This is a genomic window from Leisingera sp. ABM4_103 (assembly GCF_056158685.1).
In genome coordinates, this window is sequence record NZ_JBSWTU010000003.1 from 1 (window position 1) to 57671 (window position 57671).

Consider the following 57671-nt stretch of genomic DNA (forward strand, 5'->3'; position numbering starts at 1 on the left):
TGCGGTGATGCATCTGGCCGCCGAAAGCCACGTGGACCGCTCGATCGACGGGCCGGGCGATTTCATCGAAACCAATATCACCGGCACCTATCAGATGCTGGAAGCGGCACGGAAATACTGGGAGCAGGCGGGCAGGCCGGAGGGGTTCCGTTTCCATCATATCTCAACGGACGAGGTCTATGGCAGCCTGCCCGATGACCCTGCGGTGATGTTTACTGAGGAGACGGCATACGATCCGCGCTCGCCCTATTCGGCCTCCAAGGCGGCCAGCGACCATCTGGTCCGGGCCTGGCACGAGACCTACGGGCTGCCGGTGGTGCTGACCAACTGCTCCAACAACTACGGGCCCTATCATTTCCCGGAAAAGCTGATCCCGGTGGTGATCCTGAACGCGCTGGCGGGCAAGCCGCTGCCCCTCTACGGCGACGGCTCCAACGTGCGCGACTGGCTCTATGTGGAAGACCACGCGGATGCGCTGCTCTTAGTGGTGCAAAAGGGCGAAATGGGGCGGTCCTACAATATCGGGGGCGAAAACGAGCGTACCAATCTGGAGCTGGTGCAGACGCTCTGCGCCATTCTGGATGAAAAGCGGCCGCGCGCGGACGGGAAGCCTTACAAGGACCAGATCACCTTTGTGACCGACCGCCCGGGCCATGACGCGCGTTATGCGATCGACCCCTCCCGCATCCGGCAGGAGCTGGGCTGGCGGCCCTCGGTGACGGTGGAGGAAGGTCTGGAGAAGACGGTGCAATGGTATCTGGATAACGAGCCCTGGTGGCGGGCGCTGCAGGAGCGCGACGGCGTCGGCCGGCGGCTGGGGACGGGCAAGTGAAGGCTTTCCGGCTGGAAAGCCTGCCTCCGGCGGGGATATTTTTGGCCAGATGAAGTGGGATCCCGCCTGGCGGCGGGGCGCGAGAAGGCAAAGGGAGCGGGCATGAGCATCCTGGTTTTCGGCAAGACCGGCCAGCTGGCGCAGGAGCTGGCAGCCTATGACGGCGCCGCCTGCCTGGGCCGGGATCAGGCGGATCTGAGCCATCCGGCGGCCTGCGCCGCGGCCATCCGGCAGGCGCAGCCTCAGGCCGTGATCAATGCCGCTGCCTATACCGCCGTCGACAAGGCGGAGAGCGAGGAGGCGCTGGCCAATGTGATCAACGGCGCGGCCCCCGGCGCGATGGCGGCAGCCTGTGCGGAGATGGGCATTCCCTTTGTCACCGTCTCCACCGACTACGTTTTTGACGGCAGCGGCGAGGCCCCCTGGCAGCCCGGCGATACCCCCGCGCCGCTCAATGCCTATGGACGCTCCAAACTGGCGGGCGAGGAAGCGGTGCGCGCGGCGGGCGGAACTCACGCGATCCTGCGCACCTCCTGGGTGGTCTCGGCGCATGGCAGCAACTTTGTGAAAACCATGCTGCGCTTGGGCCGCGAGCGCGGGCGCCTGACCATTGTGGCAGACCAGATCGGCGCCCCGGCGCCTGCGCGGGACATTGCGGCGGCCTGCCTGGAAATCGCCCGGCAGCTGGTTGAGGACCCGGGCAAGTCCGGCACCTATCATTTTGCAGGCCGGCCCCAGACCAGCTGGGCAGGCTTTGCGCGCGAGATCTTTGCCCGGGCCGGGATTGCCTGCGACGTGGAGGACATCCCCACCGCGGATTACCCCGCGCCGGCGGCGCGGCCCTTGAATTCACGCCTCGATTGCTCCGCGTTAGAGACTGTTTTTGGTATCCCGCAGCCGGATTGGCGGTCGGGTCTGGATGAGATTTTAAAGGATTTGGGAGAATTGGCATGACAGAGGGCAAACCCGGCATGAGGACAGTCTCCGGCCGCAAGGGCATCATCCTGGCGGGCGGCTCCGGCACCAGGCTCTACCCGATCACCATGGCCGTCTCCAAACAGCTCTTGCCGCTTTATGACAAGCCGATGATCTACTACCCGCTGTCGGTGCTGATGCTGGCAGGCATCCGCGAGATCTGCGTGATCACCACGCCGCAGGACCAGGCGCAGTTCCAGCGGCTGCTGGGCGATGGCAGCCAGTGGGGGATTGAACTCACCTATGTGGTGCAGCCCTCGCCCGACGGGCTGGCGCAGGCGTTTATCCTGGCTGAGGACTTTCTGGCGGGGGCGCCGTCGGCGCTGGTGCTGGGCGACAACATCTTTTTCGGCCACGGCCTGCCGGAGCTCATGGCGGCGGCGGACCGCCAGGCGGCGGGCGGCACCGTCTTCGGCTATCATGTGGCCGATCCGGAGCGCTATGGCGTGGTGGCCTTCGGCGCGGATGGCACCGCGCGCGAAATCATCGAAAAGCCCCCCGTTCCGCCCTCGAACTATGCGGTGACGGGGCTGTATTTCCTGGATGGATCGGCGCCTGAGCGGGCCCGCCGGGTGCAGCCCTCCGCCCGCGGCGAGCTGGAGATCACCGACCTCTTGCAAAGCTACCTGAACGAGGGCGCCTTGCGGGTGGAGACCATGGGGCGGGGCTATGCCTGGCTTGATACCGGCACCCATGGCTCGCTCCTGGATGCGGGCAATTTCGTGCGCACCCTGCAGGAGCGCCAGGGGCTGCAGGCCGGCTGCCCGGAGGAGGTCGCCTACGGGCGCGGCTGGATCACCGCCGCCGAGCTGCAGGCGCAGGCCGGGAAATATGCCAAGAACGCCTATGGCGCCTATTTGGAGCGGCTGCTGAAGTAGGCAGGCTGCCGGCAAACGGCGGGCGCCGCGCCAGCGGCGCCGGGCCCAAGGCTTGCTGCGGCATCCCAGATGCCGCGGCACAGGCGCGGGAGGCCCCCGTTCCGATCCTGGATCAGACCCGTTTCAGGCCCGGATCATTCGATGACGCCGGTGCGGCTGAAGATGCCGAAGAAGTTGCCGAAGATGTTGGAGATGGTGAGCGCGTCGTTGATCGGCAACTCGGTGGCCATCACCAGATCGCCCGGGTTGATCTGGAACTGCCGCGCCGAGAACAGCCCGTCGGCAGACGTCAGATCGAGCGAGAACACCACCCGCTGCTGGCGCGGCCCGCGCACGCCGGGCGCCACCGCGGAGGCCGGGTATTCGCGCAGGATCAAAAGCCCCTTGGGATCGGCCTTGCCGTCCTGGAAGCCGCCCGCCACCGACATCGCGTCCATCGCCGACATCTCATCCTTGGTGAAGATGTGCAGGTCTTCCTCGCCGGTGGCGCCGAAGGAGAGGAAATAGCGCTCATCCTCCTCGACAAACACCCGGTCGCCGCCGCGCAAGAGGGTGTCGAGGCGGGGGTTGTTCAGCAGGGTGTCGACCGAGGTGCCATAGATCGACTGGCCGCGCACCAGCCGGATCTGCGGGTTGTTGAGGCTGGAGCTGATGCCGCCGCCTGCTGAGATCAGCCCCATCACCGTGTAGTTGCGGTCGGGCATCGGATAGGTGCCGGGCTGGGCGACGCCGGAGACCAGATCGACCGAATTGCCGCGGCCCTCGGCCATCGCCAGCTGCACCTGGGCGGAAGGAACAACCGGCTCCAGCGCCTCCTGCAGCTTGGCCCGGGCCAGGTCCGGGGTCAGCCCGTTGACGTTCACATCGCCCACATAGGGCATGAAGATGGAGCCGTTGGCGGCCACTTTCATGTCCTGCAGCTGCACCATCTTCTGCTCCGCCGCGGTCAGCAGCGAATTGTCGTTGCTGTCCCAGATGCTGAGCGACAAGAGATCGCCGGGCTGGATGATCTGGGTCTTGGCGCCCTGGTGCCGCGGCAGCCAGTTCAGCCGTTCCTGTTTGCCGGTGCCAGGCCAGGCCGCCACCGTCGGCAGCAGCGCCCGGTTCACCTGGTAGAGCGCGAAATTGGCATCGGCCTCGCCCGATTCTTTCAGGATCTCCTCGCTGGCCGGGGCGCCGCCGGGCAGGCGCGAGCAGGCTGCGGGCAGGAGGATCAGGCCGGCAGCGGCCAGCCAGGGAAGAAGTTTCAGCATCGGGAGCCTGTCATTGAGCTGCTCTGGGAACCGCCCCGGTTTGCCCGGGGGAACCGCTTTGATTTTTGTCCGGGCAAAGGATACTGGGCTGAGGCAGAGGGTTCAACAGAAACGGGCAGCAGCGATGGCAAATCCCGCCGTAATGGTTCTGGGCGCAACAGGGCGCATCGGCCGGCTGCTGCAGCTGTGCCCGCCCGAAGGCCTGGCGATGCGGCTGCAGGCGCGCCGGGCGCAGGCCGGGAACAGCACCGGAGACTGGCACATTTTCGATCCGCTGGCAGAGCCTGCGGCGCTGGCCCGCGCCGCAGAGGGCGCGGCAGCCATCCTCTGCCTGGCCGGGCCGGTGCCCGGACGGGGCGGTGCAGACGCGGACATGGCAGACCACATCCGCCTTGCCGAGGCGGCGGTGCGGGCTGGCGCGTCCGCCGGCGCCCGGGTGCTGCTGGCCTCCTCGGCGGCGGTCTACGGCGCCCAGAGCGGCCTGCTGGCAGAGGACGCCCCGCTGCGCCCCGCCAGTGCCTATGGCGCGGCCAAGGCGGAGATGGAGGCGCGCGCGGCGGCGCTTGGCGCGGAACTGGGGGTGCCGGTGTGTTCCTTGCGGATCGGCAATATCGCCGGGCTGGATGCGATCCTCGGCGGCTGGCGGCCCGGGTTCACCCTGGACCGCTTTGCCGATGGCCGCACCCCGCGGCGCAGCTATATCGGCGCCCGCACCCTGGCTGAGGTGCTGGCGGCGCTGCTGGCCGCGCCGGCGCTGCCGCCGGTGCTGAACGTGGCGCAGCCGGGGGGGGTGGAGATGGGGGCGCTCTTGCAGGCGGCGGGCAAACCCTTTGCCGCCCGCGCCGCGCCGGCCGCTGCGATCCCGGAGGTGGCGCTGGACGCTGCCCGCCTGCATGCGCTGCTGCCGGCGCCGCTGGCAGCAGCGGACCCGCTGCGGATGGCGGAAGAATGGGCCTTGTTAGAGCCTGATATGGCGGACGGATAACCTTGGAGCACATAATAACATGACCTGGCGCAAACGGCTGTTTGACCTGTTCTTTGCCACCCTGCTGATCGCGGTTCTGGGCCCCATCCTGCTGCTGCTCCTGCTGTGGCTCTTGTGGAAGGAGGGGCGGCCGCTGTTCTATGTGGCGGAGCGGATGAAGGGGGTGGACCAGCCCTTTATGCTGTGGAAGCTCAGGACCATGACCGTGGTGGACACCGATACGGGCGTGTCGGGCGGCGACAAATCCGCCCGCATCACCCGCACCGGCGCCTGGCTGCGCTCCAAGCGGCTGGATGAGTTCCCGCAGCTGTGGAACATCCTGAAGGGCGACATCTCCTTTGTCGGGCCGCGGCCGCCGCTGCGCCAGTATGTGGAGGCCAACCCCGAACTTTATGCAGAGGTGCTGAAATCGCGCCCCGGCGTCACCGGGCTTGCCTCGATCACCTATCACAAGCATGAGGCGGCGCTCCTGGCGCGCTGCGGAACCTCCGAGGAGACGGATGCGGTCTATTCCCGGCTTTGCGTGCCGGCGAAAGCGCGGCTGGACCTGATCTACCAGCGCCACCAAAGCATGTGTTTCGACTTTGACATCGTGTTTCAGACCATTGGCAATATCTTCCGCCGGGGGTAGATGGATATCGAGCGATTCCCGCATAGCCTGCGCCGCCGGACCAATGCAGGATTGGCGGGGAAACCGGGGCTGCCCGGCGGTTTTCCGCCGCTGCCCGTTTTGCGGGACAGGGGAAACCGGTTATGATAGGAACTGTGTTTAATGGGCCGCGCACCGGATTTCAGCGCCTTGGGCCATATTTGCTTTAGGGTTTTTATGCTATCCGGCAGTGGAGGCGCTGCCCCGGGGGGGCAAATGGATATAACAGGACAAGAATGCGGGCATTCGAGGGCAGGAAAGCATGTATAATCTGATCAGTGCGTTGTCGCGCCGGCAGAAGTCCTATGTCTTCCTGGCTGTGGACCTGGCACTGCTGCCGCTGGCGCTGCTGTTCACCCTGCAGGTGCAGCCGCTGCCGGAACCGGCGCTGACCACCCTGGTTTCGCTGATGCCGGTGCTGCCCTATGTGCTGGCGGCCGCTGCTGTGATGGCGCTGTGGCTGGGGCTGCCGTATGTGCAGCTCAATGCCTATGAGCGCCACGCCGCGGTGCAAAGCGCATTTTTGGCAGGCGGCACGGCGCTGGCGCTGGCGCTGCTGGCCGCCGTCTTCGGGCCGCCGCTGGGCCCGGGCACCTATGTGGTGTTTGGGATCTGCTATTTCCTGTTCATGGTGGTGGCGCGCGCGGCGATGCTGCAGCTGGTGCTGATGATTTACCGCCGCGCCAAGCCGCGCTGCCGGGTGCTGATTTACGGCGCCGGCAATACCGGCACCCAGCTGGCGCAGGCGCTGAAGGCGCATGACGGCATCGATCCGGTCGCCTTTGCCGATGACAACTCCTCCCTGCAGGGGCTGACCCTGGTCGGGCTGCCGGTGTTTGCCCCGGCCCGGATCGCCGAGATCGTGCAGGCGCGCCAGATCCGCCGGGTGCTTTTGGCGATGCCCTCGCAAAGCCAGCCGCGCCAGGCGCAGATCACCCAGCGGCTGCAGCAGCTGGGGCTGGAGGTGCAGGCGCTGCCCTCCTTTGCGCAGCTCATTGGCGAGGAGGCGCTGGTCGACAAGCTGACGCCGGTGGCGCCGCAGGCGTTCCTGGGCCGCGCCGCCCGCGATGTGCCGCTGAAGGAGGCGGCGGGCTCGTATCAGGGCAAGACGGTGCTGGTCTCCGGCGCCGGCGGCTCGATCGGCTCGGAACTGTGCCGCCAGGTGCTGACCTGCCGCCCCGGAAAACTGGTGCTGTTCGAACTGAGTGAACTGGCGCTTTACACCGTGCATCAGGAGCTTGGGCCGCTGGCCGAGGCGGCAGGCATCGAGCTGGTGCCGGTGCTGGGCTCGGTCACCGACCCGCGCCAGGTGCGGATGGTGCTGAATGCCCATCAGGTGCAGGTGGTGCTGCATGCCGCCGCCTACAAACATGTGCCGCTGGTCGAGGCAAACCCCTTGCCGGGGCTTGCCAACAACGTCTTTGGCACCCAGACTCTGGCGCGCGCCGCGGCGCGCGCAGGCGTCGAGCGTTTCATCCTGATTTCCTCCGACAAGGCGGTGAACCCGGCCAATGTGATGGGCGCCTCCAAACGGCTGGCAGAGCTGATCGTGCAGGACCTGGCGACCCGGTTCGGGGGCCGCACGGTGTTCACCATGGTGCGCTTCGGCAATGTGCTGGGCTCCTCCGGCTCGGTGGTGCCGCTGTTCCAGGAGCAGATCAGCCGCGGCGGCCCGGTCACCGTGACCGACCCGAATGTGCGCCGTTTCTTCATGACCATCCGCGAGGCGGTGCAGCTGGTGCTGCAGGCGGGCGACATGGCCCAGGGTGGCGAGGTCTTTGTGCTGGACATGGGCGAGCCGGTGCCGATCCTGCAGCTGGCCCGCCAGGTGATCGAAAGCGCCGGCCATTCCGTGCGCGACGCGGACAATCCGGACGGCGATATCGCCATCGATATCATCGGGCTGCGCCCCGGCGAGAAGATGGAGGAGGAGCTGACCCTGACCGAGGAGCTGGTCCATACCCGCCACCAGAAGATCTTCTGCGCCCGCGAAACCGTGCTGTCGGAGATCGAGGTGGCCGGTTTCCTGCGCAGCCTGCGCCAGGCGGTGGCGGCCGGCGACGAGGCGGCGGCGCGGCGGGTGATCCAGCGCTGGGTCGAGGGCTATTGCCAGCCGCCGGAGGCGGGCCGCAAAAGCTCCTGAATCTGCAAAACTCCAATGCCAGAGCCGCATATGCAGTGGCGGTGCGGCCCTGGGGCTGCACTGGCGGCGAAACCGCTGCCGCCGGGCGACGCGGCAATTGATCCGCCCCCGCCATCCATGCTCTAAGCAGGGCAGCAGGTGAGAAGGCCGGGACCGCGAGACCCGGCACAGGCAGTTCCAAAAGGCAGGTTTCCCGTGACCGCGATCAAGACCCTTCTGCACAGGACCGCGCCGCTGGCCGGGCCGCTGGCTGACTCTCGGGCCAAATTTCGGGCCAAACCGCTGTCCGAATTCCGGGCCAAAAAGCTGGCCGCCCCGGCCGCGGTGCTGTGCCTGGCGGCCCAGCCGGGCCTGGCGCTGGGACCGGAGATCACCCGCGCAGGCCATGGCGCCGCGCCGGGCACCGAGGCGGCCGCGCCGCGCCTGAAACCGCTGCCGCCGCCCAGCCTCAACTTCTATGGCAGCCCCGGCATCATCGACATGCCAAGCGCCGAAATGCTGCCCGACGGCCAGTATGCGGTCACCTATTCCTGGTTCGGCGGCACCTCGCGCTACAACATCACCTTCCAGGCGCTGCCCTGGCTCAGCGCCTCGTTCCGCTACAACGGCATCCAGGACCTCGGCCTGTTCGGCTTTGACACCTATTACGACCGCGGCTTTGACGTGCGCGCGCGGCTGTGGCGCGAGCGGCGCTGGCTGCCGGAGGTCACCCTGGGGCTGCAGGACTTTGCCGGCACCGGTGTCTATGCGGCGGAATATTTTGCCGCCACCAAGCGGTTCGAGGCCGCCGCCCTGGGCTGGGGCCGCGCGCCCGGGCGGCTGAAGCTCACCGCCGGGTTGGGCTGGGGGCGGCTGGGCAGCCACGGCGCCATCGGCGCGACCGGCGGCACCCGCCCCTCCTTTGTCGGCGGCAGCACCGGCGGCAAGCTGGCCACCGACCAGTGGTTCCGCGGCGATGTGGCGCCCTTTGCCGGCTTTGAATGGCAGCCCGATGCGCGCTGGAGCCTGAAGGCGGAATATTCCACCGACGCCTATGAGACCGAAACCGAGGTCTCCGACGTGTTCGAGCGCAAATCCTCGCTCAACTACGGGGTGGAATACCAGTATTCCGACCGGCTGCGCCTGGGCGCCTATTACCTCTACGGCTCGGAGATCGGCTTTACCGCGCAGATCCAGCTCAACCCGAACCAGCCGCCGACCCCGATGGCGGTGCCCGCGCCGCATCCCGTCATCCCGCGCACCCAATGGGCGACGCAGGACAGCCACTGGCGCCAGGACTGGGCCGCCAGCGAAAACAAGACCCGCCAGATCCGCGACTTGGTGGCTGAGGCGCTGAAGGCGGACGGGCTGGTGCTGGAGGCGATCACCTTTACCGGCACCACGGCCGAGCTGCGCTACCGCAATTCCCGCTACCGCTCGGCCTCGCAGGCGGCGGGCCGCGCCGCCCGCGCCCTGGCCCAGACGCTGCCGCCGTCGGTGGAGACCTTCCGCCTGGTGCCGGTGCGCCGCGGCCTCGGCCTTGCGGCGATCGAGATCCGCCGCTCCGATCTGGAGGCGCTGGAGTTCGATCCGGAGGCGCCGGACGCGCTGTTTGCCGCCGCCGGGGTGCAGGATGCCGGGCCGCTGCCGGAAGACGCGATCTTCTCGGGCGAGCTGTACCCGGCCTTTGCCACCTCGGTCAGCCCCTATACCAAACCGGCCTATTTCGACCCGGAGCAGCCGTTCCGGCTGGATGCAGGGCTTGATTTCGCCGCCTCCTATTCGCCCGCGCCGGGCTGGCGCATCGCCGGCACCATCCGCCAGCGCATCTGGGGCAATGTGAAGAACGGCCGCGCCTCCAACTCGGTGCTGCCGCATGTGCGCACCGACCAGGTGGAATACGCGCAGTTCGGCACCACCCTGGAAAACCTCTATCTCAGCCGCCTGTGGAAGCCCGGGCGCAACCTCTACGCCCGCGCCACCACGGGCCTGTTCGAAAGCATGTACGGCGGCGTCTCGGGCGAGGTGCTGTGGAAGCCGGTGAACAGCCGCCTCGGCCTGGGGCTGGAGGCCAATTACGTGGTGCAGCGCGACTTCGACCAGCGCTTCGGCTTCCGCGACTACCGCACCTTCACCGGCCATGCCTCGGCCTATTACGAACTGCCCAAAGGCTATCTGATGCAGGTCGATGCGGGCCGCTACCTGGCGGGCGATTACGGCGGCACCTTCAGCCTCACCCGCGAGTTCGACAACGGCTTCATGGTCGGCGGCTTCTTTACCCTCACCAACGTTTCGTCCGAGGACTTCGGCGAGGGCTCCTTTGACAAGGGGTTCCGCTTCCGCATCCCGGTGGACTGGCTCTTGGGCAAACCGTCCCGCTCGGGCTTCGGGCTGACCATCCGCCCGACCCAGCGCGACGGCGGCCAGCGGGTGACGGTGCCGGACCGGCTTTATGGATCGGTGCGCGAGGCCCACCGCAAGAGCCTGGAAGAACAGCGCGCGAGGTTCTGGGAATGAGCATGATCCGTTTCACCGCCGCCGCCCTGGCCGCGGCGGCGCTGCTGCTGGCGGGCTGCAGCAGGGGGCCGGAAAAGACCCCGGCAGAGCTGGAAGTGGCGCAGGCGGTGGGGGATCTGATCAGCCGCCGCCGCAATCCGCCGCCGCCGGCGGCCGAGCTGACCCGGGCGCTCTTGGACCAGCAGACCCAGGCCTATATCGAGGTCGTCATCGAGAACCGCGGGGCCAGGGCCTATCTGACCCGGGCCCTGCAGCGCCGCGACAGCCGCCCCGGGCAGATCGAGGTCTGGCGCACCCTGGACAATGTGTCGGTCGCCCTGCGCAACGGCATGGTGATCGCCACCCGCGGCCTGGGCGGCGGGCTGTTGTCGGCGCAGGTGCCGGCCGCAGACGGGGTGGCAGGCCCGGCGCATGGCGGCGCCCGGCGTTATACGGTGCGGGCAAACGGCAACGGCCAGGCGGTGCTGAACATGGCCTGCAGCCTGCACGACCTGGGCCCGGCGCCGGTGGAGATCGTCGAAATCACCCATCCCGCCCGCCATCTGCAGGAGCGTTGCGAAGGCAGCGGCGGGGTGGTGGTGAACGACTACTGGGTTGATTCCCGCCCCGGGCGCAATCAGATCTGGCAATCGCGGCAATGGGCCGGGCCGGAGACGGGTTATGTAAAAATCCGCCAGCTGCGGCTCTGATGCGGCGCCATTTTCCGCCCGCTTCCCGCGGCTTTGCGGCAACGGGCGGAAAAAATTCGCGGCGCAAACCGGATTTCAAGAGTTTTGCAGCTATTCCATGCGTTGAAATGGACAACAGCCTCCCATAAGGTCGCCTCAACGCACCTTTCCACAGTTCTCCAAAGGAGTTTGAAAATGAAAAATCTTCTGACTGCCCTGACCCTGGCCGCACTGGCTTCGGCAACCGCCGTGTCCGCTCAGCAGGCCCCGGCTCCCGGCGCGGAAACCGGCGCTGGCGCCGGCGGCTCCGGCGGCATGGGCATGGGCGTTGCCGGCGGCCTGAGCGCCGGCGCCGTTGCAGGCGTGGTTGCAGGCCTGGTTGTGCTGGGCGTGGTCGCTAACGACGACGACGAAGTCGGCACCACCACCACCACCACCACCAACTAAGAGCTTTGCCGCGCCGCGGGCGCGGGCATGGTTTCAGGGAAACGGGCCTTTCGGGGCCCGTTTTCTATTGCCGGCCCGCGCTGAAGCCCGCCGGCCGCCTGTGCGAAGAGATCGACGAGCGCGGCGATGCTTTCCTCGCCCGCGCAATCGGGGGCGGGTGGCCATAACTCTGGATCGATGCGAACTGTCTCAAGGTCCGGCTGGGGGGACCGTCCCTGTTGCCGCCGCCATCTTCGGCAGGCCGGCTATCACCGGCGCGGCTGCCGCGAAGTTCTGAGCATGCCCGCCGGCCCGTCCGAGGCCGGGACCCTCGGGGCGGAATTCCTGCGCGTTCTGGTGCGGCGCGGGTTGCGTGGCATCCTGCTTGTCATCGGCGGCGCCTGCAGTGGCATCTAAGCTTCGGCCGGGCGCTTGCCGAACAGGGCCTTGCAGCGCTGGCGGGGCTTTCCACCGAATGCGGGCCGGGTGTTTTCAGTACCCGATCTGATCAAAGTCATCGGCATAGACGCGGCGTATCGCCTGCCGGGCGGCCGGGCTGAGCTCTTCTTTGCCCCTTGTGGTGTTTATGTGGGGCAGGGTCTCGGGCAGGCGGTATTGCCGGGCGAAGGGGCCCCATTCATCCTTAAGGGCCTCCAGCCGAAGGATGTGGCTAACCGCACCATGATCACCGCTCAGGAACTCTGCTTGCGGTCGAAAGTGCATCCAATTCTGGACCTCTGGCCGATGCAGGTGCTCCGTTGCAAAGGTGTTATGATCGCCATGCAGGTTCCGGTTTGCCCACAGGCGGTCAACCCCGTTGCCACCGCCGTTCTTGAGGTAGCGGTAGGCGGACAGATAGCGCGTGTATGGGTCTCGTGTAACGGCGAAGGTAGGCGGGATCTCCCGGCCCTGAGCCCATTTCTCATAGAACGCATACGTCTGGTGGCCCCGTGTGCGCGCGACGCCAAGCTTCAAAATGCTGGAGCCGGCCGACTTTGGGATGTGGATGAAAATCAGCGGCGCCTGCCAAATGGCGTCCGGCGGGCCCGTTCTCTTGGCTTTGACCAAATCCCAACGCAAGCGCCAGTCCCTGTAGGTACCGTGGAGCCGCCCACGCCAGCTATCGAGATCAACTATGCTCATAACGTCCTCCAGAACTGGATTGACTACGGCAGAGGCTGCCGCACCGGTCAAGGGGGGTGATAGCCGATCGTGCCCCAGCTCCCGGCTGGCCAAATGCTGCCGGCCGTTACCGGTCCGCGCTAAAACCTTCACGCGGTTCAGTTCGCGCCCGCTCATCATTACCCATTCCATGGCTGCTCCCGCTGCCTGTTTTTACAGGCCGGGAGAGTGGCATTCCGGAATCGCAGGAGAGTGGCAGGTTAGCTTTGCAGCTACATCAAACAATTCTGTAATGTGGATTATGTTGTTTAATTGACCGGCCGGCGGTCCTGGCGGCCATAAGCTGCGTGAGGCCCTCCCGGCCTCAGCAGGGCCAAAACACAGGCGGCATTCTTGAAACCGCGGTTGATTTACCGGCTGTTCTTGCGGGCGAAAGATTGATCATGGATAGTTTCAAGATAGCTGAACAATGTGTTTGGAGAGCGCTTGATGATTTATCCTGTTATTCTGTGCGGCGGTTCGGGAACACGGCTTTGGCCCAGTTCGCGGCGGGCTTTCCCAAAGCAGTTTGCCGCACTTGCAGGCAAGCAAAGCCTTTTTCAGAATGTGCTCTCGCGTCTGAGCGGACCGGAATTTGATGCTCCGGTGTTTGTCACCAACGAGGATTTCCGCTTTCTGGTGGAAGACCAGGCGGCGGCATTGGGGCTTTTGGACGGGCGCATCCTGCTGGAGCCTGCCATGCGCAACACCGCCCCGGCGGTTCTGACGGCGGCGCTGACCCTCAAGGACCAGCCCGGGGCGCTGATGCTGGTGGCGCCGTCGGATCACGTGATCCGCGACACGGAAGGGTTTCTCGCCTCGGTGGCGGTGGCGGCAAAGGCGGCGCAGGAGGGGGCGCTGGTCACCTTCGGGGTGACGCCGGAACGCCCCGAGACGGGTTTTGGCTACCTCAAGCTGGCGGAGCCGGCTGCCGCCGGGCAGGCTGTTGCGCTGTCCGGCTTCCTGGAAAAGCCGGACCGGGAGACAGCCGCCGGGCTGCTGGAGCAAGGCAACGTCCTGTGGAACGCCGGGATGTTCATGTTCCGGGTCTGCGATATCCTTGAGGCCTACAAGCTGCACGCCCCGCATATGCTGGCGCTGTGCGATGCGGCGGTGGCGCAGGGGGAAGAAGACCTGGGGTTCTTCCGGCTTGGCGCCGGGCCTTATGAGGAGATCGGGGCGGTCTCGATTGATGATGCAATCATCGGCAAGGCCGAAAACGTCGTGGCGGTGCCGCTGGCCTCTGACTGGTCCGACCTGGGCAGCTGGGATTCCCTGCACGCGGTCTCCGCAGACGGGCCGGACCGCCTGTCGGAAATGGGCCCGGTGACGGCGATCAGCTGCGAGAACACGCTGTTGCGGAGCGAAGAGGACAATATCCGGCTGGTTGGGCTGGGCCTGAAGAACGTCGTCGCGGTTGCCATGCGGGATGCGGTTCTGGTCGCCAGCCTGGACCATGCCCAGGACGTCAAGAAAGCCGTGGAGGTGCTGAAGGAAACCGCCGTGCCGCAGGCCGAGGACTATCCCCGGTTTCACCGGCCTTGGGGGTGGTATGAAACCTTGTGCCTGGGGGAGCGGTTCCAGGTGAAGCGGATCATGGTCAAGCCGGGCGGCGTCCTGAGCCTGCAAAGCCATATGCACCGCTCTGAGCATTGGATTGTGGTTGCCGGCACGGCGCAGGTGACGGTGGGCGAGACGGTCAAGCTGCTGTCGGAGAACCAGTCGGTCTATGTGCCCCTGGGGGCCGTTCACCGGATGGAAAACACCGGCAAGGTCCCGATGTATCTGATCGAAGTGCAGACGGGCGCCTATCTGGGCGAAGACGATATCGTCCGCTATGAAGACGTCTATAACCGGAACTAGCCGCGGCCGGACAGGCGGCGGCCGAAAGGCGGGGCGCTGCATGTTGCAATCCCAATACAGGGGGAAACTAATCCCGTTCCGCGGCCGCTTTTCTGCGGGCGGCCGCCCGCAAAGCGGTACACAGTCCAAAAGGCCGGCCGAAGGGCGGGCCAGGGCGCAGCTGCGGCTGGCCCGGGACGGCAAAGACAAGAGCAAGGTTGAGGCACTGGTGAAACGGCATTTGGTCACTCGCAGCATTCTGGCAGGTGCTGTTTACGTTTGCTGGATGCTGCCTGTTGCGGCCCAGGACGGCGGCACGGAAATGGTGTTCGGCTTCAGCCAGGGCCTGGAAACAAGCGATAACCTTGATCTGGACACTGTCAGCCTTGGCAGCACGACCTTTACCTCGACCGGGCTGTCTTTCGGGCTGACCCGCGAAACCCGGCTGGACCGCTTCGGGCTGCTCGCCGGGGGCGCGCTGCGGGGCGTGAGCGGGCCGGGCGCGGAGTCCGGGCTGGACAATCAGAGGCTTGATCTGAGCTATGGCCGCCAGGGCGCAAACGCGGCGTTTGAGGCCAATGCGGGCTACCTGCAGACCAACATCGAGTTCCTGGAGCCGCTTGACGACATCACCGACGACGATGGCCAGATTGACCTGCCGCCGGACCTGGACGAGCTCAGCGGCACCGGCAACCGCGAGCGCTATTCCGCGGGGGTTGCGCTGGACCTGGGCCGCGATGCGCCTGTCGGTGCGACGTTCAGCGCGGATTACCTGGCTTTCCGGTATTCGGACACAACGGACCCGGAGCTGTTTGACAATGATCTCAGCGAGGCGGACTCCGAGGTGCGCTTCCGTCTTTCGCCGGTGGCCGTTGCCCGGCTGGGGCTGGGCTACCGGCTGTATGAAGCGGAGGATGCCGAACAGACCCGCCGCGACACGTCGCGCGGCTATGCCGGGCTGAGCGTGGAGGTGAACCCGGTTCTGCGGCTGGATGCAAATCTCGGCTATGCCTCGATCGATACCCGGGAGTTTGGCGTCACGGAGAAAAGCAGCGGCCTGGAAGCGCTGCTGCGCCTCGAGCGGGACATGCCCAACGGCACCGTGACCGCAGAAGCGGAACAGTATGTCACCGACGATGGCACCATCCGCACCTTCACTGCCGGCCGCAGCCTTGAGCTGCCGAACGGAGCGCTATCGGCCACGCTGGGGGCGGCGGATTCCGACACCGGCCAATCGGAAATCATCGGCTCGCTTGTCTGGAGGCAGGACCTGCCCCGCGGCGGCATCAATGCGCAGCTGCGGCGCTGGGTCGATTTCGACGAAGACGACGGAAATGTGCTGAGAACCGCACTGCTGCTCGACTATATTCATGAAATCAACGGCCTCTCCAGCATTGGCCTCAAGGCGGGCTACACGGTCTCCGATGAAACCGGCGGCAGCACCGACCGGGCCAGCTTTACGGCCGAGTACAAATACGCGCTGACGGAAGACTGGTCGCTGGACACGGGATACCGCTACCGCATGCGGGAAGAGCTTGCGGGCGCGCGGGCCCAGTCCCATGCCGTCTTTGTCTCGATCGGACGGGAGTTCAGGGTGCGGCGCTGAGCGCCGCGCTTGCAGCCGCGGGAGGGCTGAACGGCGGCGCCAGTTGCGGCCATTCGCTTGCCAGGCCGCAAAACCGCAACATATTCAAGTTTCGGCGGCAGGGGGCTCTGACGGTTCAGCCGTCAATATGGCCCCGGCAGAATTCATGAAACCCATTGGGGCCGGCTGCCGCCCGATGGCTTGGAAGGCGGCTGCATGCTCAGGCCTGAGATCCAGGGCTGGGGGCAAGGCCGCCCCCCGAAGGGCCGCGTGAAGACCGGACCGGACACGGGGGAGCTTCAAAACCGCGGGGCGGACACCTGGCCGCAGCCCGGCTTTCCGGGACCGCTTTAATCGGAGCCCATGGGGGCAGCCGGCAAAAGAATTGACGAAGGACGCCGCTGAACGAAAATTCCTCTAGCATACGAGTTGATCCTGCTGACGCAGTGTTTCTGCGCTCACGGTCTTTCTTTAATCACACTTGCGGACAATCGGAAGATGACAAAACAGGCGGGACCGGTACTGATTTATATCGCGTCTTTTCCCTATTCAGGCTCAACGATTTTTTCCATTGCACTGGGAAACAGTCCGGATTTTCTGAATATTGGAGAAGCCAACTATCTCGAAAACGACTGGAAAGACAAAAAACCGTGTTATTGCCGCGAGACGCTTGCGGAGTGCCCGTTCTGGAGTGAGGTGAAGAAGCTGACCGCCGCCGGGCCGGGCGCCGCGGGCCAGTCGCTGCAACTGGAAAACAAATCGGCGTTGCGGTTCCTGGACAGCAGGGATCTGCCTGTCCATAAACGTCTATTGGTCAGCCTGGGGGTCCCTCTGAATGTCGTTTTCCGGGATGAGGATCTGAGGGATTACGCCAGCCGCACGGCGTTGTTCATGACGTCCCTTTCACGCGCCTATGGCGCTTATGCAATTGTTGATGCATCCAAAAACCTGCGGCGGCTTGAGGTCCTCCGGCTGCACTCGGACCTCGATATCAAGGTGATTGTGCTGAAGCGGCAGGCGCAGGACTTGCTGGTTTCCCGTCTGAAACGGGCCAAGAGGCGCAATCCGAGGTACTCTCCCTTAATGTCACCCGTTTACTTGCTGTGGGTCTTATATCACCGCTTCGCCATCAGGAGAGTGACGCGCAGGATGGGAGATGAAGAGTACCTGGAGGCCACCTACGAAGAATTGTGTGAAACGCCGCAGGCATTGGAGCGCAGAATTGAGCGCTGGCTCGGAACGTCCATTGATTTCGGGATCAATGGCGAAAACGTGATGGATACGTCAAACGCCCATATTTACACCGGCAATGTCCGGATCACGAAATACGATGCACCTGACAAAGGCATTCGGCTAAGAAAAAATGCGTCATCGACGCCAAGTTTTAGCGCGTTTGAGCGGATGGTGCTGGCGTTGTCCAGGCGGATAGAAATCTAGCTATGCGCACGAATCTTTAATTGCAACCGTTCGTCCGGAATACGTGGCATAGCAGTCGTTTACATTTGGATCAGATCGTCCAGCAATGCTACGATTTTGTTTCAAGCTGCATCAAAGACGGTTGCCCCCGCAACGCGCCAAGGAGGCTCGGATATGAAACCCAATTTTATTATTGCCGGCGCCCCGAAATCTGCAACGTCCTGGCTGGTGAACGCGCTGAAGCGCCATCCCGATGTTTATCTCCCTCGAAGCGAACTTCACTTTTTTAATATTAAAGAAAATTACGCACGTGGATTTGACTGGTACAGCCGTCAATTCACCCCAGGTAAAGGGCGCCGCGCTATTGGCGAAAAAACCCCAAACTACATGTGGGTAACTCCAGCCCCGCACAAGAGCCGCTTTGGCACCCATCTTCCAAATATCCATGAATCCATTCATAGCCACCTTCCAGATGTCAAGCTGATCTTTGTACTGCGCGACCCGGTGGACCGTCTAGTTTCGGCATTCAACCACTACCGCAGAAGCGGGCAATTTTCACCCTTTTGGGAACTAGAGGATGTAGTATTTGGCCGCAAAGCGCATCTGGGTGAAAAATATGGCTTAATCGACATGGGGTTCTACGCCAAACACCTCGAAGCCTTTTATAACCTCTTCGACCGCAGCCGTGTGAAAGTTATTATAACCGAAACGGACATAAAAAATACGCCGGACAGGACTCTGTTGGAGCTCTGCCAGTTTTTGGAAATAGAACCTGAACGTGCGAACATGAATCCCAAGAGAGAGATTAATTCTTTCAACCCTATCCAAGTCTCGCAGGCCTATATGAACTACCTCAACCCTTTTCCAAATGTGAAGCTGCTCAAGCGCGGCGCTCGCTTCACCTCCAAACTCGTTAAGGGTGCGCCGCTCGAAAAATATGTGCCATGCAAGAAGAGTTTGGAACAGATTAGCCAGATATATGCATCATCTAATCAGGAGCTATTCCGTCTGATCGGGCGGAACGATGTAAGCTGGAGCTAGATTGCCCCCGAAACGGCTGCAACCTAGCTCATGTTGACAAATGGCGCCCCCAGAGGCGGACCGGCGTGATGTCGATGAAGCCGAGAAAACTCTACTTCCGCATCCTGTTAAGACGCGGGAGGCTCCCCTGTGGCATAAGCAATTTAGTGTCAGTGTGATGTCTTGGTTTTCCGTATGACGAGACATCCCCGCCGACATTGGAGCCCGAGAGGCTGAGCCCTGAGACGTTCATGAAGCGCAGCTCGCTGACATTGCCGAGCAGGGAGATCCCCTCCCAGGTGATGTCGTAGCCGTCCTTGATCAGGAACGCCCGCCCGCCCTGCGAGGCGGTGCTTTCGAAGATCGAGTCGCTGACATGGATGTCATGGGGGATCGCTAGGGCGTTGTCTTCGTTGAGGAGGCCGGTCCTGTCGACGGCGCTGACAACGATGCCGTTGGGGTTGTCGATGAACTGGCTGCCATCAACAATGATATTCGTGTTCCACTTTTCGGTGTTGAAATCCGTGCTGTCATGAAACGAGCTCTTCAGGTCGAAGCCGCTGACGCCGTTGTTGTAGAACACCGAGTTCAGGACTTTGCCGTTGCGGAAGCCGCCGGCGGTGTCCAGGCCGTCGCGGGCGTTGCTTTCAAAGAAGCTGCCGGTCACCGTCATGTCCGACGGGCCGTCGCCGGACGCGGTGCTCTCGGTCTTGATGCCGTCGCCCAGCGAGTTCCGGAAATGGCTGCCCGAAATCGTGGCGCCATCGCCGGCCACGACGCGGAGCTGGTAGAAGCCGCCCTCGAACAGGCTGCTGTCAACGGTGAGGCCGTTGCCGCCCCGCACATCGATATGCATCGACACGTTGCCCGAGAAGGCGCTGTCCTTGACGGTGACCCCATCGCCAAGGACAGTCAGAACCCGCTTTTTGTGGTAGTCCTTGCCCGCCGCAGGAAGGATCCCGTCGTAGCTCGTCTCCGGCGCGTTCACCACGTCGAAGGCGACGTTGTCCACCGTCACGCCGCTGGACAGGATGAACAGCGCCGAGGTGTCGGTGGCCGAGGTGGTGCGCACATCCAGGCCCGCGCCCTGCTCGGCGGTCAGGGTGAAGTTCTCCGGCAGCCGCAGGTTCGACCCCGAGATGTTGTAGGTGTCTTCAAGAACCAGCGTGTCGCCGGGTTTGAAGGTGTTGCTCGACAGCAGCTCCGCAAACGCGCTGGAGATATCCTCACCCGCGGACCAGCCGAAGCTGGAGGAGTACCACGGCGGTGAGCGGTACTCCTTGGCCCAAAGAATGACAGCAAGCACGCCTGACACCGACAGCAGGCCTGCAATGCTGCTCACGCGCAGGAGTTTATTGACAGAGGTCAAGCACGCTTCCTTCCTGCCCCTCGCGGTTAAACAACGGCCTTTAAGATACTAAACGGCGGATAGTGAGGCAATGCGGGCCGGCAGGCCCCCCAAAGGGCCCGGCCGTCCGCTGCGCTGCCGCGATCGCACATCCGGCATCCCGGCGCCGGGGGCGCGGCCGGACCGGCGCTGAGCGGATAAGCCAGCACCGCGGCTCAAGCCTGCAAAATGTCTTCGAGCCGGGCAGCCAGCCGGGCAACATCATAAAGCTGTTCGACACGTGTCCGCCCGGCCCTTCCGAAACGGGCCCGCAGATCCGCGTCACTGGCCAGGGTCTCAATGGCGCGCACCCAGTCTTCCTCGGACTGGCACAGGAACCCGGTCTCTGCATCAAGGACAGTCTCCGCATTGGCGCCCACCCCGCTGGCCACAACCGGCAGGCCGCTGGCCATATACTCCAGAGCCTTGAACGCGCATTTGTATTCGTTGAAGGGATGCTGCGAGAGCGGGTAGAGGCCGATGTCGAAGGGGGCAATTGCATCCGCCACGGCGCCGGGATCGGACCATTGGATCTGGTCGATGAAGTCGATTGCCACGCCCTCGATGCCCGCGAAGGCCTCATACAGCTCCTGCACCCCGCAGGCGCCCACGATCCGGAAGGTGACAGGGCGCCGGGCGCCGATACGCTGCAAGGGGTTTCGCAGGATCCGGATCAAATCATCGGCGTAATGCGCGCCGTTGCCGATCCAGCCGAGACAGATCCTGTCTGCGGGCCTGTGGGTTTTGACACGGTAGTTTTCCAGCAGGACACCGGATGGCACCAGGTGAACGGTGTTCTGGTGCTGCCGTGCGAGCCCTTCCAGCGCCTGGCTGCCCGCCAGCACGCCGCTGGACAGGGCCATCATTCTGCCTGCCCGCTGCATCGTTGCGCAGGCCTGGGTGCGGCTTGGCGCATCATCAATGTCAAAGAACACCTTCTTGCCCAGCCGCCGCAGCAGGCGGGCGGCCATCAGGTCGTAGCGGCCGTATTTCTTCTGGAAGATAACCGCATCGGCCGTCCGGGCTGCCGCCAGCAGGGACAGATACTGCAAACGGTGCTCCATGTGCCGGATCCGGACCGAATGGCCCCGGGCTTTCAGCGCTTCGGCGATCCAGTAGCCCCTGACCCGTGAACTGGCCTTGTCCTCCCGGCCAAGAAGGACCCAGAGAATGTTCATGGCCGCACCAGACCGGTTGCGCAGCTTTGGCACTGCCGCCCCTCCCCCATGCATCAAACCTGTGTCCCGCAGCCTGTCAGCCATGCGCCGCACCAGGGGCAGCGAGCACGCTTTGATAGAGCGCGGCATAGTTGCGGCACATTGCAGACAGGGAATACCGCTGCACCGCATGGCTGCGGGCCGTCTGCCCCAGCCGGGCCCGCAAAGCGCCGTCCGCAATCAGGCGGGCCATGGCTTGGGACAGCCCTGCGGCGCTGCCATCCGCAACCAGCAGGCCGTTCTCGCCATCCTCCACGATTTCGGCCGGCCCCATGGTGCCTGCGGCAATTGCCGGTTTGCCGCAGGCCATCGCCTCGGCAACGGCCAGGCCAAAGGCTTCGTCCAGCGCCGCATGCACAAAGATGTCGGAGGCGGCCACCCAGGCGGCGACATCGTCCCGCCTGCCCGGCAGGATGACCTTGTCCTGCAGGCCGCAGGAGGCCGCCAGCTGTTCGAGGCGGGAGCGCTCGCCGCCTTCGCCGAGAATGACCAGCCGGGCATTGCCGGGCCGGTCCGGGATGTCCGCAAATGCCCTGATGATACTGCTGTGGCGTTTGCGCGCGACCAGGGAGCCGACAGCGATCAGCACGATCCAGTCATCCTGCCAGCCAAGCTGCTTGCGCAGCGCTGACCTGCGGCCGTCCCGGAACGGCGTGAATTTGTCAACGTCGATGCCGTTCCAGACAATCGAAATGCGCTCGTCCGGAACCCCCCACCGGGTCTGAATATAGCATTTAGAGGTCCGGCTCACAGCGGCCCACCGGTCAATCCACCAGGTCTTTCCCGTCAGAAAATTGCGCAATCCGGTCAAGGGCCGCGGCCATTTCGACTGCCCCCCCGCAAGCGTTCCGAAATGCTGGGTGCGCACAATCCGGAAGCCGGACATCCGGGCCAGCATAAGCATCCAGGCTGATTTGCGGCTGTGGACATGCAGCAGCCGGAAGCCGTCCCGCCTGAGCCTGCGCAGGGCGCGCGCCAGGTCAGCCGGAGACGCCGCCAGCGTGACCGCCCCCTGGCTGACCAGCCCGGAAAACCGCGCGTCCAGCTCGCTCCGGCCGGTGAAAATGCCGCGGCACTCCGCCCCGTCCGCGGTCATCAGATCATAAACAACCTGAGTCACGCCGACGCCAGGACGGGCATTGTCCACTATGTGGCAGACCTTCATCACCGCAGGCAGCCCGGTCCGCTAGCTGTAATAGCCCGCATAGTGCTGTTTATAGATGAACTCATTATCCGCGTATCTCCGGGCTTTGGATTGGGACACCAGGCTCAGCACGCAGCCGGCAACCGGGCTGTTCACGGAGCGCAGCTCGCGCAGCCCTTCCCGGACGGCGTTCTTGGACGTGCGGTTCCAATGCACCAGGTAGACAACGGAATCCGACATCCTGGCCAGAAGCCGGGCATCCGCCGCCACCAGCACAGGCGGAGCATCAAGAATAACCAGTTTGTATCTTTCGCGCAGGGCTTCAATCATCTGGGCAAACCGGGGGGAGGACAAGATGTCCGCCGGGCTTTCCTGGAAGCGTTCCTTTTTTCCGGCGGCAAGGATATGCAGCCCGGATTCCGGGTGCACCGCCAGCGCTTCTTCCAGGCTGCAGTCATTGCGCAGGTAACCGACCAGCCCGGTGCCTGACTTGGACGGGACCAGCCTCGGGAATTTCGAATAGATCCGGGCATTGGACGCATCGCGCAGGTCGCAGCTGACAAGAATGGTATCGTGTTCGGTGTGCTGGCTGGCCAAAGCGGTCAGAAACGAGGTGACGCTTTTGCCTTCGCCGGGCACCGAGGAGGTCAGCATGACAACCTGCGGCTGGTTGTCCGGATCGCTGTAAAGCAGGCTTGTGCGCAGGTTGCGTATGCTTTCAGCCAGCAGGCATTTCGGGCGGTTCATGAATTCCCGCGCCCGTTTCTGCAGGCTTTTGCGCCTGCCGGTCAGCGGCAGCGATGTCAGAAGAGGGTAAGGGGTGATTTCCGCCAGGTCGCGCGGATCGCGAACCGAGTTGTTCATCCGCTCCCGCAGCAGCAGGAACAGAGCGCAGATGAACAGAGCGCCGGCGCTGGACGCAAGCAGAACGCGGTTGCTGGCTTGCCGGTCCGGGTAGGAAGGCGGTTCGGCCTTGGACAGGACGCGGGCATCGGCCGACTGCAGGTTGGCCTGTTCGGATATTTCCTTCTGGCGCACCACAAAGGTCTGCAGCAATGTCTGGTTGGCGAGAACCTCGCGCTCGAGGCGGGAGATGAAAAGCTCGTCCGCGGTCCGCTCGATCGAGGTGATTTCCAGCTCCCGGACCATCTGCTCCAGCTGCTGCTCCCGCTGTTCCAGAGACGCGACCTCGAACTCAAGTGCGGCGACGATATAGGCCGCTTCCTCACGGATGCTCTGCTGCGCCTGCCCGAGCAAGGCTGCGCTGCGCACGCTGGACGGTGTCACGACGCTGCCGCTGATGGCGCGCTCCTGCGCAATGGTTTCCCGGATTTCGATCTCCCGCCTGCGGAAATCGGTGATCAGTTCGGATTCCCGGAATTCCGTAACGCTCCAAAGATCCGTTCCTTCCGCCAGCGCCGCTGCGGCCCGTTTAAAACGGGCGCGGGACTCGGACAGGCGCAGCCGGATGGCGGCAAGTTCCTGATTGTGCGCCGCCAGCTGAATGCCGGTCATCTCCGCGCTCTGCGCGCGCCGCCGGGCCAGGTCCAGGCGGGTGTTCTCCAGGTTCCGCTCGGATTCCACGACGCTTTGCCTGAGTTCTTCGATGCGGTTGCTGACAAGGTCGATGGCCGCAAGCACGTCCTGGTTTTTCGACACTTTCTGAAAGGCGATGTATTCCTCGCTGATCGTGTTGGCGATCAAAGCGGCCTTTTGCGGGTCTGCAGAGCTGTAAAACAGCTCAATCACCCCGGAACCGCTGATGACCTCGATCTCAAGGTTGTCCCGCAGATAGCTGATGGCATCCCGCGCCGCCGATTGCCGCGCTTCCTCTTCTGTCTGGACCGGTGCTGTGTCTCCGGCTTCCGGCTGCGCACGCAGCCCCAGCCGCGCCAGCTGGCTGGAAACGGGATCAGGCGCTGCATCCAGCAGCCAGGCGGCGGCCGCGTCCCAGACCCCGCCGGTTTCCGGCGCCTCGCCGTTGTCCTTTCCGTCCCGCAGGATCGTGTCTTCCCCAAGCGTGCTGACAATATTGCCCAAGAGGGTGGTGGAATTGAGGATTTCAACCTGGTTGCCGATGCCGGCCCCGGTATCCGGCTCCACGAGCACCTCAGAGATATCGACGATCTGCAGCCGCTCGGGCTCATAGAGGATGCTGGTCACCGCGCGGTAGACCGGTTCCTGCTGGCTGACATGCGCGAACCCGGCCATAAGCCCGGCGGCGGCACAGGCCGCCAGCAGCAGCTTTCCGCGCCAGAGAGCAAGCGCCATCTTGCGGGTGTCCAAGGTCTGGTCGGCCTCGCCGTCCCGCGGCAGGCTGTAGACTTCGTAGTCTGGCAAGGATTCCTTGGGCCGGGCATGATCCCCAAACTCTGACCGTCTTGCGTACATACACCAAAACCCCTTAACCCAAATCACACTTGGCCGCTTAGCGCGCGCGCTCCATGGCAAGCCTGGGAGCGCCATAAATGCCATCAATCCATAATTATGTGGCAAAGTCGACGGATTCCAAGTCCGGGCAATCCGGGCGGCTGCCGCAGGGCCTCGGCGGAAGCGCCGCACCGGGACAGGGCGGCGGCCGGGCAGGGTTCCCGCGGGCCGTATCCGGCAGCTCCGGGGCACAAGGCGGCGGGCTGCAGGACGCCTTGCAGGGGGGCGCCGGTTCCGGAATGGCGCCGCGCCTGCTGCACAGTGTCCGGCAGCGAGAGGCCCGCGCGGGCTGAAGCAGCGCTGCTGCCCGGTGCCTCTGAATGCCGCCGTCCCAAAAAAGGCCGGCAATTGTGCCGATTGCGGTCAATTTGTCGATCCATTGGCCCGCCCCTTTCGGCGGCTTTCTGCCGTTGCGCGGTTCATTGCGGACGCCAAACGCGGAATTGGCCGAAAAAAGCCGTTTTTCTGACATCAAGCTGCTCCCGGCTTCCTGTTAACCCTTTTGCGCGATAGGCCGCGGCAAATTCAGCAGTACGCCCGCTTTCCGGCGGCGAGGGAACAGAGATATCTGCAGCGCCCGGGACCTGTCCCGATGCTTCAGGCCCGTTTCCAGGCCCGTCTCCGGTGTGTGCTGTCTCAGAAGGTAAGAGGGTCGGCCGCGCCACTCCGCGGCTGATTGCAGTGAAAGGAAATCACATGACCGTTTGGCATTCGTCTGACCTCGGCTGGTCCGCGGGTCAGGATGTCTCCAGCGCGTTTGCGTCGCTGCTGTCGAGCAAAAAGTTCAAAGCCGGCGACACGCTGGTTCTTGAAGACACCTTCAAGATCTCGGGGTCGAACCTGCGGCTGCCGGACAATTTCACCCTGACCGCCGAGCAGGGCGCGGGCCTGGATGTGCGCACCACCTCGGCCACCGACGCCTCGCCGCTGTTCATCCTGTCCAAAGGGGTGACGGTGGACAACGTGACCTTCGACGTGGTGAACGCGCCGAAGACAAGCTACAACGGGATCCTTCCTGCGGCGGGCCAGGACTACCACAAAAAGCGGGTTCTGGCTGTCGACGGCGACGGGGTCACCGTCAAGGACAGCGCCTTCTCGGGCAACGTGTCGATGCATATCGATGTGCGGGGCGGCAACGGCCTCACCGTTGACAGCAGCCTGTTCGAGGGCGGCTTCTACCAGCTCCGCGTCGTGTCCGGCGATGGCGCCACGATTTCGGGCAGCCATTTCCGCAAATCGCTGGGCGACGGCATCAAGACCGAGAGCTCCGTATCCGGTGACGGCCCGTCGGGCATGACGGTGACCGGCAGCTTCTTTGAAAGCAACGCCCGCGACGGCCTGGACACCGCCGGCGGCTTCCGCAACGGCACGGTTCTGGATTCGGTGTTCTACAACAACGGCGTGAGCGGCATCGACATCAAGAGCTCGTATCACGACAGCACGGATTTCAACCCCGACAAGTGGAACACGAATATCAACATTGATGGCAGCCAGTTCATCAACAGCCCCAACGGCATCGTTGTCAGCGCCGTCGACAGGACCGGTCTTCTGAATGCAGGCAACGCGAAGGCGATCCCCCATGACATCCATGTCAGCGACTCGATCTTCGAAAACACCGCCTCGCAGGGCGGGCGGGCGTTCCTGATCAAGGACGGCTACGACATCACCTGGGAGGGGATTTCCCTGCTCGGCAATATCAGCGAGTACCGCTTCATGAACGCTTCGGGGCTCAGCCTTTCCGGCACCAATGTCGGCGGCGACATCGAAACCACCGGCGCGGCGCAGAAACTGTCCGTCAGCGAGCTGTGGTCCGGTTCTGCCGGCCCGGTTGCAGGCGGGGAGACCGGCGGCGGCACTGGCGGCGGCACAACGCCTGCGCCTGAACCGGAGCCCGATCCGGAACCTTCGCCCGAACCTGCGCCGGACGAGGACCCCAATCTGGTGACCGGCAACGCGCAGGACAATACTCTGCACGGCACGGCAGACGCAGACATTATCAAGGGGCTCGAGGGCAAGGACATGCTGGTTGGCTACGCCAGCAAAGACCGGCTCAAAGGCGGCGCCGATGAGGACATTGTCAAAGGCGGCGCCGGCAAGGACAAGGTCTTTGGCGGCAGCGGCAATGACAGCGTCTATGGCGGCAGCAACACCGACGTCCTGAAAGGCGGCAGCGGCAGGGATCTCCTGTATGGCGGCCGGGGCGACGACGCGCTCAATGGCGGCAAGGGCGCCGATCAGATCACAGGCGGCACCGGCAGCGATACCTTTGTGTTCACCGCGGGCCACGGCCAGGACACGGTTCTGGATTTCAACTCCGGAACCGACGTGATCGACCTGAGCGGGCTGGGCCAGAGCGCAGACAGCTACAGCGATCTGGAGATCAGCAGCCAGGGCGGCAATACACTGATTGACACCGGTGAAGGCACCATCCTGCTGCAAGGGCTGCAGGCATCGGACATCGGGGCAGGCGACTTCCTGTTCTGACCCGCCCGTCCGGCGGTTTGCCCGTCCGGCGGCGTTGAATTTGCGCCTGCAGATCCGGACGGGCCATGATTTTCCTGCGCTGCGGAGGCCGTTCCTCCGCAGCGCAGTTTTTTAGAGCGTCTCCGGATTTTCCAGCGTGCCCGCGATCTCTGAAATCGCCTCGGTATAGGCGCGGATCACGATTTTCTCGTCAAACTGCCGCTCCACAAGCGCGCGGCCGGCGGTGCCCATCTTCTGCAGTATGTCCTGCGGCGCCGAGGCAATGCGCAGCATCGCCCGCTCAAGGTCAAGGCTGTCCCGCGGCGCCACCAGAAAGCCGCTTTCCCCGTCGATAACCACCGTGCGGCATCCGGCTGTATCTGTGGTGATGACCGGCCGTCCGCAGGCCCCGGCTTCCAGGAGCGCGCGCGGCGTCCCCTCACGGTAATAGCTGGGCATGACCACGCAGGTTGCCTGCTCGATAACCGGGCGGATGTCACGCTGCCGGCCGAGGTATTCGATGATCCCCTCCTCCTGCCATTGCGACAGCACCGCCTTGGGCACCGCTGCCTGGCCCGGCGCTTCAAGGCCGCCGGCAAGCCTGAAAACAGCCTTGGGGAAGACCTTGCGCACCTGCCGCGCCGCCTCGGCGTATTCCCCGATACCTTTCTCCCACAGCAGCCGGGCCACAAGCAGGAAGACAGGCGCCTCCGGGCGCCCGGGCACCGGGGAGGCGGTGAACCGCGCCAGGTCGACCCCCGACCCGGGCAGGATCCGCGCGGTTCCGGACGCAACCAGACCGGCCCGCAGAAACTGCTCCTGATCCTCAAGATTCTGGAAAAAGACGATGGGAGCGGCCCGGAAGGCATGGCGGTACACCCGGGCTGCAAAAGCGGCCAAGGGGCCCTTGCCGGAGAACACAGAGCCTAAACCGGTCACATTCGGGATGATCGGCGTCCCGGTCAGGCGCGCCGCCAGCCCCGCATAGAGGTTGTTCTTGATCGTGTAGCTGAGGATGGCGTCAGGCCGCAAAGCCCGGATATGCCCGATCATCGCCCTGAGGCAGCCGGCCTCCCGCACAGGCGAGGTGCCGCGGCGGTCCATCTTCAGCTCCACATACCTGCAGCCGATATCGCTGAGAATTGCCTCGGTGTAATCGTCCCGCGGGGCCAGCACGGTGATTTCGTGGCCCGCCGCCATCAGCGCGCGCAGAAGGCCGGAGCGGAAATTGACAATGTTGAAGGAGGAATTGACGGTTACAACCAGCTTCATGGGATTTCGCACCTCACGACACTGCATCACTGTAAATTCCGGCCATGGTGCGGGCGCAGCTTGACCAGCTGAATTGCCGGGCCCGGCGCCTGCCCTGCGCCGCCATGCGGGCGCGCAGGTCTTCGGAGCCGCAGACCTGCAGGACGGCGGCGGCCAGCGCCTCGGGGTCCGAAGCATCGCACAGGCATCCTGCCTCGCCCGCCACCTCGGGCAGCGAGGTCCGGTCCGAGGCAACCACGGGGGTGCCGCTGGCCATGGCTTCAAGAACCGGCAGACCGAAGCCTTCGAACAGCGACGGGTGCACGTACAGATCCGCCGCCTGGTACAGCGCCCGCAGTTCCGGGTCGGACACGTAGCCAAGGCTGTGCACGCGGTTGCGCAGCGCCGGTGCGGCAAGCGCTTGGGCAATTTCCCCGCTGTCCCAGCCTGCGCCGCCGGCCAGCACCAGATGATGCGGGATGCTGCTGCCCAGAACCGTCATCGCCCGCAGCAGGCCGGCCAGGTTCTTGCGCGGGCTGGCGGCGCCCGCGGACAGGATGAACGGGACACCGGGCGGCAAGCGGAACCGGTGCAGCAGCGCCGGGTCCGCCGGGGTGAAAAACGCCTCCGAAACGCCTTCCAGCACAACCCGCAGCCGGGATTCGACGCTTGGGCCTGCATACTCCCGGACGGTTTCGGCGGTGTATTGCGACACGCAGGCAATGACATCCGCCTGCCGCACCGCCTGGTCGAGGCTGCGCTGCATGACCCAGGGGCGGGTGTTGCGGAAGTAGTCCGGGCGGATCAACGGGCCCAGGTCGTGAATTGTCACCACCAGGGGCTTCCGGGTGGCCACCGGGTAGCCGAGGGAGACGGCGTGGACCACATCGACCGGCGCGTCCAGGCAGGCCTCCAGGGACGGGCGCCCGAGAAACGTCCAGAGCAGCGAGGTGCCGCGGCGGCCAAGCCCGGTGAGCTTCAGCCCGGTCTCCTGCTGGCGCGCGGCAAGCGCCTCCGGCTCCAGCCCCGACCATCCGGCAACAGGGATGATCTCGGGCCCGCCCGCGCTCCGCAGCGCCTCCAGCAGCTCCCGCGCGTAGCGGGCCAGCCCATGCCCCTGCCGGTCGCCGAACTGATTGGCGAAACAGGCAACCCGCAGCCCCTGCCCGGGGATCATGCCTGCGCGTTCAATGGTTGCGGATTGCAAGAAATGTCCTCCCGAATACGCTGTTCCAGCGGCGCCGGAGCCGGCCGCGGATCCCCGCGGGCAGAAACGCGCCAAGCAGGGCGGCCCAGGAATCCGCCGCAAACGGCCACAGCGCAATCGCAGTCAGATAGTGGCGGATGGCGGCCCCGCGCCTGCCCAGGTAGTGGAACTGGACACGCCCGGTGCGGCGGTGAAAGCTTGCCCGGGCCGCCAGCGGCAGCCACCAGGCGCGGCGCCGCCGCAGCGCCGCGTATTTGTCCAGGATCCGCTTGTGCGCGCGCAGCTCCCGCGCCGGATCCGAAACGGTCCGCGGCCCCGGATGCTGGCGCAAATCCACCAGAACCTCCGGAACACAGCCGATCGGGGCCAGCCCGGCAAGGCGTATCCACATGTCCCAGTCCTGCCGGGCGGCAAGCTCAAGATCGAATTTGCCGGCCTCGATCAGCAGCCGCCGTTCGGCAAGATAAGCCGAGGTCGGCGCGGTGACATCGCTGACCAGCAAGGCGTTCAGCAGGCCGCCTTCCGGGAAGGCATGGCGCGGCTGCGCGATCACCCGGCCGCTTTCGGCATCGGTTTCCCGCAGGCCGCAGTAGACCGCCCCGAACTCCGGACGCGCTGCCAGCCGCGCCATCTGCTTTTCGATCTTCTGCGGATGCCACAGGTCGTCGCTGTCCAGAAAGGCGACAAACCGGCCGCGCGCCCTGTCTATGCCGCGGTTGCGGGCCGCATTGCCGCCTGCGTTCGGCTGTTTTTCATACACCACCGGCAGCGGCACCGTTTCTGCCCAGGCGCTGACCCGTGCCGCGGTGTCATCCTCCGACCCGTCGTCGATGACAATGATTTCCAGGTCGCGGAAGGTCTGCGCCTGCACGCTGTCCAGCGCCTCGCAAATCAGGTGCCCCCGGTTATACGTGGGCACCACCACCGAGACCTTTGGCGGCGCGTCAGCCATTGCGGTCCGCAGCCGCCCAGGACACCTGCCGCTCCAGTTCCGCCCGCGAAATGCGGTTCTGCCGGTCCCACACCAGCGCATAAGCGCGGAAGACGGCCGTGGCCGAGTGCAGCGCCGAAATCAGCCCCGGCGTGCCATCAAGAAACCCCTTCTTGTAAAAGTACTTCTTCAGGAATTCCTTGGCCGGCGCCCACAGGATCTGCCAGCCGCGGATCTGCCGTTTGCTCTCCTCGACGTGCTTGACGACCTCCTCCAGATAGGTGGAGCTCTTCTTCAGGCGCTTTTCGAAGTTATGCTCGTTGAAGTGGATCATCTTGCCGCTGAGCTGGCCGACCCTTTGCGCGGGCGCATCCAGGTGGCAGGTCTCATGGAACATGCCGCCGAAGCGGAACAAATCGCGCCGGGCCAGGTGGATCAGGTTCCAGTCCTGCCAGCCGCCGCCCTGCATCGGCCGGTGCATGAAATGATTGAGGCGCCGGAACCGGTAGCCGTCCATCTGCTCATTCTTGATGGCGTCCCGGATTTCGCCGGCCAGCTCGCGGGAGACCCGCTCGTCGATATCCATATGCAGCAGCCAGTCGCTGGCGGCGGCGTCGATGCCCTTGTTGCGCTGATCGCTGTAATATTCGCCGGGCTCGCGCGGCGACCGGAGGAACCGGACGTTGCCGCCCGCCGCCGCGCAGATCTCTTCGGTGCGGTCGGTCGAGCCGTCATCCACAATAATGATCTCATCGACCCAGCCGATCAGGTTGGCCAGAAACCCGGGCAGATCCTCTTCCTCGTTGTAGCTGATGGCCACAACGCCCAGGGTGGCGGGGGCGCGCTCAAACGGGCTCATCGGGCCGCCTTGGCGAGACCCGCGTCCGGTCCGGACAGCAGGCCGTCAAAATAGCTGATTGTCTTGCTCAGCCCTTCCTCCAGCGGAACCGAGGGCGCCCAGTCCAGCTCGCGCTTGGCCAGCGAAATATCCGGGCGGCGCTGCATCGGGTCATCTTGCGGCAGCGGCCGGTAAACGATCTCGGACTGCGAGCCGGTCATTTCCACCACCCGCTCCGCCAGCTCGCGGATGGTGATCTCGACCGGGTTGCCCAGGTTCATCGGGCCATGGCAGCCGGGGCCCGCCCCCATGAAGCGCACGATCGCCTCGACAAGGTCGCTGACATAGCAGAACGACCGGGTCTGCATCCCGTCTCCGAACAGCGTGATCGGCTCGCCTTTCAGCGCCTGCACGATGAAATTCGACACCACGCGCCCGTCATTGGGATGCATTCTGGGGCCATAGGTGTTGAAGATGCGCGCCACTTTGACATCCAGCCCGGTCTGCCGGTGATAGTCGAAGAACAGCGTTTCCGCACAGCGCTTGCCCTCGTCGTAGCAGGACCGCGGGCCGATCGGATTGACATTGCCCCAGTAGTCCTCCCGCTGCGGGTTCACCTTGGGATCGCCGTAGACTTCGCTGGTGGAGGCTTGCAGGATCGGGCACTTGAGGCGCTTGGCCAGCCCCAGCAGGTTGATGGCGCCATGCACGCTGGTTTTCGTGGTCTGGATCGGGTCGTGCTGGTAGTGGACCGGAGAGGCCGGGCAGGCGAGATTGTAGATCGCGTCCACCTCGACATAGAGCGGGAACGTGACATCGTGGCGTATCAGCTCGAAATGCACGTTGTTCTTCAGGTGATAGATGTTCGGTTTTGTTCCGGTGTAAAAATTGTCGACGCACAAGACGTCGGCGCCATCCGCTATCAGCCGGTCGATCAGATGAGACCCGATAAAACCTGCGCCGCCTGTCACCAATACCTGTTTGTTGATACTCATTATGACTCCACACCTGGGTTCCTAAGTGAATCGTCTTTTGCCCGTTTCCGGCCAAAGGCCCTGCGCAAGCGGAGCAGGACCGGCTGCACAAACCTGTCCCTGAGCCGGTTGACGCGCAGCCGGGGCGACCGGCGCTTGGGCGTATTCAGCGGCCCGCCTGCACCGGCCTCCAGCGGGTTGGCCAGGTCTGCGCTGCTGTAGCCGAAGTGCCGGGCGATCTGCTGAACCGCGGGATCAAGCTGCAAAGTGTAGCGGCCGTCCTGCTTCCATTTTTCAGAGGATTTCGCATGTGTGCCGGAGCCGACCCGGGGGTCGGGCTCTATGCCGATGAACCGGCAGATTCCGGCAAAGCCGTCAACAGGCGCCTGCACCAGATCCTCATAGCGGACCGTCAGGAGCCTGCCTTCGGGCAGCATCTGTTCAAAAGCCAGCAGGTTGCGGCAGATTTCGAGCCAGCCGTACTGCCGCTTGTCCGGGTCCGTGCCGAACAGCGCGGCGGCGGAATACATCGTGCCGTGCGGGTTGCGGACCATGGCCACGATCTTCACATCAAGCTTGGTGGCCTGCATCCATTCCAGGATCAGGCTCAGCGCCGCCCAGTGGGCAAGGAACTGCGGCGATTTTTCAAAGAACACCGGGCGCGCATAGGCCTGGCACAGGGCTTCCCAGCCTTCGAAGACAAGCGCCCGGTCGTCTTCCGGGGGCTGGAAATCCGGGACGCACCGCGCCAGCAGATCGACCATATAGGCGCGCGCATTCGCCCGGCTGCCATAGCCGCCATATGCCTGCCCCGAGCTGAACAGCCGGTCCGGGCGCCGCAGCAGCACCGCGGCCGTCAGCCACCAGTGGGTCTCCAGATTGGAATGCGGCGAATAGGGCACGGTCTGAACGGCAGGATGCCGGCAGATCTCGTCCTGGAACATCGTTGAGCCAGAACGCTTATCTGAAAGCAGGAGCACGATGCTGGGCATGAGACCTCCGTTTCGCTGGTTTGGCCTGCCGCGGCACTTCAATAAAGTTCGCAAGAGACGAAATAAGTCCAATGACGAGGAAGAAAAGCATTGCACCGCGCGGCGTCGAGACCGGCGCATGCCCGAACGCAAACCACGGCAGCAGGGCGACGACGGACAGCAGCAGCGACTGCGACAGCAATCCCGTAAACGAGCTTTTGCGCCCGGCGAGCCGCCCGGTGACGTGAAGCGCCCTCAGCATCAGGCCGCCGTACAGGAGCGCCGCCAGCATCCCATAGCTGTAATATGCCATCGCAAATGCGGCATGGGTTGCCTTGCCGGCCTGCTCCGGGACCGCCCGGGTGTTCGAATACCTGACGGTGATCCCCTGCCCCAGCAGCAGGAACTGCGGCTTCTCTGCAATGTGCTGGAACGGCTCGATATAGGCCAGGATGCGCTCGCTTTCGCGCTCGTCCTGGAACGGGTTTTCCAGGATCGCCTGGCTGCGGTTGGACAGGCGGTCGAAGAAAAAGAGCTGGGAGGAAATGCCCACGGCCAGAACGACGGTGGTGCTGACCGCGACCGGCAGCAAAATCCCCCGGCGCACATATTTGAACCCGTAAAGCAGCACCATCAGCAGGATGAGCAGGCTGCCCAGGATCGGCCCGCGGGAATAGCTCATCACAACCCCCATCGGCGCCAGCAGGCAGGCGGTCAGCGTGATGCCCCGCCAGACCGGCCCAAGCCGCCACGGCCAGCGCAGCAGCAGCGCCGCAAGCGGCCAGCACGCATTGATGAATGAGGCGCCCAGGATCGAAACCCCGACCAGGGTCCGGCCGCGGACACCGCTGTCTCCGGCACTGTAATTCGCGCCCACCCCGTCCGCGGCGGGTTCAAGGAACTTGCTCGAAAACACCAGGTCCACAACCAGCACCCGCGTCATCGGCAGCGACGTGAGGATCATCAAGGACGCGGTGACCAGCATCCCCAGCACTGCTGCGCGCAAAATCACGGACACATCCTGCGGCGTCCGCACCATCAGGCCGGTGAGGAAGAACACGCTGAAGGCCAGGCAGGTGCGGATGGAGATATACAGGGAATCCTGCAAGGTGCCGAAGGTCAGAACCCCGATCAGCTCGCTGGCGAGTGCCAGAGACAGGATCACCTTGACGGTCGTGGAAAACATCCGGCGCCCCCGGACCGCAGGCAGGCTCTGCGCCTTCAGGATCAGCATCAGGATCAGCAGGTCGATCATGTAGACAGGCACCGGGCCCAGCTTGATATTCAGCTTGGGCACCGCAACGAGGACAAACACGAAGACCGCAAACAGGCCGATGCCCGGGGTTGTCCGGTGAGGTCTATAGGCCATAGCCGTGCCTCACTTTTGCGTATAAATTCAGATGGGCGCTCACGAAGTCTTCGATTTTGAAGCTCTGCGACCGCTCAAAGCCGTTTTGCCCCAGCTGCCTGCGCAAGTCCGGGGATGCAGCCAGGCGGCGGATTGCCTCCGCGATGCTGGCAGGCTGCCCCGGATCGACCAGCAGGGCGGCCTGGCCGTCGGGGCCGACAACCTCGCGCAGGCCCGCAACATCAGAGGCAATGACGGGCAAAGCCGCGTTCATGCCTTCCACTGCCGCCAGGCCGAAGCCTTCCCACAAGGAGGGGATCAGGAAGATGTCCGCCTCCTGCAGCAGCGCCCGGATGTCCGGCACATATCCCGCAAACTCCACGGCTTCGGAGACGCCAAGCCGCGCGGCGGTGCTGCGCAGCGCCTCAAGCTCAGGCCCATCGCCGGCGATCACATAGCGCAGGTTGCAGGGCATCAGCTGCGCCAGCGCCTCCAGGGCCGCGCCGTAGTTCTTGGCCGGGGTCAGGCGGCCGACCGACAGCAGGGTCAAAGGCTCAGTTTCAGGCGCCCGCCGGATGGGCCTGTCGAAGAACAGCCGGCAGCCATTGGGGATCACCGTGACCCCCTTGACCCAGGGGCGGGCCTTCCTCAGCTCGGTGCTGACCCCCTGGCTGATTGCAATGATCTGCTTGAAGGCGCCGTAGACCTGCCTGTCGATGGCCCGGCCGAACAGGCCGGACCTGCGGTTGTTCGAGGTGCTGTGCTCGGTGAAGAGCACCGGCGCGCCCACCACGCCGGCCCGCACCAGGAGCGACAGGTACAGGCTGGCGGGAAACAGATGCGCATGCACAACGTCGCTGGGGCGGATGTGCCGCCTGGCATAGGCCGCCAGCCGGCTGAAGGCGCGCGGGTCATAGGGGCTGTTCACCCCAAGCGACACCGCCCCCTCCGGCACGCCGCCCTCCCCGAAGCCCTCCAGCGAGACCAGATGCGCCTCGATCCCTTCCGACTGCAGCTGGCCGTGCAGGCTGCGGGCCATCCGCTCGGCGCCGCCGCGTTTCATGTCGATGCTGTTGATGATCTGAAAGACCCGCGGCCGCGCCGCCTGGTCCGGAGCGGCGGGGGGCGTGCGCCTGCGCAGCCCCTTGAGGACGCCGCGCAGGGCCTTGCGCTGCTTTGCCGGCAGGAACCGGGCCAGAGGGTGCTGCCGGAACAGCGCAGGCGTCTGAAAACTGCTCCAGGGCACAGGCTGCCAGTCCGGCGGCGGTTCCGACATCACCGCCTCAAAGAGCCCGGCATAGGCATGCACGCATGTTTCGCGCGAAAACCGGCTGCGGGCGGCTGCCGATACGGCCTGGCTCATCGCCTGCAGCTGCGCCCGGTCCCGTGCCAGGCGTTCGATATGCTTGGCAAACTCCGCAGTGCCGCCAGTCTCCGCCAGGAACCCGGTTTGGCCTGCCTCGATCAGGAAATCGGTGATGCCCGGCAGCCGCCAGGCAACCGGGACAGCGCCGGCCGCCATCGCCTCCAGCAAGGCGTTCGGGCAGCCTTCGAAATGCGACGGGAACAGAAAGACATCCGTCTCTTCCAGAAACCCCGGGATGTCCCCGGGGGTCAGGCTGCCGAGGAAGCGCACGGCGCCCGGGTCAGCCAGCCCGGCAAGCGCCCGGCGCAGGTCCGCCTCATCCTTGCCCTGCCCTGCGATCCGCAGCTGGAACGGCACCTTGGCGTCTTCGAGATGGCGCAGAATGGCAGGCAGGTGCATGACCCCTTTCTGCCGGTGCTCCAGCCGGCCAAGGAAGCCCAGCTTCAGGACGCCGCCCCTGCCCCGCACCGCCCGGGCCGCCCCGGCGAACCGTTCCGGCGGCACCCCGTTGGGGATCAGGGCAATCTTGTCCGGGCTGACGCCGTAGCCGGTTATCAGGTCCTCTTGCAGCCGCGGCGTCAGCGCCACGATCCGCGCCAGCCGCTCCTGGCCAACCAGAGTGAGCCGGTAGCCTTCCTCGAACCCGTTGGCGCAGCGGGCCAGGGCCCGCACATGTGCGGGGAGATGCGGCAAAGCGCTCAGGATGGCGGGCGAGTTGACGCCGAACACCGCGTCTATCTGTTCGGCCGCACACCAGTCAGCAAAGGCGCGGGCCTGCGTCTTCAGGCTTGTGCTTCCTGCAGCCAGCAGGACGCATCCGTCATCGGCAAACGCCGGATCGGTCAAGCTGGCCTGATCGCGGCCCGCCGCGACACAGCGCAGGTCAATGCCATGCTCCAGCAGCGCAGGCCGCATGTTGCGGTAGAAGGTGAAGGTTCCGCTGTCTTTCGGCACCGATCCGAACGCCACGCGTATCATCGGCCGCCTCCCGGCCGCCACAGCCCTGCCCGGTCCTGGCCTGCCCGGATTTTGGCAAGGCTCATCGGATCACCCCCCGGCTGCAACGGTGATATGCGCGCCGGCCCCGAACAGGCTGTCGTAATCGGCGATGGATGCCAGCGCCCCGTCCTCCAGCGTCAGGATGATGTCGCAGTCGCGCACCGTCGTGTGCCGGTGGGCCACCATGATCAGCGTCTGCGAGCCCGCCAGCTTGGAGATCTCCGCCATCACCTGCGCCTCGGTGGCGTTGTCGAGGGCACTGGTCGCCTCGTCGAACACGATGACTCCCGGCTCAGGGTAAAGGGCGCGGGCAATGCTCAGGCGCTGCCGCTGGCCGCCGGACAGCCGCACCCCGCGCTCTCCGACAAAGGTTTCGTAGCCATCGGGCAGCTCGTTGAGGATGAAATCGTCGATCTGCGCCATGCGCGCCGCAGCCTGCAGTTTCCCGGCATCAATATCCGCTTCGGGGACGCCAAAGGCGATATTCTGCGCCACCGTGGCATCGCTCAGGTAGATGTCCTGCTGGACATAGCCGACATTTGCGCGCCAGGACCGGATTTCGCTGTGCGACAGCCTGCGGCCGTCAATCCGGATTTCACCGCTGTCCGGTTCCAGCAGCCCCAGGATCAGATCCATCAGGGTTGTCTTGCCGGCCCCTGTCCGGCCGACAATGCCCACGGACATGCCCGCTGCAATCGTGAAGGTCACGTTTTTCAGGCTGTCTTCCTCCGCGCCGGGATAGCGGAAGGACACATCCTTGAACTCGATGCTCTCCCGGAAGCGCATGGGAACAACCGCGCCGGGCAAGGGCGGCAGGTCTTCCGCGCTCTTGAAATCCTCCAGGATGGAGTTCGCGGAGGCGCTGCTCAGCCGCAGGGAAACGGACGCGTTATAGCCCTTCTGGAACGCCGGCATCATGCGGTAAAGCGCCAGGACAAAGACCCCGAGCGTTGGCAGCATACTGGCCATCGCGGCGCTGCCGGTGCCGCCGCTGCGGGCGGACAGAAACAGGGTCAGCAGCACAGTGCCGCCGATCGCCACGGATTCGATGATGTGCCGCGGCGCCATCCGGACGGTGTTGGACAGCGCAGTCGCATTGGCATAGCCGGACGACGGCTCCGAATACCGTTCCACCAGGTTCCGCTCCCGGTTCAGCAGCCGGACCTGTTTGCCGCCGATCAGCGCCTCCATTGCCAGCCGGTGCCGTTTGCGGTTGGTGCTCAGGATTGTCTGGCCGAGCCGGGTTGAGATCCGGCGCACGGACAGCAGCAGAACCGCATAAAGCCCGGAGAATGTCCCCATCGCCAGCAGGGTGACCGACGGGTTGATCACCAGCAGCAGCGCCACCAGGAAGAACAATGTCACGGCCGAGACCACAAACTCTGAAAACGCCCGGAAGATCTGCGAGACGATGCGGGCCGTCTCCGACAGCATATTCGCCACAAGCTCGCTGCTGTTGCGCTGCAGCATGAACGGATAGGGCTGCTTGAGATAAGCCGCCAGCAGGCGTTTCGACAGGCTGTGAATGCGCCCTTCAAGCCAGCGGTTGGCGACATAGACGGTCAGTATCTTCAGCCCCGCGGTGGCGATGAGCATGACGAAGAACACGCTGCCCAGCACGAAAATGAACTCATCGGCGCTGCTGAAACCGCCCTTGGTGTAGACGTATGACAAGTAGCTGTTTGATTGAATGAGCCCGGGTTCGCCGAGCACCTTGAGAAAGGGGAAGATCATTGCAACGCCCACCATGTCCGCAAATCCGCTCAGGATAATGAGCGGCATGATGAGCATCGCCGTCTTGCGCTCCGCCGGCGTGAGCAGGCGCAGGGCCAGCTTCAGGCTTTTCATGACGGCCTCCGGCAATGTCCGGAAATGCGCCTCCGGCGCGGGGCGGAATTGCCGGGAACATGCGGCGGCCGCGGCCGCCCTGTTTTCTGAAAGACGCCGGCCGGGCGCGCCATGGCCGCCCCGCTCAGCTTCACTGAAACCAATACCAAATCACAATGCACAAGACTGCTTTCGTTACAGGCGCGACGGCCAGCCAAACACGATCTTGATTGTTGCAACTAATACGAAAAGATCCAGCCGCCACCCCATGTTGCGGACATAGTAGGCATCCAGCTCAAGTTTCTCCCGGGCCATCTCGATGCAATCGGTGTAGCCCTGGGTCACTTGCGCATAGCCGCTCATGCCCGGCTTGACCGTTTCGCGGATGTCATATCCGGGAATGGCCTGCCGGTAGGTTTCGGCAAAGGAGAAGATTTCAGGCCTCGGGCCGATCAGGCTCATCTGCCCCATCAGGACATTCAGGATCTGCGGCAGCTCATCGAGCTTGGTATCGCGCATCCAGTGCCCCAGGGGGGTGATGCGGGATGTCTCCAAAGGATCATCCGCCCCCCGGCAGCCTGCGCCGCTGCGGGTCATGGTGCGGAACTTGATCATTGTGAACCCCTGCCTGTTGCGGCCGCAGCGCTGCTGCAGGAAGAACAGCCGTCCCGGGTTCCGGAAGGGGTTCAGGCACAGCAGAACACAGCAAATCCCCAGCAGCAGCGGCAGGGAAGCCAGGCTGATCAGGATATCCGCCGCACGTTTGGAAATCAGGTAGGCGCGCCGCTTCGCTGTGCGGGTGAACGCCCCCGAAAGATTTTCCCCCTCTCCGCCAGGGTAATAATACCTCTTGGCGGCAACCTTTAACATAACACCATTTTTCATTTAACTTGTAACCGTCTACTAAACCCATACAGGGAGGGCACAGAAACCGGCTGCCCGAAACAAATAATCCAGCCCTGAAAAACAGGCGGGATGGGCATTTGAATCTGTGAAAATCAGTCCCCCCAGACCCCTCACATGCGGCCTTTGGAACACACTGCAAGCAGGCCGCGGTACAAGTATGCCGTCCGGCCGCCGTTCTGCCAAGGTAAAATTTTAGGAATATCTGCTGAAAGCCGCGGCGGAAAATTCAAACGCCACCGGTTTAATTGGATTCCCCTGGAATACGTCCGCGGACCTCGGAAGATATTGATTTAATTGAAGTAATTTTGCCCAGAAAAAGGGCGAAGAAAAACAGGGCAATGGAAATGAGAAAACCGATTGCAACCGAAGGAATCAATGTGAACCCGAAAAACAACCATAAAGAAAATGCGGAAATCCACATTGCGCAAACTGATATAAAGAACGAAGGAATCGCCATGCTGGACCTTGAACCTGAAGCATATGACATACTGTTATTCCGGCCTGGCCTGCGGCGCTAGGGGCTCGCAGGGGTTTGCGGGGAATTAACGCCGCAGGAAGCTGCGGTGCAGGAACGCATCCTGCACCGCTTTGGTATCAGACGAGCAGGAAGTCGTCGCTCAGCGCCGCGCTGCCGGTGGCAATCGCAAAATCGCTGATGGTGCCGTCAAAGGCATCGGTGAAGCCCGCTTCGCCCGATTTGCTGGCCCAGCCGTTGGCGCCGACCTGCAGGTGCTCGGCGTTGTCCAGCCAGTCGAACTCGAAGTCCGCCTCTCCGGCCAGTTCCCCGTTCACCCGCAGCGCAACCTTGCCGCCGCCGAAGCTGGCGCTGACCGAATAATCGGTGTCCGCCTCAATGCCGGCGACTTCGAAGGTTTCCGACGCATCGCCTTCCTGGAACCGCACGAACAGCTTGCCATTGCTGATGTAGCTGGTGAAGTGCCCGTCGTTGACATCGGCGCCATAGGCATCCTTCGAGACCAGCCCCTGGCGGCCGCTGACCGTGTCGGCATTGAAGGTGAAGGCGATGTTGCCGGCCTCCGCCTGCAGCGCTTGGTCCGGTGCAAACTCCAGCACCGAGCCCTTCGTGCCGTTGAACTCCATCGGGCCATCCAGCTCGAAGATGTCTGCAAGCGCCGGCAGGGTGGTGCCTGCTTCCTGGCTGCCGGTGTCTTCCACGGAAAAGTCCGTGCCGGTGCCGGTTTCGGGTGCCGCAGAGGTGCTGCTGTCCGCATCCGTGCTGCCGGTGCCGGTTTCACCGCCGTCCGCACCGGAGACTGCCGCTGCGGTGTTGAAGCCTTCGGTGATCCCGACGTCCGAGATGGTGCCGTCAAAGGCCGCCACGAAGCCGGCCTCGCCGGACTTGCTGGCCCAGCCGTTTGCGCCGATCTGCAGGTATTCCTTGTTGTCCATCCAGTCCACCTTGAAGGCAGCACTGTCGGCCAGCACATCGTTGACCCACAGGGACACCTGGCCGTCGCCGAAGCTGGTGCGCACGTCATAGTCCGTGTGCGCCTTGATGCCGTCCATCTTCAGCGTCTTGGAGGCAGACCCTTCCTGGTAGCGGACGTGCAATGTGCCGTCCTTGATGTAGGAGGTGAAATGCCCGTCGTTCACGGTGCTGCCGCGGGCGTCCTTGGACACAAGCCCCTGGCTGCCGCTGACCTTATCCGCGTTGAACGCAAAGGACACCGTTGCGGATTGGGCATTTGTGCCGGCGGACGGCGCCACCTCGATCACCTTGGCGGCGGTTCCGTCGAACTCCATCGCGCCCGACCGCTGGAACAGCATCTCGCCGCTGCCGGCCGGGCCGGAAGTGTCTTCATCCGGGGTGGGCCTGGGCTGCGGCTCAGGTTCGGGAGCGGGCTCGGGCTCGGGCTGCGGTTCAGGCTGCGGTTCGGGCGCAGGTTCGGGTGCCGGCGCTGTGCCGCCGCCGGATCCGCCTGTCTCCCCGCCTGCAACCGGGCCGGCAGAGCCGGACCACAGCTCGCTGACGGACAGTTTCCGCGGCGCGCCGGTGGTTTCGATGTCGCCGCCGACATTGGTGCCGGAAAGGTTGAGCCCTGAGACGTTCATGAAGCGCAGTTCGCTGATATTGCCGAGCAGGGAAATCCCCTCCCAGGTGATGTCGTAGCCGTCCTTGATCAGGAACGCCCGCCCGCCCTGCGAGGCGGTGTTCTCGAAGATCGAGTTGCTGACATGGATGTCATGGGGGATCGCCTTGGCGTTGCCTGCATTCAAGAGGCCGGTCCTGTCGACCGCGCTGACAACGATGCCGTTGGGGCTGTTGATGAACTGGCTGCCATCAATGTTGATATTCGTGTTCCACTTGTCGGGGTTGAAATCCGTGCTGTCGTGATACGAGCTCTTGATGTCGATGCCGCTCACGCCGTTGTTGTAGAACACCGAATCCAGAACCGTGCCGTTGCGGAAGCCGCCGGCGGTGTCCAGGCCGTCGCGGGCGTTGCTTTCAAAGAAGCTGCCGGTCACCGTCATGCCCGACGGGCCGTCACCGGATACGGAGCTCTCGGTCTTGATGCCGTCGCCCAGCGATTTGCGGAAATGGCTGCCCGAAATCGTGGCGCCATCGCCGGACACGACGCGGAGCTGGTAGAAGCCGCCCTCGAACAGGCTGCTGTCAACGGTGAGGCCGTTGCCGCCCCGCACATCGATATGCATCGACACGTTGCCCGAGAAGGCGCTGTCCTTGACGGTGACCCCGTCGCCGTCGACAGCCAGAACCCGCTTTTTGTGGTAGTCCTGGCCGGCCGCAGGAAGGATCCCGTTGTAGCTTGTCTTCGGCGCGTTCACCACGTCGAAGGTCACGTTGTCCACCGTCACCCCTTTGGACAGGATGAACAGCGGCGAGGCGTCGGTGGCCGAGGTGGTGCGCACATCCAGGCCCGCGCCCTGCTCGGCGGTCAGGGTGAAATTGTCCGGCAGCCGCAGGTTCGACCCCGAGATCTTGAAGGTGTCCTCAAGAACCAGCGTGTCGCCGGCTTTGAACTTTTTGCTCGACAGCAGCGACGCAAACGCGCTGGAGACATCCTGACCCGCGGACCAGCCGAGGTCAGACGAATGCCAAACGGTCATGTGATTTCCTTTCACTGGCGATCAGCCGCGGAGTGGCGCGGCCAACACTCTTACATTCCGAAACAGCACTGACCGGAGGCGGAGCTTGAAGACGGGCCTGAAGCACCGGGACAGATCCCGGGCGCTGCAGATATCTCTGTTCCCTCGCCGCCGGAAAGCAGACTGGTAAAAACCTGGCAGCGACCTAGTTGCCGCCGGCCTGTGCGGAAAGGGCCGATCAAATCCGGCCGGGAAGCCGGCTTATTTCAGCCGTTCGCCCCGTAAACCGTCCGCAAATAACCGCGCAACGGCAGGAACCCGCTCAAGCGCGGGCGTTGAAAGTCTGGGAAAAAGCGGGGTTGTTCTGTAACAGTGGAGCCGGTTTATCCTGCCCCGTGTCACACCCGGGAAGCGGGGCCTGCGGCAACTCCGCAAGCAAAAAGCCAGCCTGCAGAACCGCTTGACCGCTGTCCGGGAAAGAGCGGTGTCCGGCCCGGCAGACAAAAGGCCCGCAATCGCGAATCGCAGCTTTACAGGCCGGGCGGCACCTGGGCCGCCGGTGCAGGCGCGTTGCCTGCGCAGCTGCGGACCGCAGACCTGCCGGCGAAGGCGGGCCGCAGCAGGCTGAACGCCTTCAGAACGCGGGCTTCTTCAGCCGCTGCCGCACCCTCTGCCGCTTGCGGGCCCGCAGCTTCAGTTTCACCCGCTGCACGGCCAGCGTGACCAGGGCCGCCAGCCGGTCCGGCGCCGAGAGGCCCGGGGTCAGGCAGAGCGAGTTCAGATATTCCCGCGACAGCCGGCGTGCGGGGCGCGGATCCGCAACCGCATCCGGGTCAAACCATTTCGCCACCGCATCCGGCGTTTTGTTGGCCCGTTGCGAGCCATCCTTATGCAGCCTGCGCTGAAACTGCGGCGCACAGTCCAGCCGGACGATATGCCCCAGCAGGGCGCATTCGGCCAGCAGCACATAATCCGATGCGATATAGCTGCCGATCAGGCGCGTGCGGGCCAGCATGTCCCGGCGGAACATCCCGAAAACCGAGGTCACGATCCCCAGCTGCTCCAGCGTTTCATAAAGCCGCCGGGCCGGTGTGCGGGCAGAGGTCTCCACGCAGGACGCCGCCTTTGCCGCGGCTTCCCGCCCGGTTTCATCAATATACCTGAACGCCGGATAGACCAGGACTGCCCCGTCCCCATGCTCTTCGAACCCCTGCAGGCAGGCCGACAGAAAGCCGGGGCCCAGAATGTCATCATGGGCCAGCCAGTTGAAATACTCGCCGCGGGCCAGGTGGAATGTGTAGTTGTAGTTCTTGGCGGCGCCGATATTGCGCGGCTGCCGCACATAGAGAATGCGCGGATCCTGCTCTGCAAAGCGGCGGCAGATCGCCTCGGTGCCATCGGTTGAGGCATTGTCGGAGATGATCAGCTCGAAATCCTGAAACTTCTGCGCCAGCACTGATTGAATGGCCTGCTCCAGGTAGTTTTCGCCGTTGTAGACCGGCAGCCCGATGCTGCAGGCCGGCGCCGCGGAAATATCTGTCATCTGCTCACTCGTTTACCTGTACCCATGTTCGACATAGCCTGCTCTTCAGACCCGGCCACCCCGGAGGCCTTGCGGCCTGCAGAGCGGCCGCCGCGGACGGCCGTGCATTCAGACAAGGACGGAGAACTCAAACGCGTCTCCCGTCAGGCTCAGCCCGTAGACATTGTTGATGACACCGATCAGCTCATCCTGATCGCCGCCGCTGCCGGCCAGCCAGATCGCGGTGCCTGCCGGCAGCCCGGCGGCGTCCTCGGTCAGCACATAATCCGAGCTGGTTCCCGCCAGCCGCACCTTGTCGCCTGCGGTGAAGTCCCAGACATAGCCGTAATCGTCCCCGCCGCTGGTGGCGCCATCGCCGTCGTCATAATAGACGGTGCCGTTTTCACCGAAGACAAAGACATCATCGCCGCCATTGCCGGTGAAGACATCCAGCTCTCCCAGCCCCGGCAGCGGAGCGGTTTCATCCACCGCCGCCAGCACCTCGGCGGTATCATCGCCAATGGTCACATCGCCGCCTTCGATTTCGGTGATGTCGATATCGTGGAATTCGATATCATAATGATGGGTGACCAGCGCAAAGGAGCCCGTGATCGGATCGGCATAGTCGATGACCAGATCCATCAGCCAGTCCACCGGCTCCGCAGTGCCCTCTTCCCAGACCTTCATCTTGTAGGACCGGTCAAAGGTGCCCGATTGCTCGACCCGCATCAGGAAATTGAACCGCGTGCCTTCGGCCAGCGCATAGTTGGTATCGCCGGTATTGGGGAAGATCTCGAAGTGCGGGGTGCCGGTGTGCTGGTTGTAGAACAGGAACTCCGAGGGGGTGAACCCTCTCAGCGGCTGCCACTGGATGGGTAAATCATCCGTATGGCCATTCCACCACAGCCCGAACCCGAAAAGACCGCCCACGATAGACATGTCATGCGGGGTGACCGCAACCCGGGCTTCAAAAAAGTCCCATTTGTCATCGCCAAGGGCAATGAACCGGTCGAACCCCAGTTCCTTGGGGCGCACCCCGTCGCCGGTCAGCATCCAATTGCCGTCGACGACCTGCGCCGCATCCTGGATATTCGTGACAGTGGACCAGTCGATCGAGTAGTTCGGATCCCAGTCGGATCCGCCCTCATACTGGATGGTCACATCCTGCGTATGCGTGGAGCCGTCATCATACCTGGCAATGATCGAAACCACGTCGTCCGCCGCGGTCGGATCCAGTTCGGCATAAGCAATGTCGATGTTGAAATCCCCGGCTTTCTCCAGACGGCGCTGGTCCGGCCCGACCGACAAAGACCGCTCTGCGCCGCCGTTCAGCGTGTAACTCAGCGAAACCAGCCCATCAGCAAAAACATCCCCCAGGATGTTGACCCAGGTCTGAGGAACCCCGGGCTGGCCGAAGGTCTGTGTTGGCCCATACCAGACGTCGATGACGGGACCGACTGCAACTGTCACGGTTGCGGTATCGCTGAGGCTGCCGTCGCTGATGGTGTAGGTGAAGCTGTCGGGGCCTTCATAGCCCGCGTCCGGCGTGTAGGTCAGCGTGCCGTCGCCATTGTCCGCCAGCGTGCCGTTGGCCGGGCTGCCAAGCGCGGTGATGCTGATGGGATCGCCGTCGGGATCGCTGTCATTGGACAGCAGATCGCCGGTATCGATGACCAGCGGCGTGTCCATCGCCGCCGCCAGCGCGTCATCCGCCGCCTGCGGCGCCTGGTTCACCGGGGTGATGCTGCCGTCCTCATCGGCGATCGGGTCGCCGGCCACCTCGAAGTAATCGACCTGCGCCGTATAGCCCGCGGCCTGCCCGGTATTGCCGGCAAACACCCCCGCTGCGGTGGCATTCAGCGCATGGGTAAAGCTCACCGCCGTGGTCCAGCTGCTGCCGTCGGCGGAATACTCATAGGTCCAGACATCACCGCTGCGGCTGACCCGCAGATACTCGGCACTGCCCGGGATCACCGCATTGACCCGCGAAGACGAGCTGCCGTTCACCGTCACCCCGGCAAAGACCCGCAGGCTGGTGCCGTTGGAATAGGTGTCAAAGCGCACCCAGTTGCCGGCATCCTGCTCCACCAGGATCCCCTGCAGCTGGAACCGGTCCGCCGGCGTGGTCAGGAAGCGGGCTTCGGCCTGGAAATCCTCATCGGCGATATCCTGCATCGCGCGCGCCGCATTGTTGGTCTGCCAGGCATCGTAATTGCCGTCCGGCGTGACCAGCTCGAGATAGGCCTCAGTGCCGGCAACGCCCAGGCTGGCGGAGACGCCCGCAGGCCCCTCGATGCTCCACACCGCCGGATCCAGCGCCGCACCGGAGAAGTCATCCGACACCAGCCCGCTGCCCGCAGCAGGCGCCGAGACCGTCAGGTTCACCGTCGCGGTATCGCTCAGGCCGCTGTCGTCGCTGATCGTGTAGGTGAAGCTGTCCGCCCCCTCATAGCCCGCATTTGGCGTATAGGTCAGGGTGCCATCACCATTGTCCGCCAGGGTGCCGTTGGCCGGATTGGTGAAGCTGTCGAAGGTGATGGGGTCGCCATTGGGGTCGCTGTCATTGGACAGCAGCGTGGCCTCGCCGATCACCAGCGCGGTGTCCATCACCACCGCCAGGCCATCATCCGCCGCATCCGGCGCCTGGTTGCCCGGCGCCGAGACCGTCAGGTTCACTGTCGCGGTATCGCTCAGGCCGCTGTCGTCGGAGATGGTGTAGGTAAAGCTGTCCGCCCCCTCATAGCCCGCATTGGGCGTATAGGTCAGGGTGCCATCGCCATTGTCCGCCAGGGTGCCGTTGGCCGGATTGGTGAAGCTGTCGAAGGTGATGGGGTCGCCATTGGGGTCGCTGTCATTGGACAGAAGCGTGGCCTCGCCGATCACCAGCGCGGTGTCCATCACCACCGCCAGGCCATCATCCGCCGCATCCGGCGCCTGGTTGCCCGGGGTGATGCTGCCGTCCTCGTCTGCGATCGGATCGTGGGCCACCTCGAAGTAGTCGACCTGCGCCGTATAGCCCGCGGCCTGCGCAGTATTGCCCGCAAACACCCCGGCCGAAGTGGCGGTGATCGCATGGTTGAAGCTCACCGCCGTGGTCCAGTTGCTTCCGTCAGCGGAGTACTCGTAGGTCCAAGTGTCGCCGGACCGGTCCACCCGCAGGTATTCCGCCGCCCCTTCCGGAATCACCGCATTGACCCGCGACGACGAGCTGCCGTTCACCGTCACCCCGGCAAAGACCCGCAGGCTGGTGCCGTTGGAAAAGGTGTCAAACCGCACCCAGTTGTCCGCATCCTGCTCCACCAGGATCCCCTGCAGCTGGAACCGGTCCGCCGGCGTGGTCAGGAAGCGGGCTTCGGCTTGGAAATCCTCATCCGCGATATCCTGCATCGCGCGCGCCGCATTGTTGGTCTGCCAGGCATCATAATTGCCGTCCGGCGTCACCAGCTCGAGATAGGCCTCAGTGCCGGCAACGCCCAGGCTGGCGGAGACGCCCGCAGGCCCCTCGATGCTCCACACCGCCGGATCCAGGCTGCCGCCCGCAAAATCATCCGACACCAGCCCGCTGCCCGGCAATGGCGCCGAGACCGTCAGGTTCACCGTCGCGGTATCGCTCAGGCCGCCGCCGTCGCTGATGGTGTAGGTGAAGCTGTCGGGGCCTTCATAGCCCGCGTCCGGCGTGTAGGTCAGCGTGCCGTCGCCATTGTCCGCCAGCGTGCCGTTGGCCGGGCTGCCAAGCGCGGTGATGCTGATGGGATCGCCGTCGGGATCGCTGTCATTGGACAGCAGATCGCCGGTATCGATGACCAGCGGCGTGTCCATCGCCGCCGCCAGCGCGTCATCCGCCGCCTGCGGCGCCTGGTTGTCCTCATAGGCGATCGGGTCGCCGGCCACCTCGAAATAATCGACCTGCGCCGTATAGCCCGTAGCCTGCGCGGTATTGCCGGCAAACACCCCCGCTGCGGTGGCATTCAGCGCATGGGTAAAGCTCACCGCTGTGGTCCAGCTCACGCCGTCGGCGGAATACTCATAAGTCCAGAGATCGCCGGACCGGTCAATCCGCAGGTATTCCGCCGCCCCTTCCGGGATCACCGCATTGACCCGCGAAGACGAGCTGCCGTTCACCGTCACCCCGGCAAAGACCCGCAGGCTGGTGCCGTTGGAATAGGTGTCAAACCGCACCCAGTTGCCGGCATCCTGCTCCACCAGGATCCCCTGCAGCTGGAACCGGTCCGCCGGCGTGGTCAGGAAGCGCGCCTCGGCCTGGAAATCCTCATCCGCGATATCCTGCATCGCGCGCGCCGCATTGTTGGTCTGCCAGGCATCGTAATTGCCGTCCGGCGTGACCAGCTCGAGATAGGCCTCAGTGCCGGCAACGCCCAGGCTGGCGGAGACGCCCGCAGGCCCCTCGATGCTCCACACCGCCGGATCCAGCGCCGCACCGGAGAAGTCATCCGACACCAGCCCGCTGCCCGCAGCAGGCGCCGAGACCGTCAGGTTCACCGTCGCGGTATCGCTCAGGCCGCTGTCGTCGCTGATCGTGTAGGTGAAGCTGTCCGGCCCCTCATAGCCCGCATTGGGCGTATAGGTCAGGGTGCCATCGCCATTGTCCGCCAGGGTGCCGTTGGCCGGATTGGTGAAGCTGTCGAAGGTGATGGGGTCGCCATTGGGGTCGCTGTCATTGGACAGCAGCGTGGCCTCGCCGATCACCAGCGCAGTGTCCATCACCACCGCCAGGCCATCATCCGCCGCATCCGGCGCCTGGTTGCCCGGCGCCGAGACCGTCAGGTTCACCGTCGCGGTATCGCTCAGGCCGCTGTCGTCGGAGATGGTGTAGGTAAAGCTGTCCGCCCCCTCATAGCCCGCATTGGGCGTATAGGTCAGGGTGCCATCGCCATTGTCTGCCAGGGTGCCGTTGGCCGGATTGGTGAAGCTGTCGAAGGTGATGGGGTCGCCATTGGGGTCGCTGTCATTGGACAGCAGCGTGGCCTCGCCGATCACCAGCGCAGTGTCCATCACCACCGCCAGGCCATCATCCGCCGCATCCGGCGCCTGGTTGCCCGGAGTGATGCTGCCGTCCTCGTCTGCAATCGGATCGTGGGCCACCTCGAAGTAATCGACCTGCGCCGTATAGCCCGCGGCCTGCGCAGTATTGCCCGCAAACACCCCGGCCGAAGTGGCGGTGATCGCATGGTTGAAGCTCACCGCCGTGGTCCAGTTGCTTCCGTCGGCGGAGTACTCGTAGGTCCAAGTGTCGCCGGAGCGGTCCACCCGCAGGTATTCAGCGTCGCCCGGCTGGATCACCGTACTGATCCGCGACGACGAGCTTCCATTCACCGTCACCGCCGCAAAGATCCGCAGCACATTGCCATCGGAATAGGTGTCAAACCGCACCCAGTTGCCGGCATCCTGCTCCACCAGGATCCCCTGCAGCTGGAAGCGGTCCGCCGGCGTGGTCAGGAAGCGGGCTTCGGCCTGGAAATCCTCATCGGCGATATCCTGCATCGCGCGCGCCGAATTGTTGGTCTGCCAGGCATCATAATTGCCGTCCGGCGTCACCAGCTCGAGATAGGCGTCGGTGGCATTGCTGGCCAGATTGGCCGAAACGCCCGCAGGGCCTTCGACGCTCCACACTGCCGGATCCAGGCTGCCGCCCGCAAAATCATCCGACACCAGCCCGCTGCCCGAGGCAGGCGTGCCGATGGTGAAGTCGAAAACAACCTTGGCAGGCGCCGAAATTCCGTCACTGAGGCCGAGCTCGAACCCGTCCAGCCCGTCGGTCCCGGCAGTGGTGGCAAAGGAGACCAGCCCCTGGTTCACATCTGCCTGGGTAAAGCTGCCGCCAGCCGCCAGGTCGCTGCCGTTCAGCCGCAGCGCGCCAAGAGCTGGAGCCGAAACCACAGTATAGACCAGTTCGCTGGCGCTTTGTTCAGTATCGGTGGCCGAGAGCAACGAGGCATCGATGGCCAGCGTTTCGCCCGCGTTCATGACTGCGGACTGCTCCCGGTGCTGCAGCAGCACCGCCACCGTGGCATCGGTCTTGCTGGCGGCGATCACATCGACCAGCCCGTCCTGGTTCACATCGGCCGGCGTCGGCGTATAAGCACCCACGGCATTGCCGTCGATGGTGATGGCGCCAAAGACGCCGCTGCCGTTGTTCTCCAGGAACCGCACGCTGTTGTCATTGACGCTGGCGGCCAGCAGATCGATGTCGCCGTCATTGTCGACATCCTCGGCAATCACCGTCCGGGCGCCAGCGACGTTGTTTGCCAGCACGGTCCTGGTGAAGCCGCTGCCAGTGTTAAAATAGCCGATGATCAGATTGTTCAGCTTGGCCGCTGCAGCCAGATCAATCAGCCCGTCGCCGTTCAGATCGGCGGCGGTGACGTAATAGGCGCCATCGGCGGTATTATCGACCACCTGTTTGGTGAAATTCTGGCTGCCGTCATTTTCATAGATCGCCACCGTGTCGTCGCCGTGGCTGGCGGTCAGAATGTCGAGGTCGCCGTCAGCATCAATGTCAAAGGCGATGGCCGTCTTGGCCTCCAGCGCGTTGCTGTCCAGCACATGTTCGGTGAAATTCTGGCTTCCATCGTTCTCGTACCAAGCAATGGTATTTGAATCCTGGCTGGCGGTAACCAGATCGAGGTCGCCGTCACCGTCCATATCCGCCGCTTCGATGAAATGCGCCCCGTCCTTGGCGGCGATGGTGTGGCGCTGGAAGGTGCCGTCACCGGCATTTTCATACCAGACATACAGATCGTCGCGGTACCCGCCGGCCAGAATGTCCGGATCGCCGTCCTGGTCAAGATCGGCAACCGAGGCCGGATAAGAGGACTCCAGCGCATTGTCGATGACATGCTCGGTGAAATTCTCCGCGCCGTCGTTCTCAAACCAGACAACTGAATCGTTCTGCTCGGAGGTGGCAACCACGTCGATGTCGCCGTCCCCGTCGAAATCCGCCCCCAGCCCGACATGGGTCAGCGGCATGGCTGTTGACACAATAACCTTGCTGAACACCGGCGTGCCGGTTGTCAGCACCGGGGCATCCTGGACAATGGCGCCGCCGCCGGGGCCGGAGGCAGCCAGCGTCACGGTGGCTGTCACGCTGTCCGTGCCATCGCTGAGCGTGTAGCGGAAGCTGTCGGAGCCGGAGGCCCCGGCATCCGGCGTATAGGAAAACGACCCGTCCGCGTTGAGGGCCACGGTTCCGCTGGCCGCCTGCGTGTCCAGGGAAACCGTCAAGGGGTCGCCGTCGGGGTCGCTGTCATTGCTCAGCACGCCGCTGGCGGCATCCACAGTCAAACTGCCGTCCGGCGCAAGCAGGTAATTGTCATTCTGGGCAACAGGCGCCGTATTGACCGGGGCGATGCTGCCGTCCTCATCGGCGATCGGGTCGCCGGCCACCTCGAAGTAGTCGACCTGCGCGGTATAACCCGCGGCCTGCGCGGTATTGCCGGCAAACACCCCGGCTGAGGTGGCGTTCAGCGCATGGGTAAAGCTCACCGCCGTGGTCCAGCTCACGCCGTCGGCGGAATACTCATAGGTCCAGACATCGCCGGCCCGGTCGACCCGCAGGTATTGGGCCTCCCCTGCCGGGATCACCGCTCTGACCCGCGAGGACGAGGAGCCGTCCACCGTCACCCCGGCAAAGATCCGCAGGCTGGTGCCGTCGGAATAGGTGTCGAACCGCACCCAGTTGCCTGCGTCCTGCTCCACCAGGATCCCCTGCAGCTGGAAGCGCTCGGTCGGGGTGGTCAAAAAGCGCGCCTCGACCTGGAAATCCTCATCCGCGATGTCCTGCATCGCGCGCGCCGAATTATTGGTCCGCCAGGCGTCGTAATTGCCGTCCGGCGTTATCAGCTCCAGGTAGGCATCCGTGGCGTTAACGCCAACGCCCGCCGCCACCCCGGCCGGACCCTCGACATTCCACACCGCCGGGTTCAGCGACCCGCCGCTGAAATCATCTGATGAAAACACGTAACTTCCCCCAAAAAACTCGTAACCCGGCGGCTCGGCTGGCCGCCTGCTCATTTAACTAACTAGGCCCGTTTCCCCGGTGTCCAGGCAGGCGCAAAGGGGACAAAACTCTTTGCGTATAACCCGGCATGGTACCATAGCCCCCATGAAACGCCAATTGCGCAGCCGATGCGGCCCGCCGCGGCCGGGCCGGTGCCGCCATCTGCAGGCCCGCCGCAACGGCTTGACCAGGCGCCAAAGAAACCTGCCGCATCAAGGCTATGGCCGCGGCCCGGACGGTTTCACAACCAGGAGCCCTCTTCGGCCCGGCCGCCCGCTGCCGTTTTTTTTGCACCTCCGGGCTTAAACGGAACATTCCGTATAGTTGACTCAAACCCGATCTAGAGCCACAATAATCGTTAAGGTTTCGTCAGCTGGTGTTCGTTCAAGCACCCTGGGGGGCGGGGGAAAGTTAATAGATACGGCCAGACTTTCATAAGCCGCCGATGCTGATTTACGGCCTGATCGACCTAAGTGTGTTCGATTAACCAAGTACCAGTGAAGTAGAGTAAGATGACAGATCACACAGATAAGCCTGAATCCCCTGAACGCAGGGAAATCCTTCAAAAAGCAGGGCGTTTTGCAGCTGTGACAACGCCCGCGGTCACCTTCCTTCTGTCAACAAGCCTGTCATCCGAGGCTGTTGCGAAGTCTCACGGCGGCAAGCCGAAGAAGAAGAAGAAGAAGAAAGGGAAGGGCCGCAGAGGACGCGGCCGGCGCCACCACTACCACTAAGTTCACTAAATTCTGCGCACGAGCCCGGCGGGGGATTGCCGCCGGGTCCTTGGATATAGCTGCCTTCGTTTTTTCAGAGAGGGTAATTCTTGGACCTCGCTCAAATTATGGCTTCTCCTGATGTGCGCCTCGCAAGCGCCGGGATGCGCCATTTTTTGTTTCTGCCTCATACTCAGAAGCTGTTCTATGCGTCTGCCGCCACCGTGGCATTATGGCCCCGGCTGACGGCCGGGCTCAGTGTTTCCGAATTCGTCTCTGCCGCCTCGGCCGGCGGCGCCAATGGCCTGCAGACCCTGACGGAGCTGCTGGAGTCGGGGGCCGTGCGCTATCTGGCGCCGCGCTCCGGTCCGGTTGCCGTCACCGCGCGCATGTGCCTGTCGATTGACGGCCATACCATCGGGATCTGCTGCACCGGTGATAAAACCGCCCAATTGGTACGCAGTGCTTTCGCGCATCTCCTGACCGAGGACACCCCCGCGCAGGACCAGCTTATCCTGCTCGAAGAAGCATCCAGGGCCGGGCTGGCCTGGGCCGGGGAAGACCCGGACTGGCACCGCTGGGACGAAATCGGCGCCGCGCTGAAGTTCCTGCTGACAACGCTGGTTCTGGATCTGTCGGAGGATCCGGTGCTGCACACCGCAACCGTGTCCGCGGCGGGCCGGACCATGCTTCTGTGCGGCGATCCGGGGAGCGGCAAGTCGACCCTGTCGGTGGCGCTGCACGGAGAGGGCTTCAGCCTGGAAGGCGATGATCTGGCGGTGCTGCGCCGCGGCGGCGAGGTGATGTCCCTGCCCTTTCCGGCGACGCTGAAATGCGGCTCGCTGCCCCTGCTTGCGCCGCGCCTGCCGGGCCTTGAGGACCGGCCCGCCTACATGCGGCCGGACGGCAAGCGGGTCCGCTACCATGCATTGGACGCCGGGGCGTTCCCGGCGCGCCCTGTCCGCTGCGTGCTGTTTCTGGACAGGAACCCGGACAATCCGGCCGGGCTCGAGCCGGTGACCGCGGAAGAGGACATCATCCGGATGATGCTGGCGTCCTGCTGGTCTCCGGATGACCGCCTGTCGGGGGACGGCTTTAAATCCCTGGCGGCGCTGATACGCTCTGCGCGGTTCTACCGGGCCCGGTATGACGGTCTTGACCAGGCCCGCGGCCTGGCCCGGGACGCCTGGCGCCTTGCGGGGAGCGGCTGATCAGATGCCGGTTTTGCCCCCGACTGCTCTGGAAGCCGTGTCGGAATGCCTGCAGGGGCGGGTGCCCCGGGATCCCGACTGGGAGCAGATCATCGGCTGCGCCAATGAAAACCTTGTCGGCCCGCTGCTCTACAGGCGGCTGGTCCAGTCCGGCCAGGCCAGCCAGGCCGACCCCGAGGCCCTGAGCTACCTGGCCTCGGTGGATGCCGCCAACATCACCCGCAACACAATGCTGAAAGCCCAGCTTGACGAAGTCCTGACGGCGCTGACGGCGGAAGGGCTGGAGGCGGGCCTGATGAAGGGGGCAGTCAATCTCTTCCAGGCCGCGGATGCCGCCGATGTGCCGCGGATGTCCTTTGACCTGGATATCGTGACCAGCCCGGAGCAGGATGCGGATGTCGAAAGAGTTCTGAGCCGCATCGGCTATGAAAAATTCCCGGACAGCCGGAACCAGTATTCCCTGGGCAGCTATTTCCGGGCGGATGTTGCCGGCGCATTGGACATCCATCACCGGATCCCGGAACGGTATTTCGGGGTGATCAGCGCCCGCGACATGGAAGAGCACAGCCGCCTGGTTCCGTTCGGGGCGGGCGCCGTGCGGATCCCGAATGCCCATTTGCGCCTGGTGACCAACCTGGCGCATGACATGCTGCACGACCGCGGCGTGTTTTCGGGCTTTGTGCACCTGCGGTATCTGAACGATCTGATCGAGCTGTGCGCGGTGCCCGGGGATCCTGTAGACTGGCGGCAGGTCGAGGAGAAATTCCCGACCTACCGCTTCAGGCTCGGGCTGGAATTGCAGTGCCGCCTGATCCGGCACCTGTTTCCCGAAGCGGGGTTTCCCGAAGGCCCGCGCAGCCGCCTGGGCTGGGTGCTGCATCAGCGCAGGCTGCTCAGGTCGCGGCTGCCGCGGCTGGCGGGGCTGGAATGGCAGATGATCCTGCGCCTGCGGCAGACACGGTTCTGGCTGTGGCTGCGTCAGCCAAGGTAACGGGCAAGGCAACGGCCAAGGCAGCGGCAGAACCGCAGCGGCGGCCCCGCATCCGGTCCCGCATTACGCCCCCGGTCCCGCTCTGCGGCGCCCCGGCAGGGCTACTCGAACAGGCGGCGCTGGGGCACCACAATCACATCGCCCGGCACCAGGACCGTGCTGCCGGAAATGCCGCTGCCGCCGTTGGTGCGGTAATTGTAGAGATAGATCTTGTCGCCCCGGCGCAGCTGAATCCGCTTGTCAGCCGCAAACCGGGTCAGACCGCCCGCCTGGGCAAGCGCCTGAAGCAGGGTTGTGCTGCGGCTCGCCTCCAGCATTCCGGGGGTGGTGATCTCCCCCATCACGTAAACGGCGCGCACGGCGCGGGGAACAACAACGGCGGACTGTACCGCAGGCTCCGCCAGCGCGTCGACCGACACAAACACCCGCGGCTTGGCGGCAAAATTGGGCGTCAGGGCATTTGTCAGATCATTCCTGACCTGGTCGACCGTCCGCCCGGCCGCGGCCACACCGCCAGCCAGCGGGAAATTGATGGCCCCGTCCGGCAGCACAAGCGTGCTGCGGCTCAGGCTTTCATCTTCAAGCACTTCGATGCGCAGCGTATCGCCGGTCTTTATCCTGTAGCCGCTTTGCGCCTGAGCGGCTGCGGCCAAAAGCAGCGCCGTGAAAAAACTGAATATCAACTTGAACATAGCAGACCTCCCTGAGGACAAAGAAATTGAGAACAAACCCCTGCGAAACCGCCCGGCCTGTTACACCTGAACCGGTCCGGCACAGGGCCCGGGCAATCAGGGCGGCGCTTTGATCCTATCAATCCTCATTCATACCCTCCATAGTGGCATATGCACACTTTGAGATAGCAAAACCCCGGGCGCGGCACCGCCTCAGCCGGCGATGACCGCAAATTCCGGCCGCAGCCCCGCGGCCTGGACCTCTGCAATGATTTCGTCCTCGTATAAGGCGTTCGCGATCAGCACCATGGCGGGGCGGAGGCTGGCGAGCTGCTCCGGCGCGATGACCGGCAGGGCGACGCCGGGTGCGATCCGCTGATGTTTGCGGGTGTTCAGATCGACAAAGGCCGCCAGCCCGCGCCCCGCCTCCCCCAGGGCATTGGCAAAGGTGATCCCTTTCGACCCGGCGCCCCAGATGACGATACTGCCGCTGCAGCCCTGCAGCTTGCTGCGCCACCGCTGCAATTCCGCATCCGCCGCCTCTGCGAAGGCCCGGGCAGATGCGCAGATCTGCGCCGCCCCCGGATCCAGATAGTCCGGCTGCGGCCGGGCCGGGACCGCTTCGGCCATCAGGAACTGGCCGCCATAGCCGGTGCGGACGGAGACCGGATCGAACCCGGCCCGCCGGAACAGGGCGGTGAGGGACGGCGCGCTCCAATAGCCCACATGCTCATAGATCACGTCCCACATCGAAACCGTCTCCAGCATCCAGCCGGCATTCGGCACTTCGAAGTAAACCGGCACATCCCGGCTGCCGATCGCCCGGCGGATGTCGCTGAGCAGGGCAAGCGGGTCGTCCAGATGCTCCAGCACATGGCGGCACAGGATCGCGTCAAACGGCCGGTCCAGCTGATCGGAGCGGAAGTATTCACCAACAATTTCAACATTATCGCGGCCGGTGAAGGGAGACGAAACGCCCGCCATCGAGGGATCAAAGCCGGTGGCCGAGGCCACGCCGTTTTGCGCCAGAAGATCCAGCATATGGCCATCGCCGCAGCCGATCTCGATCACATGCTTGCCGGCCAGCCCGTGCCGCGCCACCAGCCCGGCCGCCAGCTCTGCGGCAAACGCCTGGAACCGGGGCGAGAAATGCAGCGCGTTCTCGTAGCCGGGCGCATAGGCCATGCGCGCAGGCTCAAAGGCGCTGTTCCAGATGAACCCGCAGCTGGTGCAGAGCTGCAGATCCACGGTGCCGGCAGGCGCCGCCTGCGCCGCCGCCCGGTCCGGCCACAGCTGGTTGCAGATCACCGGAACGCTCTCCAGCCTGAAAATGCCCTGCGCCGTCTGCGCGGCGCAAAGCGGGCAGGCTATGGGGGCCGCGGCACTCATACCGCCACCAGCTCAGGGGCGAGGCCCATGGCCGACAATTGCGCCCCGATTTCGGACAGGTAGACCGGGTTCATGACGATCACCGTATCGGGCGGCGCCTCCTGCAGACTGTCCGGAGCGCTGACAGGATGGCCGGTGCCGGGCAGGTATTTGCCCTGTTTGAACGGGTTGATGTCAATGACCTGCGCCACTTCCTCCCCAAGGCCGTTGGTGGTCAGGAAGGACACGCATTTCGAGCCGCCGCCCCAGACCGCCACCCGCTTGCCGGCGGCATGGCGGCTGCGCACGAACTCCGTCCAGTGGCGCCGGACCTCTGCCACTTTTTGCGGGAACCGGGCCGCCAGGGCGCGCACCGTTTCCAGATCGTCCTCCTGCGGCAGCGCCGGGCGGCCTGCTGCAGGGGCTGCGTACTGGATGATGTACTGGCCGTCATAGGCCAGATACAGCCCCGTCACATCAAAGCCCGCGCGCCGGAACAGCCGCGCGTGACTGCCTTGCGT

The 57671-nt window shown here is 64.3% G+C and carries 40 protein-coding genes (1 of these 40 running past the window's edge); 18 read left to right on the plus strand and 22 right to left on the minus strand.

Annotated elements, in window-relative coordinates:
- From rfbB to rfbA, 3 genes are all read left to right on the plus strand, one after another.
- Positions 1-832, plus strand: an 832-nt coding sequence (gene rfbB, locus ACXAED_RS00615) for a dTDP-glucose 4,6-dehydratase (RefSeq protein WP_475046084.1), incomplete at its 5' end; no start/stop codon positions are given.
- A gap of 102 nt (positions 833-934) precedes the next feature.
- Positions 935-1786 carry a dTDP-4-dehydrorhamnose reductase gene (gene rfbD / locus ACXAED_RS00620; RefSeq protein WP_475046086.1) on the plus strand — a complete coding sequence of 284 codons (852 nt, stop codon included), beginning with the start codon at positions 935-937 and terminating at the stop codon, positions 1784-1786.
- Complete coding sequence (gene rfbA, locus ACXAED_RS00625; protein ID WP_475046087.1) at positions 1783-2685, plus strand: glucose-1-phosphate thymidylyltransferase RfbA; 903 nt, start codon at positions 1783-1785, stop codon at positions 2683-2685. Before rfbD ends, rfbA begins: the two co-directional genes overlap by 4 nt.
- Positions 2686-2819: 134 nt before the next feature.
- Here rfbA and ACXAED_RS00630 read toward each other — a convergent pair whose 3' ends face one another.
- Positions 2820-3938 carry a polysaccharide biosynthesis/export family protein gene (locus tag ACXAED_RS00630; RefSeq protein WP_475046088.1) on the minus strand — a complete coding sequence of 373 codons (1119 nt, stop codon included), beginning with the start codon at positions 3936-3938 and terminating at the stop codon, positions 2820-2822.
- 124 nt (positions 3939-4062) lie between these two features.
- Between ACXAED_RS00630 and ACXAED_RS00635 the strand changes: the two genes are divergently transcribed.
- From ACXAED_RS00635 to ACXAED_RS00660, 6 genes are all read left to right on the plus strand, one after another.
- Complete coding sequence (locus ACXAED_RS00635; protein ID WP_475046090.1) at positions 4063-4923, plus strand: NAD-dependent epimerase/dehydratase family protein; 861 nt, start codon at positions 4063-4065, stop codon at positions 4921-4923.
- A 19-nt stretch (positions 4924-4942) separates the two neighbouring features.
- Complete coding sequence (locus ACXAED_RS00640; RefSeq protein ID WP_475046091.1) at positions 4943-5554, plus strand: sugar transferase; 612 nt, start codon at positions 4943-4945, stop codon at positions 5552-5554.
- 280 nt (positions 5555-5834) lie between these two features.
- Positions 5835-7715: a polysaccharide biosynthesis protein gene (locus ACXAED_RS00645; RefSeq protein WP_475046093.1), complete on the plus strand. Its 1881-nt coding sequence runs from the start codon at positions 5835-5837 to the stop codon at positions 7713-7715.
- A 195-nt stretch (positions 7716-7910) separates the two neighbouring features.
- Positions 7911-10211 carry a YjbH domain-containing protein gene (locus ACXAED_RS00650; protein ID WP_475046095.1) on the plus strand — a complete coding sequence of 767 codons (2301 nt, stop codon included), beginning with the start codon at positions 7911-7913 and terminating at the stop codon, positions 10209-10211.
- A 2-nt stretch (positions 10212-10213) separates the two neighbouring features.
- Positions 10214-10900: a YjbF family lipoprotein gene (locus tag ACXAED_RS00655; protein WP_475046097.1), complete on the plus strand. Its 687-nt coding sequence runs from the start codon at positions 10214-10216 to the stop codon at positions 10898-10900.
- Between the two features lie 174 nt (positions 10901-11074).
- Positions 11075-11326 (plus strand): hypothetical protein, encoded by a 252-nt coding sequence (locus tag ACXAED_RS00660; protein ID WP_475046099.1) that lies wholly within the window; start codon positions 11075-11077, stop codon positions 11324-11326.
- A gap of 471 nt (positions 11327-11797) precedes the next feature.
- Here the strand turns inward: ACXAED_RS00660 and ACXAED_RS00665 are convergent, their stop codons facing one another.
- Complete coding sequence (locus tag ACXAED_RS00665) at positions 11798-12619, minus strand: sulfotransferase family 2 domain-containing protein (protein WP_475046100.1); 822 nt, start codon at positions 12617-12619, stop codon at positions 11798-11800.
- Between the two features lie 297 nt (positions 12620-12916).
- Between ACXAED_RS00665 and ACXAED_RS00670 the strand changes: the two genes are divergently transcribed.
- The 4 genes from ACXAED_RS00670 (at position 12917) to ACXAED_RS00685 (ending at position 18350) form a co-directional block, all read left to right on the plus strand.
- Entirely contained in the window at positions 12917-14329 is a 1413-nt protein-coding gene (locus tag ACXAED_RS00670) for a mannose-1-phosphate guanylyltransferase/mannose-6-phosphate isomerase (protein WP_475046101.1), read from the plus strand.
- 208 nt (positions 14330-14537) lie between these two features.
- The gene (locus tag ACXAED_RS00675; protein ID WP_475046103.1) at positions 14538-15914 is read left to right on the plus strand and encodes a hypothetical protein; all 1377 of its coding nucleotides are present in this window, start codon (positions 14538-14540) and stop codon (positions 15912-15914) included.
- A 477-nt stretch (positions 15915-16391) separates the two neighbouring features.
- Positions 16392-17330: a hypothetical protein gene (locus tag ACXAED_RS00680; protein ID WP_475046104.1), complete on the plus strand. Its 939-nt coding sequence runs from the start codon at positions 16392-16394 to the stop codon at positions 17328-17330.
- A 153-nt stretch (positions 17331-17483) separates the two neighbouring features.
- On the plus strand, positions 17484-18350 hold the full coding sequence (locus ACXAED_RS00685; protein WP_475046105.1) for a sulfotransferase domain-containing protein: 867 nt from the start codon (positions 17484-17486) through the stop codon (positions 18348-18350).
- A gap of 91 nt (positions 18351-18441) precedes the next feature.
- Here ACXAED_RS00685 and ACXAED_RS00690 read toward each other — a convergent pair whose 3' ends face one another.
- From ACXAED_RS00690 to ACXAED_RS00705, 4 genes are all read right to left on the minus strand, one after another.
- Positions 18442-19698 (minus strand): right-handed parallel beta-helix repeat-containing protein, encoded by a 1257-nt coding sequence (locus ACXAED_RS00690; protein WP_475046107.1) that lies wholly within the window; start codon positions 19696-19698, stop codon positions 18442-18444.
- Between the two features lie 194 nt (positions 19699-19892).
- Complete coding sequence (locus ACXAED_RS00695; protein WP_475046109.1) at positions 19893-20894, minus strand: glycosyltransferase; 1002 nt, start codon at positions 20892-20894, stop codon at positions 19893-19895.
- 76 nt (positions 20895-20970) lie between these two features.
- The gene (locus ACXAED_RS00700) at positions 20971-22053 is read right to left on the minus strand and encodes a glycosyltransferase family 4 protein (protein WP_475046110.1); all 1083 of its coding nucleotides are present in this window, start codon (positions 22051-22053) and stop codon (positions 20971-20973) included.
- Between the two features lie 66 nt (positions 22054-22119).
- Positions 22120-24417, minus strand: a complete 2298-nt coding sequence (locus ACXAED_RS00705) for a GumC family protein (RefSeq protein ID WP_475046111.1) — start codon at positions 24415-24417, stop codon at positions 22120-22122.
- A gap of 786 nt (positions 24418-25203) precedes the next feature.
- Between ACXAED_RS00705 and ACXAED_RS00710 the strand changes: the two genes are divergently transcribed.
- Complete coding sequence (locus tag ACXAED_RS00710) at positions 25204-26991, plus strand: right-handed parallel beta-helix repeat-containing protein (protein ID WP_475046113.1); 1788 nt, start codon at positions 25204-25206, stop codon at positions 26989-26991.
- A gap of 111 nt (positions 26992-27102) precedes the next feature.
- Here the strand turns inward: ACXAED_RS00710 and ACXAED_RS00715 are convergent, their stop codons facing one another.
- From ACXAED_RS00715 to ACXAED_RS00760, 10 genes are all read right to left on the minus strand, one after another.
- Positions 27103-28242, minus strand: a complete 1140-nt coding sequence (locus tag ACXAED_RS00715; RefSeq protein WP_475046114.1) for a glycosyltransferase family 4 protein — start codon at positions 28240-28242, stop codon at positions 27103-27105.
- 13 nt (positions 28243-28255) lie between these two features.
- A complete protein-coding gene (locus ACXAED_RS00720; RefSeq protein ID WP_475046115.1) occupies positions 28256-29428 on the minus strand; it encodes a glycosyltransferase family 4 protein in 1173 nt (390 codons plus the stop codon).
- Positions 29409-30380, minus strand: a complete 972-nt coding sequence (locus ACXAED_RS00725; protein ID WP_475046116.1) for a glycosyltransferase family 2 protein — start codon at positions 30378-30380, stop codon at positions 29409-29411. The genes ACXAED_RS00720 and ACXAED_RS00725 overlap by 20 nt, the downstream gene beginning before the upstream one ends.
- Complete coding sequence (locus ACXAED_RS00730) at positions 30373-31218, minus strand: glycosyltransferase family 2 protein (RefSeq protein WP_475046118.1); 846 nt, start codon at positions 31216-31218, stop codon at positions 30373-30375. The genes ACXAED_RS00725 and ACXAED_RS00730 overlap by 8 nt, the downstream gene beginning before the upstream one ends.
- A complete protein-coding gene (locus ACXAED_RS00735) occupies positions 31215-32192 on the minus strand; it encodes a UDP-glucuronic acid decarboxylase family protein (RefSeq protein WP_475046119.1) in 978 nt (325 codons plus the stop codon). The genes ACXAED_RS00730 and ACXAED_RS00735 overlap by 4 nt, the downstream gene beginning before the upstream one ends.
- Positions 32192-33163 (minus strand): sulfotransferase family protein, encoded by a 972-nt coding sequence (locus tag ACXAED_RS00740; RefSeq protein WP_475046120.1) that lies wholly within the window; start codon positions 33161-33163, stop codon positions 32192-32194. The genes ACXAED_RS00735 and ACXAED_RS00740 overlap by 1 nt, the downstream gene beginning before the upstream one ends.
- Positions 33132-34511 (minus strand): O-antigen ligase family protein, encoded by a 1380-nt coding sequence (locus ACXAED_RS00745; protein ID WP_475046122.1) that lies wholly within the window; start codon positions 34509-34511, stop codon positions 33132-33134. The genes ACXAED_RS00740 and ACXAED_RS00745 overlap by 32 nt, the downstream gene beginning before the upstream one ends.
- Positions 34501-36834, minus strand: coding sequence for a glycosyltransferase family 4 protein (locus ACXAED_RS00750; RefSeq protein WP_475046123.1), 2334 nt, complete (start codon positions 36832-36834; stop codon positions 34501-34503). The genes ACXAED_RS00745 and ACXAED_RS00750 overlap by 11 nt, the downstream gene beginning before the upstream one ends.
- Before the next feature lie 69 nt (positions 36835-36903).
- Complete coding sequence (locus ACXAED_RS00755; protein ID WP_475046125.1) at positions 36904-38703, minus strand: ABC transporter ATP-binding protein; 1800 nt, start codon at positions 38701-38703, stop codon at positions 36904-36906.
- A 174-nt stretch (positions 38704-38877) separates the two neighbouring features.
- A complete protein-coding gene (locus ACXAED_RS00760; protein WP_475046127.1) occupies positions 38878-39552 on the minus strand; it encodes a sugar transferase in 675 nt (224 codons plus the stop codon).
- 380 nt (positions 39553-39932) lie between these two features.
- On the opposite strand from ACXAED_RS00760, the gene ACXAED_RS00765 reads away from it, so the two are divergent.
- Complete coding sequence (locus ACXAED_RS00765) at positions 39933-40106, plus strand: hypothetical protein (RefSeq protein WP_475046128.1); 174 nt, start codon at positions 39933-39935, stop codon at positions 40104-40106.
- A 76-nt stretch (positions 40107-40182) separates the two neighbouring features.
- Here the strand turns inward: ACXAED_RS00765 and ACXAED_RS00770 are convergent, their stop codons facing one another.
- From ACXAED_RS00770 to ACXAED_RS00780, 3 genes are all read right to left on the minus strand, one after another.
- On the minus strand, positions 40183-42678 hold the full coding sequence (locus ACXAED_RS00770) for a right-handed parallel beta-helix repeat-containing protein (RefSeq protein ID WP_475046129.1): 2496 nt from the start codon (positions 42676-42678) through the stop codon (positions 40183-40185).
- A 613-nt stretch (positions 42679-43291) separates the two neighbouring features.
- Positions 43292-44200 (minus strand): glycosyltransferase family 2 protein, encoded by a 909-nt coding sequence (locus tag ACXAED_RS00775; protein ID WP_475046131.1) that lies wholly within the window; start codon positions 44198-44200, stop codon positions 43292-43294.
- A gap of 108 nt (positions 44201-44308) precedes the next feature.
- Positions 44309-52156 carry a cadherin-like domain-containing protein gene (locus ACXAED_RS00780; protein ID WP_475046133.1) on the minus strand — a complete coding sequence of 2616 codons (7848 nt, stop codon included), beginning with the start codon at positions 52154-52156 and terminating at the stop codon, positions 44309-44311.
- 552 nt (positions 52157-52708) lie between these two features.
- On the opposite strand from ACXAED_RS00780, the gene ACXAED_RS00785 reads away from it, so the two are divergent.
- The 3 genes from ACXAED_RS00785 to ACXAED_RS00795 all read left to right on the plus strand — a co-directional run bounded on the left by ACXAED_RS00785 (position 52709) and on the right by ACXAED_RS00795 (position 55111).
- On the plus strand, positions 52709-52930 hold the full coding sequence (locus tag ACXAED_RS00785) for a hypothetical protein (RefSeq protein ID WP_475046134.1): 222 nt from the start codon (positions 52709-52711) through the stop codon (positions 52928-52930).
- Between the two features lie 143 nt (positions 52931-53073).
- Positions 53074-54120: a hypothetical protein gene (locus ACXAED_RS00790; protein WP_475046136.1), complete on the plus strand. Its 1047-nt coding sequence runs from the start codon at positions 53074-53076 to the stop codon at positions 54118-54120.
- A gap of 4 nt (positions 54121-54124) precedes the next feature.
- Positions 54125-55111: a nucleotidyltransferase family protein gene (locus tag ACXAED_RS00795; RefSeq protein WP_475046138.1), complete on the plus strand. Its 987-nt coding sequence runs from the start codon at positions 54125-54127 to the stop codon at positions 55109-55111.
- Positions 55112-55212: 101 nt separating this feature from the next.
- On the opposite strand, the gene ACXAED_RS00800 is transcribed toward ACXAED_RS00795, so the two are convergent.
- The 3 genes from ACXAED_RS00800 to ACXAED_RS00810 form a co-directional block, all read right to left on the minus strand.
- Positions 55213-55803, minus strand: a complete 591-nt coding sequence (locus ACXAED_RS00800; RefSeq protein ID WP_475046140.1) for a polysaccharide biosynthesis/export family protein — start codon at positions 55801-55803, stop codon at positions 55213-55215.
- Positions 55804-55995: 192 nt separating this feature from the next.
- On the minus strand, positions 55996-57171 hold the full coding sequence (locus ACXAED_RS00805) for a class I SAM-dependent methyltransferase (protein WP_475046141.1): 1176 nt from the start codon (positions 57169-57171) through the stop codon (positions 55996-55998).
- Positions 57168-57671 carry the final stretch of a class I SAM-dependent methyltransferase gene (locus tag ACXAED_RS00810; protein ID WP_475046143.1) on the minus strand. It continues 672 nt past the right edge of the window, so the window shows 504 of its 1176 coding nt (coding positions 673-1176); its start codon lies beyond the right edge, outside the window — the gene reads right to left on this strand; its stop codon occupies positions 57168-57170. Before ACXAED_RS00810 ends, ACXAED_RS00805 begins: the two co-directional genes overlap by 4 nt.

Coding starts and splice junctions, on each gene's coding strand:
- ACXAED_RS00665 (WP_475046100.1), bottom strand. CDS start 12,619: ATGGAATGGGTAATGATGAGCGGGCGCGAACTGAACCGCGTGAAGGTT.
- rfbA (WP_475046087.1), top strand. CDS start 1,783: ATGACAGAGGGCAAACCCGGCATGAGGACAGTCTCCGGCCGCAAGGGC.
- ACXAED_RS00785 (WP_475046134.1), top strand. CDS start 52,709: ATGACAGATCACACAGATAAGCCTGAATCCCCTGAACGCAGGGAAATC.
- ACXAED_RS00790 (WP_475046136.1), top strand. CDS start 53,074: ATGCGCCATTTTTTGTTTCTGCCTCATACTCAGAAGCTGTTCTATGCG.
- ACXAED_RS00695 (WP_475046109.1), bottom strand. CDS start 20,894: ATGAACATTCTCTGGGTCCTTCTTGGCCGGGAGGACAAGGCCAGTTCA.
- ACXAED_RS00630 (WP_475046088.1), bottom strand. CDS start 3,938: ATGCTGAAACTTCTTCCCTGGCTGGCCGCTGCCGGCCTGATCCTCCTG.
- ACXAED_RS00765 (WP_475046128.1), top strand. CDS start 39,933: ATGAGAAAACCGATTGCAACCGAAGGAATCAATGTGAACCCGAAAAAC.
- ACXAED_RS00755 (WP_475046125.1), bottom strand. CDS start 38,703: ATGAAAAGCCTGAAGCTGGCCCTGCGCCTGCTCACGCCGGCGGAGCGC.
- ACXAED_RS00735 (WP_475046119.1), bottom strand. CDS start 32,192: ATGAGTATCAACAAACAGGTATTGGTGACAGGCGGCGCAGGTTTTATC.
- ACXAED_RS00645 (WP_475046093.1), top strand. CDS start 5,835: ATGTATAATCTGATCAGTGCGTTGTCGCGCCGGCAGAAGTCCTATGTC.
- ACXAED_RS00725 (WP_475046116.1), bottom strand. CDS start 30,380: ATGGCTGACGCGCCGCCAAAGGTCTCGGTGGTGGTGCCCACGTATAAC.
- ACXAED_RS00640 (WP_475046091.1), top strand. CDS start 4,943: ATGACCTGGCGCAAACGGCTGTTTGACCTGTTCTTTGCCACCCTGCTG.
- ACXAED_RS00805 (WP_475046141.1), bottom strand. CDS start 57,171: ATGAGTGCCGCGGCCCCCATAGCCTGCCCGCTTTGCGCCGCGCAGACG.
- ACXAED_RS00730 (WP_475046118.1), bottom strand. CDS start 31,218: ATGAGCCCGTTTGAGCGCGCCCCCGCCACCCTGGGCGTTGTGGCCATC.
- ACXAED_RS00655 (WP_475046097.1), top strand. CDS start 10,214: ATGATCCGTTTCACCGCCGCCGCCCTGGCCGCGGCGGCGCTGCTGCTG.
- ACXAED_RS00745 (WP_475046122.1), bottom strand. CDS start 34,511: ATGGCCTATAGACCTCACCGGACAACCCCGGGCATCGGCCTGTTTGCG.
- ACXAED_RS00740 (WP_475046120.1), bottom strand. CDS start 33,163: ATGCCCAGCATCGTGCTCCTGCTTTCAGATAAGCGTTCTGGCTCAACG.
- ACXAED_RS00750 (WP_475046123.1), bottom strand. CDS start 36,834: ATGATACGCGTGGCGTTCGGATCGGTGCCGAAAGACAGCGGAACCTTC.
- ACXAED_RS00685 (WP_475046105.1), top strand. CDS start 17,484: ATGAAACCCAATTTTATTATTGCCGGCGCCCCGAAATCTGCAACGTCC.
- ACXAED_RS00670 (WP_475046101.1), top strand. CDS start 12,917: ATGATTTATCCTGTTATTCTGTGCGGCGGTTCGGGAACACGGCTTTGG.
- ACXAED_RS00760 (WP_475046127.1), bottom strand. CDS start 39,552: ATGTTAAAGGTTGCCGCCAAGAGGTATTATTACCCTGGCGGAGAGGGG.
- ACXAED_RS00775 (WP_475046131.1), bottom strand. CDS start 44,200: ATGACAGATATTTCCGCGGCGCCGGCCTGCAGCATCGGGCTGCCGGTC.
- ACXAED_RS00635 (WP_475046090.1), top strand. CDS start 4,063: ATGGCAAATCCCGCCGTAATGGTTCTGGGCGCAACAGGGCGCATCGGC.
- ACXAED_RS00710 (WP_475046113.1), top strand. CDS start 25,204: ATGACCGTTTGGCATTCGTCTGACCTCGGCTGGTCCGCGGGTCAGGAT.
- ACXAED_RS00715 (WP_475046114.1), bottom strand. CDS start 28,242: ATGAAGCTGGTTGTAACCGTCAATTCCTCCTTCAACATTGTCAATTTC.
- ACXAED_RS00795 (WP_475046138.1), top strand. CDS start 54,125: ATGCCGGTTTTGCCCCCGACTGCTCTGGAAGCCGTGTCGGAATGCCTG.
- ACXAED_RS00800 (WP_475046140.1), bottom strand. CDS start 55,803: ATGTTCAAGTTGATATTCAGTTTTTTCACGGCGCTGCTTTTGGCCGCA.
- ACXAED_RS00660 (WP_475046099.1), top strand. CDS start 11,075: ATGAAAAATCTTCTGACTGCCCTGACCCTGGCCGCACTGGCTTCGGCA.
- ACXAED_RS00770 (WP_475046129.1), bottom strand. CDS start 42,678: ATGACCGTTTGGCATTCGTCTGACCTCGGCTGGTCCGCGGGTCAGGAT.
- rfbD (WP_475046086.1), top strand. CDS start 935: ATGAGCATCCTGGTTTTCGGCAAGACCGGCCAGCTGGCGCAGGAGCTG.
- ACXAED_RS00680 (WP_475046104.1), top strand. CDS start 16,392: ATGACAAAACAGGCGGGACCGGTACTGATTTATATCGCGTCTTTTCCC.